Origin of the sequence: Pseudomonas sp. HY2-MNA-CIBAN-0224 (assembly GCF_040310285.1) — a bacterium.
Classification (GTDB): domain Bacteria; phylum Pseudomonadota; class Gammaproteobacteria; order Pseudomonadales; family Pseudomonadaceae; genus Aquipseudomonas; species Aquipseudomonas helleri.
In genome coordinates this window covers 1-42,130 of record NZ_JBEOPQ010000051.1, presented here as the reverse complement: position 1 = coordinate 42,130, position 42,130 = coordinate 1, and the positions used below count along the sequence as shown (strand labels likewise).

37 protein-coding genes are annotated in these 42,130 nt (G+C 60.6%); 14 read left to right on the top strand and 23 right to left on the bottom strand.

The features are described from left to right. Positions 1–68 precede the first annotated feature (68 nt). The 4 genes from argE to AAEZ03_RS19745 are packed head-to-tail and all read right to left on the bottom strand — an operon-like array spanning position 69 to position 3,666. Positions 69–1,214: an acetylornithine deacetylase gene (gene argE, locus AAEZ03_RS19760; RefSeq protein WP_350580928.1), complete on the bottom strand. Its 1,146-nt coding sequence runs from the start codon at positions 1,212–1,214 to the stop codon at positions 69–71. After that, positions 1,211–1,888 carry a DUF1028 domain-containing protein gene (locus AAEZ03_RS19755; protein WP_350580925.1) on the bottom strand — a complete coding sequence of 226 codons (678 nt, stop codon included), beginning with the start codon at positions 1,886–1,888 and terminating at the stop codon, positions 1,211–1,213. Before AAEZ03_RS19755 ends, argE begins: the two co-directional genes overlap by 4 nt. An 11-nt stretch (positions 1,889–1,899) precedes the next feature. Then, positions 1,900–2,310: a RidA family protein gene (locus tag AAEZ03_RS19750; RefSeq protein ID WP_047293191.1), complete on the bottom strand. Its 411-nt coding sequence runs from the start codon at positions 2,308–2,310 to the stop codon at positions 1,900–1,902. Positions 2,311–2,334: 24 nt separating this feature from the next. Then, positions 2,335–3,666 carry a flavin-containing monooxygenase gene (locus AAEZ03_RS19745; RefSeq protein ID WP_185059694.1) on the bottom strand — a complete coding sequence of 444 codons (1,332 nt, stop codon included), beginning with the start codon at positions 3,664–3,666 and terminating at the stop codon, positions 2,335–2,337. 300 nt (positions 3,667–3,966) lie between these two features. On the opposite strand from AAEZ03_RS19745, the gene AAEZ03_RS19740 reads away from it, so the two are divergent. Then, entirely contained in the window at positions 3,967–4,431 is a 465-nt protein-coding gene (locus tag AAEZ03_RS19740; protein WP_350580920.1) for a DUF3574 domain-containing protein, read from the top strand. Here AAEZ03_RS19740 and AAEZ03_RS19735 read toward each other — a convergent pair. The 9 genes from AAEZ03_RS19735 to AAEZ03_RS19695 all read right to left on the bottom strand — a co-directional run bounded on the left by AAEZ03_RS19735 (position 4,428) and on the right by AAEZ03_RS19695 (position 16,216). Continuing rightward, complete coding sequence (locus AAEZ03_RS19735) at positions 4,428–4,874, bottom strand: DUF3574 domain-containing protein (RefSeq protein ID WP_053225221.1); 447 nt, start codon at positions 4,872–4,874, stop codon at positions 4,428–4,430. The genes AAEZ03_RS19740 and AAEZ03_RS19735 overlap by 4 nt on opposite strands. Continuing rightward, positions 4,871–6,241 (bottom strand): APC family permease, encoded by a 1,371-nt coding sequence (locus tag AAEZ03_RS19730; RefSeq protein WP_350580916.1) that lies wholly within the window; start codon positions 6,239–6,241, stop codon positions 4,871–4,873. The genes AAEZ03_RS19735 and AAEZ03_RS19730 overlap by 4 nt, the downstream gene beginning before the upstream one ends. Positions 6,242–6,348: 107 nt before the next feature. After that, positions 6,349–8,733, bottom strand: coding sequence for a TonB-dependent receptor plug domain-containing protein (locus AAEZ03_RS19725; protein WP_123751510.1), 2,385 nt, complete (start codon positions 8,731–8,733; stop codon positions 6,349–6,351). A gap of 120 nt (positions 8,734–8,853) precedes the next feature. Then, on the bottom strand, positions 8,854–9,909 hold the full coding sequence (locus tag AAEZ03_RS19720; RefSeq protein ID WP_048369296.1) for a substrate-binding domain-containing protein: 1,056 nt from the start codon (positions 9,907–9,909) through the stop codon (positions 8,854–8,856). Between the two features lie 30 nt (positions 9,910–9,939). Further along, complete coding sequence (locus tag AAEZ03_RS19715; RefSeq protein ID WP_350580931.1) at positions 9,940–10,956, bottom strand: ABC transporter permease; 1,017 nt, start codon at positions 10,954–10,956, stop codon at positions 9,940–9,942. Between the two features lies 1 nt (position 10,957). Beyond that, complete coding sequence (locus AAEZ03_RS19710) at positions 10,958–12,559, bottom strand: sugar ABC transporter ATP-binding protein (RefSeq protein WP_350580914.1); 1,602 nt, start codon at positions 12,557–12,559, stop codon at positions 10,958–10,960. Positions 12,560–12,797: 238 nt separating this feature from the next. Then, positions 12,798–13,985: a hypothetical protein gene (locus tag AAEZ03_RS19705; protein ID WP_350580912.1), complete on the bottom strand. Its 1,188-nt coding sequence runs from the start codon at positions 13,983–13,985 to the stop codon at positions 12,798–12,800. A gap of 13 nt (positions 13,986–13,998) precedes the next feature. Further along, entirely contained in the window at positions 13,999–14,886 is an 888-nt protein-coding gene (locus AAEZ03_RS19700) for a nitrilase family protein (protein WP_350580910.1), read from the bottom strand. A gap of 292 nt (positions 14,887–15,178) precedes the next feature. Continuing rightward, on the bottom strand, positions 15,179–16,216 hold the full coding sequence (locus tag AAEZ03_RS19695; RefSeq protein WP_153334462.1) for a LacI family DNA-binding transcriptional regulator: 1,038 nt from the start codon (positions 16,214–16,216) through the stop codon (positions 15,179–15,181). Between the two features lie 210 nt (positions 16,217–16,426). Here AAEZ03_RS19695 and AAEZ03_RS19690 point away from each other — a divergent pair, with 210 nt between their 5' ends. Both AAEZ03_RS19690 and AAEZ03_RS19685 read left to right on the top strand, forming a co-directional pair. Then, a complete protein-coding gene (locus tag AAEZ03_RS19690; RefSeq protein WP_153336296.1) occupies positions 16,427–17,755 on the top strand; it encodes an MFS transporter in 1,329 nt (442 codons plus the stop codon). A 13-nt stretch (positions 17,756–17,768) separates the two neighbouring features. Beyond that, positions 17,769–19,124: an amidase gene (locus AAEZ03_RS19685; RefSeq protein WP_350580905.1), complete on the top strand. Its 1,356-nt coding sequence runs from the start codon at positions 17,769–17,771 to the stop codon at positions 19,122–19,124. A 102-nt stretch (positions 19,125–19,226) separates the two neighbouring features. Here the strand turns inward: AAEZ03_RS19685 and AAEZ03_RS19680 are convergent, their stop codons facing one another. From AAEZ03_RS19680 to AAEZ03_RS19670, 3 genes are all read right to left on the bottom strand, one after another. Next, a complete protein-coding gene (locus AAEZ03_RS19680) occupies positions 19,227–19,967 on the bottom strand; it encodes an SDR family NAD(P)-dependent oxidoreductase (RefSeq protein WP_123751504.1) in 741 nt (246 codons plus the stop codon). Positions 19,968–19,995: 28 nt separating this feature from the next. Next, a complete protein-coding gene (locus AAEZ03_RS19675; protein WP_350580901.1) occupies positions 19,996–20,823 on the bottom strand; it encodes a shikimate dehydrogenase family protein in 828 nt (275 codons plus the stop codon). Between the two features lie 88 nt (positions 20,824–20,911). Further along, a complete protein-coding gene (locus AAEZ03_RS19670; protein ID WP_048369286.1) occupies positions 20,912–21,625 on the bottom strand; it encodes a FadR/GntR family transcriptional regulator in 714 nt (237 codons plus the stop codon). A 280-nt stretch (positions 21,626–21,905) separates the two neighbouring features. Between AAEZ03_RS19670 and AAEZ03_RS19665 the strand changes: the two genes are divergently transcribed. From AAEZ03_RS19665 to lpdA, 11 genes are all read left to right on the top strand, one after another. Beyond that, positions 21,906–23,147: a branched-chain amino acid ABC transporter substrate-binding protein gene (locus AAEZ03_RS19665; protein ID WP_153435049.1), complete on the top strand. Its 1,242-nt coding sequence runs from the start codon at positions 21,906–21,908 to the stop codon at positions 23,145–23,147. Positions 23,148–23,206: 59 nt separating this feature from the next. Then, complete coding sequence (locus AAEZ03_RS19660; protein WP_048369285.1) at positions 23,207–24,148, top strand: branched-chain amino acid ABC transporter permease; 942 nt, start codon at positions 23,207–23,209, stop codon at positions 24,146–24,148. Positions 24,149–24,151: 3 nt separating this feature from the next. Beyond that, positions 24,152–25,429 carry a branched-chain amino acid ABC transporter permease gene (locus AAEZ03_RS19655; RefSeq protein WP_350580897.1) on the top strand — a complete coding sequence of 426 codons (1,278 nt, stop codon included), beginning with the start codon at positions 24,152–24,154 and terminating at the stop codon, positions 25,427–25,429. After that, a complete protein-coding gene (locus tag AAEZ03_RS19650) occupies positions 25,426–26,181 on the top strand; it encodes an ABC transporter ATP-binding protein (protein WP_048369283.1) in 756 nt (251 codons plus the stop codon). Before AAEZ03_RS19655 ends, AAEZ03_RS19650 begins: the two co-directional genes overlap by 4 nt. Then, positions 26,178–26,900 carry an ABC transporter ATP-binding protein gene (locus AAEZ03_RS19645; RefSeq protein ID WP_048369282.1) on the top strand — a complete coding sequence of 241 codons (723 nt, stop codon included), beginning with the start codon at positions 26,178–26,180 and terminating at the stop codon, positions 26,898–26,900. The genes AAEZ03_RS19650 and AAEZ03_RS19645 overlap by 4 nt, the downstream gene beginning before the upstream one ends. A gap of 119 nt (positions 26,901–27,019) precedes the next feature. After that, positions 27,020–28,261: an OprD family porin gene (locus AAEZ03_RS19640; RefSeq protein ID WP_350580894.1), complete on the top strand. Its 1,242-nt coding sequence runs from the start codon at positions 27,020–27,022 to the stop codon at positions 28,259–28,261. A 126-nt stretch (positions 28,262–28,387) separates the two neighbouring features. Next, positions 28,388–29,200 (top strand): SDR family NAD(P)-dependent oxidoreductase, encoded by an 813-nt coding sequence (locus tag AAEZ03_RS19635; RefSeq protein ID WP_153351079.1) that lies wholly within the window; start codon positions 28,388–28,390, stop codon positions 29,198–29,200. Positions 29,201–29,263: 63 nt separating this feature from the next. Continuing rightward, on the top strand, positions 29,264–31,456 hold the full coding sequence (locus AAEZ03_RS19630) for an alpha-ketoacid dehydrogenase subunit alpha/beta (protein ID WP_350580892.1): 2,193 nt from the start codon (positions 29,264–29,266) through the stop codon (positions 31,454–31,456). Further along, positions 31,453–31,938, top strand: a complete 486-nt coding sequence (locus AAEZ03_RS19625) for a VOC family protein (protein ID WP_153328603.1) — start codon at positions 31,453–31,455, stop codon at positions 31,936–31,938. The genes AAEZ03_RS19630 and AAEZ03_RS19625 overlap by 4 nt, the downstream gene beginning before the upstream one ends. Further along, positions 31,938–33,152, top strand: a complete 1,215-nt coding sequence (locus tag AAEZ03_RS19620) for a pyruvate dehydrogenase complex dihydrolipoamide acetyltransferase (protein WP_350580890.1) — start codon at positions 31,938–31,940, stop codon at positions 33,150–33,152. The genes AAEZ03_RS19625 and AAEZ03_RS19620 overlap by 1 nt, the downstream gene beginning before the upstream one ends. Before the next feature lie 10 nt (positions 33,153–33,162). Beyond that, a complete protein-coding gene (lpdA, locus tag AAEZ03_RS19615) occupies positions 33,163–34,554 on the top strand; it encodes a dihydrolipoyl dehydrogenase (RefSeq protein ID WP_350580888.1) in 1,392 nt (463 codons plus the stop codon). 103 nt (positions 34,555–34,657) lie between these two features. Here lpdA and AAEZ03_RS19610 read toward each other — a convergent pair whose 3' ends face one another. From AAEZ03_RS19610 to AAEZ03_RS19580, 7 genes are all read right to left on the bottom strand, one after another. Beyond that, complete coding sequence (locus AAEZ03_RS19610) at positions 34,658–35,617, bottom strand: oligopeptide/dipeptide ABC transporter ATP-binding protein (RefSeq protein WP_350580886.1); 960 nt, start codon at positions 35,615–35,617, stop codon at positions 34,658–34,660. Beyond that, positions 35,617–36,606: an ABC transporter ATP-binding protein gene (locus AAEZ03_RS19605; protein ID WP_350580883.1), complete on the bottom strand. Its 990-nt coding sequence runs from the start codon at positions 36,604–36,606 to the stop codon at positions 35,617–35,619. The genes AAEZ03_RS19610 and AAEZ03_RS19605 overlap by 1 nt, the downstream gene beginning before the upstream one ends. Before the next feature lie 2 nt (positions 36,607–36,608). After that, the gene (gene ddpC, locus AAEZ03_RS19600) at positions 36,609–37,493 is read right to left on the bottom strand and encodes a D,D-dipeptide ABC transporter permease (protein WP_048369273.1); all 885 of its coding nucleotides are present in this window, start codon (positions 37,491–37,493) and stop codon (positions 36,609–36,611) included. A gap of 1 nt (position 37,494) precedes the next feature. Then, a complete protein-coding gene (locus AAEZ03_RS19595; RefSeq protein WP_153333999.1) occupies positions 37,495–38,511 on the bottom strand; it encodes an ABC transporter permease in 1,017 nt (338 codons plus the stop codon). Positions 38,512–38,587: 76 nt separating this feature from the next. Further along, a complete protein-coding gene (locus tag AAEZ03_RS19590; RefSeq protein WP_502947935.1) occupies positions 38,588–40,159 on the bottom strand; it encodes an ABC transporter substrate-binding protein in 1,572 nt (523 codons plus the stop codon). A 181-nt stretch (positions 40,160–40,340) separates the two neighbouring features. Next, positions 40,341–40,892: a D-alanyl-D-alanine dipeptidase gene (gene ddpX / locus AAEZ03_RS19585; protein ID WP_277620018.1), complete on the bottom strand. Its 552-nt coding sequence runs from the start codon at positions 40,890–40,892 to the stop codon at positions 40,341–40,343. Between the two features lie 37 nt (positions 40,893–40,929). Beyond that, positions 40,930–41,784, bottom strand: a complete 855-nt coding sequence (locus AAEZ03_RS19580) for a MurR/RpiR family transcriptional regulator (RefSeq protein WP_153376074.1) — start codon at positions 41,782–41,784, stop codon at positions 40,930–40,932. Between the last annotated feature and the right edge of the window lie 346 nt (positions 41,785–42,130).

Here is a 42,130-nt window from a genome sequence, read left to right as displayed (position 1 = left end):
AGCTTGCCTCGCGATCTTTTGATCTTTAAAAAGATCGCGAGGCAAGCTCGCTCCTACAAGGACGAAACTTAAACCCGAATAGAATCCAGCATCCGCAGCAGCATCGCATCACACCCGGCCAGTTGCGCCACGCTCACAAACTCATCGGGCTTGTGCCCTTGGTCCATGCTGCCCGGGCCGCAGACCACCGTGGGGATGCCCACGGCATCGAATAACCCGCCCTCAGTGCCAAACGCCACCGTGCCGAATTCCCGAGACCCGGAAAACGCCGCAATCAACTCGGCCGCCTGGCTGCGCTCATCGGTGACCAGCCCCGGGTACGCTGACAACTCGGTAAAACGGATCGCACTCTGCGCGCTCACCGCCTTCATGCGTGGCAGCACGTGCTGCATGGCATAGGTTTGCAATGCCTCGGCCACTTCACCCGGATCCTGTGATGGCAAGGCGCGAATCTCAAAGTCAAAGCGGCAATCGGCGGGCACGATATTCAGCGCCTTGCCCCCGGCAATCACCCCGGTCTGCACGGTGCTGTAAGGCGGGTCAAAGCGTGGGTCCTGGTGTTCGCGCAACTGGCGGCCAAGACGGCCCAGCTCGCCAATCAACTCGGCGGCATGCTCGATGGCATTCACGCCGTAGGGGGCATAAGCCGAATGGCAGGCTTCGCCGTGCACATCGCAACGCATCGCCAACTTGCCTTTATGGCCGAGCACCGGCTTGAGTTCCGTCGGCTCGCCAATAATGCACAGCATCGGCTTGACCGGGCGCTGCTCCAGCACGCTGAGCAACGAGTGCACGCCCAGGCAGCCGACTTCTTCGTCATACGACAGGGCAATGTGCACCGGTATGCGCAACGGCGCCTGCACCAGCGTCGGCACCAGCGCCAACACGCAGGCGATATAGCCCTTCATGTCTGCCGTGCCCCGGCCAAACAGCTTGCCGTCGTGTTCGGTCAGCTCGAACGGCGGCGTTGTCCAGGGCTGGCCATCCACCGGCACCACGTCGGTATGCCCTGACAACACAATGCCGGGGCGCTCGCTCGGGCCAATGCTGGCAAACAGATTGGCCTTGCTGCGTTCGTCGTTGTAAACCAGCTCGCAGCTCACGCCAAAACCTGCCAGGTAATCGCGTACAAACTCGATCAAATGCAGGTTGGACTCGCGGCTGGTGGTGTCAAACCCCACCAGCGTGTGCAGCAGTTCGCGGCTGCGGCTCATCGATCATCTCCCGCCACGCCGTAACCAGGGGAACGGTCAGGCGCGAGGGCGCGGTCGATGTAATCCTGGACCTGCGGGCGGTAGGCGTCCCAGAGTTTTTGCAGCTCACCGATGGGGTTTTCATCGGCCCAATCCACCCGCAGATTGATGATCGGCCAGGTCAATTCGCCCACCACCACCAACGCGGCTGAATGCACCGGGCCCGCTTCACCGCCAGCGGCAATGGCCGCATGCATTGCGGCCAGCAGGCGATCGGCCAACTGGCCTTCACCTTGCTCAAACGCCATAACCATTGCGGCAATCACTGCGCGGTCAGCGAGCATATTGCCCGCCGCCACACACTGTTCGCCCGACAGCGCATTGTGCGTGCCCAGGGTTTCGCTGCCGCTGAAGTGCACGGTGCGGCCCTGATGATCAATCGCCGTCAGTTGCCGGTACTGGCTGTAGCCGTTGCGGGTCAGCGCCGTGTCGATGGCTGCACTGGGCGTGAGGCCTTGTTCCAGCAGGTCGAGCACATCCGGGCCCAATGCCGGCAGCGTGATGTTCTGGGTCGACACCGCCCCCACACCAGGGCGTAGCCATGGGCAACGGGCGCCCACGGCAATGCTCGATGAGCTGATGGCGATGCCCAACTGGCCGGTTTCTGCGCAACGGGCGACGATTGAAAAGGTCATGGCGAGCCTCCTTACTCCGGGATTACTGCGATCACGTCAATTTCCATCAACCACTGCGGCTGACCCAGCGCCGACACCACCAGCCCGGTGGAAATCGGGAACACGCCCTTGAGCCATTTACCGACTTCCTGGTACACCGGCTCGCGGTAGCGCGGGTCGATCAGGTAAGTGGTGGTTTTAACAATGTGGCTCAGGTCGCTGCCGGCTTCTTCCAGCAGTTGCTTGACGTTGCGCATGGCTTGCTCGGCTTGGGCACGCGGGTCGCCGAGGCCGATCAGGTTGCCCTCGAAATCGGTGCCCACCTGGCCACGGACATACACCGTGTTACCGGCACGCACGGCCTGGCACAGGTCGTTGTCCAGGCTCTGGTTCGGGTAGGTTTCTTTGGTGTTGAACATGCGGATGCGAGTGTGAGTAGGCATCAAAAAAACTCCAGAAATAGTTAATCAGGCGCTGACAGGCGATTGCCGAACAACCGGTGCGGCGTCGCGGTATTCAAGGTATTGGCGCTGGATGCTGATGTGGTCGGCCACGTATTTGGCGTCGTGCCACACGCCCCAGATAAACGACGAGCCACGGCGTGACTGCCATGGCAATCCGAGAAAGTAGATCCCCGATTCACTCGACACACCGCGCTGGTGCTGCGGCTTGCCAGCGGCGTCAAAGGCATCGACTTGCAGCCAGCTGTAGTCCACGGCAAAGCCGGTGGCCCAGATAATTGAGGTGATCCCGGCGGCGGCCAGGTCCAGTTGCAGAATCGGATTTTTCACGCAGTCGGCGTCCGGGAACACCCGGCGGGCTTGCGGCTCCAGCGGCAAATCGAGGCCATTGCGCTCGATGTAGGCGTCTGCCGCATCCAGCAGCGCCAGGTAGTTTTCATCGCCACGCTTGAGGTTTTCCAGCAGGTTGGGCTGGAAGCTGGCGACGCCGTTGTTGAACGCCTGGGTCAGCCCCACCAGGATCATGCCTTGCTGGGCCAGCTCACGAAAATCGATGGTTTTGCCACCGTGGGCGCCGCTGACGGCAATTGTCACGTGCTCGCGGCCCGGCTTCATCGCCGCCTGATCCCATTCGCCCAGCACCCCCAGCCACCAGCAGAAATCGCGGTTACGGTAGGCGCGGGGAGGGCGATCGTGAGCACCCACCGACAAATACACCTGGCGCCCGGAGCGTTGCAGTTCATCAGCGATCTGCACCCCGGACGAACCGGCGCCCACCACTAGCACGGCGCCCGCAGGCAGTTGCGCCGGATTGCGGTAATCCGCTGAGTGGATCTGATGCAGTGCGCTGTCTTGCGGGGCAATGGCCGGGATCACCGGCTTCTGGAACGGGCCGGTGGCTGCAACCACACGCTTGGCGTCGATCACGCCTTCGCTGGTGTGCACGGTAAAGCCGGGGCGGCCGACATTGCGCACCACCGAGAGCACATCGACACCGGTGCGGATCGGCGCATTGAACTTGCGTGCATAGGCTTCAAAGTAATCGGCGACGCGCTCTTTGGGGGCGAAGCCATCGGCGGCCACGTCATCGAATTCCAGGCCAGGAAAACGGTCATGCCAGGCCGGGCCGTTGGCGACCAGCGAATCCCAGCGACCGGTGCGCCAGCGTTCAGCGATACGACTGCGCTCCAGCACCAGATGAGGCACACCTTGCTTGCTCAGGTGCTCACTCATGGCCACACCCGCCTGGCCAGCCCCCACTACCAAGGTGTCTATTGTTGTTGTCGCTAGCGTCATGTCTCTGTCCTTGCGCAATGCAGTTGGATTCAGTTCGTGCATGACTTCAAGGCTAGGGGGAGGGCTGTTTTAAATAAAATATTATTAAGCTGGGATGTGAGCATAAATATCAGATACAGAGACCTGATCCATGCCGTAGGAGCTGTCGAGGAACGAAGGCTGCGATCTTGTAATGGCAGGGTCAAAAGATCGCGAGGCAAGCTCGCTCAGACACAAGCAGAGGTCGTTTCTTATGCCTTTAAGCTATTTAAAAAGCTGTTTTTAGTCTTGGATGAGCCATCAGAACGCCCTCTATAGTGTCGGCCTTTCCACCCCCCACCCACCAAGATTGCAGGTCGCTTCATGCCGTCACGTTTTCTGTTCGCTGCACTGTTTCTGGCGCTTGCCGGCTGTGCCAGCGCACCTCCCGCTGCCGTACACACCAAAGACCCGGCCAGTTCATCACTGCACGGCGACCCCACGCGACCCGCCCAGGCGCAATGGCTGCGCACGGAGCTGTATTTCTCATTGGGGACGCTGGGCGGCAGCGGCGCTGACGTCATCAGCCCGCAGCGCTGGACAGAATTTTTGGACAAGGAAGTCACGCCACGCTTTCCGGACGGCTTCAGCGTGCTCGAAGCCTACGGCCAGTGGCGTGACCATGGCGCCCCCGAGCCGGAGCGGCTGAGCACCAAGGTGATCGTCGTCCTGCACGAAGGCACCGCGCAGCATGAGCAGGACATCGAAGCCATTCGCCTGGCCTGGAAGCGCATCACCGGTGATCTGTCTGTGCTGCGCCTGTCTCAACCGGCGCAGGTGTCGTTCTAGTGTGAGAGTTGCCGATTGTCGTCCAGACGTTCGGCTGTCCAGTCCGGGTCGCTTGCCCGGACCGGATTGACCACTTGCAGCACGGCATAGCCGAAGCGCTCCTGGAACAACCGGCCGATGGTGGCCAGCGCTTCGCGGTTGGCGCTGTTGTCGGCATGGATCAGGATCATGATGCGCGACGGCAGCTTTTCCGGCTTGCCGGACGGCCCGCGCCATTGCCCATTGACCTTGTACCAGCTCAGCCCATCCGGGAAGCGTGGCGTCACCTCGGCAGACAAAAACTCATCCCACGCCTGCGGGTCTACGGCGGCAAAGTACAGCTCACTGCGCACCATGGCGCGGCCATCAAGGTCGCCCGCCAGCGGTTTTTTATCTCGCGCGACGCCCACGGCGACTACGGCGGCAACCACCAGCAGCAGCGCAAACACGCCCCACTTCTTCATAACAGCTCCTCAGTCGATGACGGCTTGATCGTGGTGTTGCCCAGCAACGCCAGCAAAATCGCGCCCAGCACCAGTACGGCAATCCCCAGTAGCGCGCCGTAACCGACGAACACCACGCTGGAATACAGCATGTACAGGCATAGCGAGAAAAACAGCAGCGGCAGCACCGGGTATAAAGGCACTTTGACCGGTCTTGGCGCATCGGGAAACTTGTGCCGCAAGATCAACAAAGCCAGGGTGCTCAGGCTCAGAAACAGCCAGTACACCGGGGTCAGGTATTCCACCATGGTGTTGAAGCCGCTTTGCGAAAAACTGCCAAACAGCACCAACAACAGCGACACGGCACCAATCGCCAGCAACGCCCGGCGTGGCACGCCATGGCGTTTGTCCCACACCGCAAGGCCGCTTAATTGCGGCACTTGCCGCGCCGCTGCGAAGGTGGTGCGGGCACCCACCAGCAGGGTTGAGTTGATACTGGCAATCGCTGAAATACCCACCACCAGCAGAATCAGGCCGACACCGGGGGCACCAAATGCCCGGTTCAGCAGTTCGACACCCGGCGCCTCGCTGGCCGCCAGCCCCTCATAGCCCAGGCCTTGAATGAAGGCCCAGTTCAAGGCCAGATAAATAGCCAGCAACAGGCTCAGCGCGCCGAGCATGGCGATGAACATGCCACGCCGCCCATCACGCACCTCAGCCGACAACGTGGCCGCATCGCTCCAGCCACCAAAGGCCAGAAAAACAAAAATCATTGCCGCTGAAAAACCGGCAAAGCCGGTTTGCTCAGGCACCGCCAGCACTTTCGGCACCTCGGGTACAAAACCTTGCCAGGCCAGCCAGCCGCCTGCTGCCGCAATGCTCAGAAACCCCAGGGCGAGCAACACCACCAAGGCTGTCTGGGTCAGAAAGCCGATCTCGCGGCCGAGCAAATTCAACAGCACCAGGGCGATGATCACCCCGGCGGCAAACAGCCCGGATCCGTAAGGCCCGAGCGGCAGAACCGCGTTGACGTAATCGGCAAACATAAAGGCTGAAAGCGCGATCCAGCCGGTGTGCATGACCGAAAAACGCGACCAGGCAAACAGCATCCCCACGCGCTCGCCATAGGCCAGACGCAAAAAATGGTAGTCGCCGCCGGGGTGCGGAAACGCCGTGGCCATCTCTGCAAAGCACAAGGCGCCCGCCATCGACAGCAGCCCGCCGAGTATCCACACCCAATAAAAATGGTCGCTGCCCACATTGAGCGCAACCGTGGGTGCGGTTTTCAAAATATCGGTGGTAATCACCATGCCGAGGGTGACCAGCAATGCCTGGAAAACCGGCAAATGGCGCTGAACACCGGCAATGGCAGATACGTCTTCGCTCATAAAAGTGTTCCCCAAAAACCCGAATCCCCCCTGTAGGAGCGAGCTCGTCTCGCGATCTTTTGACGTTTGAAAAGATCGCGAGGCAAGCTCGCTCCTACACAGAAGATTTAAAACGCGTAAGTAAGACGGGTGTAGTAGTACGCGCCGTTGGTGCCGATCGGCGACAGCACGTCATACGGCAGGTTGCCCCCGTAGTTGATTTGCGAGTTGGAGCGGTCCGGGTATTTGTCGGTCAGGTTGGTGCCGCCCACCGCGATGTCGAACGCCGGGGTGAATTTGTATTGCGCTTCAGCATCCAGTTGCCAAACCGCACCGTAGGTTTGCGTCGGCCAGGAGTCGCCAAAATCGAACACGCGGGTGGTTTTGCCCTGACGCGTCAGGCGGCTCATCAGGCCCCAGTGCTGGTTGGCCCAGTTGGTCGACAGCACGATGCGGTCCTTGGGCGCCGCGTCGGTCAAGGTGTTGCGTTCCTCGACACCCACCAGCGCATCGCTGCCGATGCCCAGCCCCGACAACTGCGAAGGTGTGCCACGGGTTTTGGTGACTTTGGTGTGGTTGTAGGTGTAGGCACCGGTTACGCCCCACACGCCGTCGAACAGCGGCTGGTGGTAGTTGAGCACCAACTCGGCACCGTTGGTGCTGGTGTCGGCGGCATTGGTGAAGAAGCTCACGTCATGCACGCCCGGCACACCAAAGTTGTCGTTGATGTACTGCTCCAGTGCGTCGCTGCCAATCCGCTGAGACAGGGTGATGCGGTCTTTGACGGCGATGTGGAACACGTCCAGCGACGCATCAAAGCGGTCGTTGAGCTGAGCGGTGAGGCCGAGGCTGAAGTTTTTCGAGGTTTCCGGGTCGAGCTTCTGGGCCCCCAGGGCGCGGGCGATCGGGCTGTTGACCGGCAGCGTGCGGATGTCGGTCAGCACACCGTTATCACCGTAGTTGGTGGTGGTGTTCTGGAACCCGACCTGTGCCAGCGACGGCGCGCGGAAGTTGTTCGACACCGCACCTCGCAAGGCCAGTTGCTCAGTCAGGCGGTAGCGCCCGCTGAGCTTGCCGGTGAGTTTGCTGCCCGCGTCGTCGTAATGCTCAAAGCGTGTGGCCACGTCGACAAACAAACGGTCGGTGAGGTCGCCAGACAACTCGGCGTACGTACCGAACACATTGCGGTCCAGGTTCACCTCTTCGCTTGGGCGCAGGCCGTTGGCGCCGTCGGCGCCGTTGCCGAAGTAAGAGGCCTGGTCACCGGCAAACGTCAGGTAGTTTTCGTAACGGTATTCACCGCCCACGGCCAGCACGAAGGAGCGATCGGCAAAGCGAACTTCGCGGCTCAAGTCCAGGTTGGCAGTAGTCTGGCGGAACTCATAGTCGCCGGTGTTAAAGCGGGTTGGCGAGTCTGCACCGAGGCTGGGGTTGAAGGTGCGCTGGGTTGAGCCATCGAAGCGGTTGCGCCCGTGGGTGAGGCTGCTGTCGTAGTCCCAGTCGTCATCGAGCATGCCTTTAAAGCCTGCGGTCAAAGACAAGTCTTTGTTGTCGCCAAGGGACTGGGGGAGGTAGCCGTTGGGGTAAAACTCTGGGTGTTCATAGGCTTCGCGGTAAAAATCCGAGCCGGTGGTATGGCGCTCGTTGTAGGTGCCGAACGAGTAGGCTTTGCTGTCGCCAACAGGCAGTTCCGAGTTGAACCACACGTTCACATCCCGCGCCAGACCATCGCCCATGGCGAAGTTGCGTTGCCCCGGTGTGTCAGCGAAACCGTCATAACCGGCGCGGTTGGTCGGATTGCGGTCCTTGTACTCGGTGCCCACGCGGATAAACCCGCCGTCTTCACCCAGGCGGGTGCCGATCTTGGCCGAAGTCTGGCTGCTCTGGCCGTCTGTGATGCGCTTGCCGATGGCGTTTTCACGGGTGTGATAAACGCCATACGTGGTGGACACTTCGCCGCCTTCCGGGGCGTCATCGAGAATGATGTTGATCACCCCGGCAATCGCGTCGGAACCGTATTGGGCGCCCGCGCCATCGCGCAGCACTTCAATGCGTTTGATGGCGCTGATCGGGATCGAGTTGAAGTCAACCGGCGCCGTACCGCGACCGATCTTCGACGAGTCGTTAACCACCGCCGAAGTGTGCCGACGCTTGCCATTGACCAGCACCAGCACCTGATCCGGGCTCATGCCACGCAATTGCGCGGCCCGCACGTGGTCAGCACCGCCGGAGTTGGACTGGCGCGGAAAGTTGAACGAGGGCAGCAAGGTCTGTAGCGCCTGACCCAGCTCGCCGCTGTTGGCACCGGCCGATTTGAGATCGGCAGCGGTCAACACATCCACCGGGACCGGCGAGTCCAGCACGGTGCGGGCCTTACCGCGTGTACCGGTGACCAGCACCGTGTCCAGACGCTCGCTGCTGTCGGCACCGGGTGCCGGATCGTCGGCGTAGGCGGGCAGCAAAGTAAAGGTTGAGATCACTGCAGCCAGTAAAGAAAGTGAACGGTTATGCATATGCAACTCCTGAACTGCAGCTAATACTCGCCCGTTGCCGAGAACTTGCGTTTTCGGCATTAGCGTCGCGGCAGTACTGCTCTATCGTTGTTATTGAGTGTTGGTTGAGTGTGAAACGTGTTACTTGGCCAGCGGTATCCAGGACGCCGTGGCAATCCCTGATGTGTCCCCAAACGCAGGTAGTTTCTGCGCCAGATCGCGAACGTTCTTCACATCAAGGTCCAGCAACTGCTGACGGGTAATCAGCGTTGGCGGGACCAATACTTTTTGCCCCGGATTCTCGCCGGCAATCAGCATTGCCAGGCTGCGAACACTGATTGCCCCGGCCACTTGCGGGTTGACCGCAGCGGTCGCCACCCAGGCGCTGTCAGGTTCTTTCATGATCTGGATGTCGGCCGTGGAAATGTCGGCGCTGTAGATTTTCACCTTGGAGCTCAGGCCCGCCTCATCAACGGCAATTTTTGCGCCTTTGGCGAACTCGTCAAATGGCGCGAAAATCACGCTGATGCCCGGGTTGGCGCGCAACACGGCACTGGCCTGGTCGGCGACCGAGTTGGCAATTGGCGGGTTGAGCGTGCCAAAACGGGCCTTCTCGACGATGCCCGGATTCGCCGCCTTGACCTGGGTCCAGATCTCGTTGCGCAACTCCATCGGGGTAAAGCCGCTGATGTACACATACCCGGCATCGAACTTCGTGCCGTTGTCTTTGACTGCCTGTTCCAGCGCCAGACGCGCCAATGCGTGGTGGTCCTGCTCGACCTGAGTCACTTTCGGGTTGTTCAGGTCGACGTCAAAGGTCACCACCTTGATGCCTTTGGCCACGGCTTTATCGATCGAGTCCTTGAGGGTTTCAGCCAGGCCCAGTTGCACGATGATCCCGTCGACCCCCAGATCAATCGCCTGCTCGATCATCTCGCGCTGACTGGCTGCCTGTTGCCGCGCATCGAAAATCCGCAGCGTCGCACCCAGAGCTTTGGTCTGTTTCTCGACGCCTTGCAGATACGCCTCGGGGAAGTCGCCGGAAAACAGATAACCGACCATGGCAATCTGCACATTGCCTTTGTCGAAGGGCGCGGGGGCGCCCGGCAAGCCGGCTGCCTGCACGCCCAAAGCCGCGCCTGACAACAGCGCACCGGCAAGAGCATGGCGAATGGCGCTTTTGATGGATGTGTACATAGGTGATCCTTGCAAGTAAGGGCATCCAGATCAGCGCACGCGCTGTCCGACACCAAAGGTGAAAATCAGCGCCAGCACCAACACCAGTCCTTTGACGAAATCCTGGGCGTAATAGGGTGCGTTGAGCATCGTCAATCCATTGAGCAAGGTGGCCACCAGTAACGCGCCGATCAACGTGCCAAACGCGTTGGGTTTCTTCGCGCCCAGCACGGCAAAACCAATCAGCGCTGCGCCCAGTGCGTCCAGCACCAGCCCGTTGCCGGAGCTGACATCGCCGCGCCCCAGCCGCGCCGCCAGCAGCAAACCGCCCACTGACGCCAGCAAGGACGACAGCACGTACGCCAGCAGTTTGTAGCGATGCACCGGAGCGCCCGCCAGGTGCGCCGCTTGCTCGTTGCCGCCGATGGCATAAAACAACCGGCCGATGCGCGCCCGCTCCAGAAACAGCCACACGGCCAGCGCCGCAACGGCGGTTACCAGCACCGGGACCGGCACCGTGTCCCACAACCGACCACGCCCCAGCGCCAGAAATGCCGCGCTGAACACGCCGTCGGTTTCTTCGCCGTTGGGCAGCGTCATGCCCACCGCAATCGAGCGCCCGCCGGTGGGAATCAGTTGCACACCGATCACCAAAAACATGCTGCCCAAGGTGGCGAGAATGTCCGGCACGCGCATTTTGACGATCAGCCAGCCGTTAAAAAGACCGACCAAAGCCCCGCCCGCCAGGCTGATCAACACCGCAGGCACGGCGCCCCAGCCCAGCACCACCATCACGTAGCTGGCGATCATCAGGCTCATCGCCGCCACCGCGCCGATGGACAAATCGAGGCCGCCCACGGCCATGGTCAAGGTCACGCCAAGGGCCAGCAAGGCGACGATGGACACCGACTGCAAAATGATGAACAGGTTGTTGACCCGCAAAAAGGCCGGTTCGGCAATGCTGAAAAACACCACCACGGCGGCCAGCAACAGCAGCAGGCCATAACGGATCAACGCGTCCAGCACGCGCTTGGGCTTGGGGGCACTGCCCGGCAAAGAGGAAATCAAATCAGCCACGCGCACTACTCCCGGGCGTTGCGGTACGGTTTAAAGGGGAAGAGCAAGGGGAAGAGCAAGGGGAAGAGCAAGGGGAAGAGGATGGAGCGTCACTGCCCACCAATTGCGCCACCAGCGTGGCGCGGTTCAACCCGGCTCGGGCGTAGTCAGCGACCACGGCAAAATCACGCACCACCAAAATTCTGTCGGCGATCTCCAGGGCTTCGTCCACGTCAGTGCAAATCACCAACGTGGCCCGGCCTTCGCAGCTGTTACGCAGCAAATGGCCAATCTCGCGGCGGGCGCGCACATCCACACCCTGGAACGGCTCATCGAGCATCAACACACGGCCGTTGCCCAGCAGCCAGCGGCCCAGCACGACTTTCTGCTGGTTGCCGCCAGACAGCGTCTGCATGGGCAACTCGATACCGGCGGTCTTCACCCCCAGCGCGGTCACGGCGTCTTCTACCGCCTGCGCCTCCAACCGCGTGTTGATAAATCCGTAGCGGGTAAAACGCTGCAAAAAGGGCAGGGTCAGGGTTTTGCGCAACGAAAAGCCAGGAACCAACGAATGGCTGGCGCGGTCTTCGGCGGCGTAAAACACCCCGGCTTTAACTGCGTGTTCCGGCGAGTTGAACAGCCCGGCAACGCCTTCCACGTGCAGCGTTCCGGCAGCCGGGCGACGCAAACCGAACAGCACCTCGGCAATTTCACTTTTGCCCGCACCCAACAGCCCGGTGAGCGCCACCACCTGACCTTCGTGCAGGTTTAAATCAAACTCAGCGGAGTTCGCCGTGACCTTCGCTGCGCGCAAACTCAACACCTCGCGGCCCCCCGCACGCGGCTCAAAAGGCCGGGTGTCCGGCGCTTCACCGAGCATGGCGTACACCGCTTCGGTGAGTTGATCGGCAGCAAACTCACCGGCCAGCCTGCCGTCACGCAACACCACGGCGCGATCCGCCAGACGCTGCAAATCGGACAAGCGATGGGAGATATAAACAATCGCCACCCCGCGCTCGCGCAAGGTATCGACCAGGGCAAATAAACGTTGCGCTTCGGTATCCGAAAGGGCGGCGGTCGGCTCATCCAGAATCAACAAACGGGGCTGCAAGGCAAAAGCCCGGGCCAACACCACCAGTTGGCGTTCCGCCTGACCGAGGTGTTCAATCGGCTGCTCCAGTGGTAGATCCAGCCCCAGCCCGGCAGCGATTACCGATGCACGTTGCAACACGCGTTTGCGCCCCAGCCAGAACCCGGCACGGGGCTGGCACAACTCATCCAGCAGCAGGTTTTCCGCCACGCTCAAACCCGGCGCAATCGCGTCATTGACGTGCTGATGCACCGCCACAATCCCGACCTCACGCGCCGCCAGCGGCGAATTGAAGCGCTGCAACTGCCCGTCAACCAACAGCTCGCCCGCATCATGGGACTGGCTGCCAGCGAGGATCTTCACCAGCGTCGATTTGCCCGCGCCATTGGCACCCAACAACGCCACGACTTCGGCGGGGTAAATCTGCAAGTCCACACGATCCAGGGCACGGTTGGCCCCGAACGATTTACTCAAAGCGCGCACACGAATCAGCGGATCAGGTGCCACAGCGGCAGACGCGTTCATAAAAAAGTACCGAAACAGAAGTCGCTGAAACATCAGCAAACACAAGACGTTGGGGCCGCGATTAAAAGCATTTCCCTAGGAACAATCCAATATATGTATCGAATATGAAATATCTTTTAGTTATATCAGGATGCGCCCGGATGGGCGCAGAGGGGAGGGAGTCCACTGTGTAGGAGCGAGCTTGCTCGCGATCTGTTGATCTTGATCTGGCTTTTGATCTAAGAGATCGCGGCCTCTCCTACGGCATGAAAAAACCAATCACCGGCACAATCAGCAACGTGCTGATCGCCATCGACAATACATTGCCAATGTAAGGGTGCATGTACTGGGGCAATCGCCGGGAAATAGCGTTGGCCAAAGGCGGGGCGACCAGAGCCCCCAGCACAGCGCTGGCGACCATCACCGTCGGGCTGCCACCGTAGGTCAGCACCGCCGCCGGAACCACTGACACCAGCGGTACATACGTGGGGTACCAGCCGAGTTTTTGCCATTGGCTGCGCCAAATAATCACGCCCACTAACGAGGTGAATGCCTGTGCTGCGACCAAATGCAGCAGCAAGCCTGAACCATAAGCAGGGCTCAGCGGGTTCAATGCATAGGCCAGTAAAACACCGGCCAACATCCCCAGACTGGCCCATTCATTGCCAAAAAAAGGCGCCTCTGAAAAGTCTGCCAATACCCGACGTAACGTCCAGATCACACCGTAGTCAGGCTTGGGCCTGGCAGCGGGCTTCTCAACGATGGGTTCGACCTGGCTTTTGACCAGTGCAGGCACACACCTACACAAGCCAAAAGCCAGCGCACTGCCCAGCGCCATGCCCAGTACATTGCCAATCACAACGGGCAACCCCAACGGCAGGCAGACGAAGTTAACGATCAGCAGGCAACAAGGTGTGACCAGCAGGGCCCCGAGAAGCGCTCCGTTGAGGGTGACTTTCCAGCCGCCACCAAACAGCAATACCATCGCGGCGGGCAAGGACACAAAAGCGGCAAACGTTGGCTGCCAGGTGTCGGCAGTCAAGGTCCAGCCCCACAGTGCATTGCTCAGCGCCAACCCCAACAGTGAACTGGCGACCAGCCAGGGCCACAGCCCCGTGCCGTAGCTGATGCTGAACCCTTGCCACGTTTTGGCGTACCGACTGGCCCAATACCCCAGGGCGCCCCCAAGCAATAACCCCAACGAGGCGAACTCGTGCTTGTAAAAAGCGACCTCGCTGATATCGCCGATCACCCAGCGCAGCCAGGCCAGCGGTGAAGGCCAGTCGCCCATCATGTCGGCATATCCGGGCCAGTAACCGGTTGCCGATGCTGAGTAGAACCACGATAAACCGCCCATCAAAATAATGATTAGCAGCGCGCTGGCTACAAGCAAAACCAGGTAACGCACAGACGCAGTGGAAGACGCTCTTGGTGATAAAGACGACATGATGGCGTCCTCATCAGCGTGGAAGGAGAGGGTGGTCGGTATAACCGAGCATCGACTCATACACATCAACACGCCGGTCGCGATGCAGGTCGTTCAAACTGTTCCAGATCGGCGCGCTGCGTGCACTGGTCAGATCAATATCGGCATAGAGAATGGTCTGCTCATCCGCTGAGGCCACCTTGCCGATGGGCCAGCCATTGGTCCCTGTGATCAGCGAGCAGCCCAGATAGCGCTCGCCTTGTTCCTCACCGATGCGATTGGCGGCGGCAATAAACACGTTGTTGGCGTGAGCAGCGGTCATCGTCAGGTACGAGGCCATGCATTTTCCGCTGTCATCGAACAGAGGCGGTGGCGTCCAGATCCAGTTGTTCAGACTGCAGATAATGTCGGCGCCTTGCAGGCTCAACAGGCGTGGTACTTCGGGAAACCAGATGTCCCAGCAAATCAGCAGGCCGATGCGGCCAATGGGCGTGTCAAACACCGGAAACCCCAGATTGCCGGGAGTAAACCAGAGCTTCTCGCGGTTCCATAAATGGGCCTTGCGGTACTTGCCAATAAAACCGCCCGGGCCCACCAGCACCGCGCTGTCAAACAACTGCACACCGTCCCGTTCCGCCAGCCCTGCGGCCAGATACACCTGATGCTTTCGGGCAAAATCGAGCCAGGCCTGCATGCTCGGCCCCTCGGGAATCAACTCGGCATGCAGGAAGGCTTCCTGGCGAGTGCCGAACAAATACCCGGTGTTGGCCAACTCCGGCAGCACAATAAGATTTGCCCCGTTAATGGCCGCCTCGCGGGCCAATTCAAGGCTGTGTTCCAGATTGGCCTGGCTATGTTGAATACCCACCTGCGGATCGAATTGCACAACAGCAACGCGCGCTGCACTGACCGCTTCGTTCATGGCTGACACCTCTTCTTTTTGTTATGACCCGCTGGTTTGCGGGTCTTTAGTAAGAGGATTTATCAGTGCGGGTGTATGTCGGTTGTGTCCGCTTGGTGTGTAGTCCGTTGCCTTGTCTAGGTTGTTACATATCAAACTGGACTACGTAAGAGGGGGAATTAAACTGGCTTTCGACATGCGTAGTCGCCACATGATCTGCCCCCTTTTGTGGAGCTGCCGCAGGCTGCGATCTTTAAAAAAAATCAAAAGATCGCAGCCTGCGGCAGTTCCTACCGAGGGGGGACTGAACGTATTACAGCGGCTTGGGCAACACTGTAGAACTGGCCCGCACTTGCAGTTGCGGGGTCAGCACAATCGATTCAACGGCCTCGCCCTTGATTCGTTTCAGCAATAACTCCACCGCCTGCTGGCCCATTTCGGCCAGTGGCAAGCGCACGCTGGTCAGTGGCACGGTGAGTTCGTGGGCGAGGGCGATGTCGTTGAAGCCGACCACGGCGATGTCTTTGCCCGGCAGCAGGCCTTTGTCCCGTGCGGCGCCCATCAGGCCGATGGCGAGGAAGTCGTTGACCGCGAAAAACGCTTGCGGGCGCGGACTTAGCCCCAGCAGGTGCTCACCTTGCTGGTGCCCGGTGAGGCTGTCAAAGGGGCCGTTGAGGGTCCATTCCGGGCGCAAGGTGATGCCCTGTTCGCGAAAGTAGCGGGTGAAGCCGCGTGTGCGATCGGCGCCGGTTGAGGCGTGGCGTTCGCCTGCCAGAATCGCGACGTCGCGCCAGCCCAGGGTGTACAAATGCTCCGCCGCCAACCAGCCGCCCAGCTCGTCATTACTGCACGACGCGACTTGCCCGGCTATCTGGCGGCTGACCAGCACGTAAGGGATGTGTTTGCGGGTCAATAACTCGAACAGTGGCTGGGTTTCTCCCACGTGGGAGTCAGCCACGATTAGCCCGGCCACCGAGCGGCGCAAGGCGTGTTCGGCACGTTGCATCTGGCGCACGGGCTGGTCGTCGGTGTTGGACACGAACGTGAGGTAGCCCGCCTGTTCAGCGCTGCTGTCGATGCTGTCGTAAATAGTCGCCATCACCAGGTCGGTGATGCGCGGCATCAGCACGCAGATTTCCTCACTTTTACGCAGTTTCAGGTTAGATGCCTGCGTGTTCGGTCGATAATCCAGCTCTTTTGCCAATGCGCGAATACGCTCAATCACCTCGGCCGATGCTGCCCGTTCGACGCCCGCCGGGTCGCCGTTGAGCACCCTGGACACGGTGGACACATGCACGCCAAGTGCAGTCGCCATGGACTTGAGGGTGGCGGGGCGGGCTGGGTTCGGCATGTTCGAGGGGTTTCCTGCTGTCTGTTATGAGCGCGCGGATTCTACCTGAACGGGCGATTTTCGGCCGGACAAAATTTTTACCCAAACGTTTGACTAAAATTTTTACTCGCTCTACATTTCGTCAACCCAAACGTTTGGGTAAAAAAATAAAAATACGCCGGAAGCGGCCGACTTTTTGACTTCTGCCATCATTTGAAGAGTCAGATACCTATGAACAACCCAGCTATCCCTTCCTTCCGCTATCAGATTTTCTTCTTGATCATGCTGATGGCGTTGCTCAATTACATTGACCGCGGCGCAATTGCCTACGCATCGGCGAGCATCCTTCCCGAGTACGGTTTCGACAAAGCCGACTGGGGCAAGGTGCTGGGTTACTTCGGTTACGGTTACATTTTGGGTGCGTTGATCGGCGGCATTCTGGCCGACCGTTTTGGCGCCAAACGTATCTGGCTGATCGCCGGTGCCACCTGGTCGATCTTTGAAATCGCAACCGCTTTTGCCGGTGACTTCGGTCTGGCATTTTTGGGCGGCTCGGCGATGGCCGGTTTCGCCACCATCCGGGTGATGTTCGGTTTCGCTGAAGGTCCGGCGTACTCGGTCATCAACAAGAGCGTGGCGAACTGGGCCACCCCCAAAGAGCGCGGTTTTGTGGTGTCGGTGGGTTTGCTCAGCACGCCGCTGGGTGCGCTGTTGACGGCGCCGATTGCGGTAGGCCTGCAAACCCTGACCGGCGACTGGCGCAGCATGTTCGTGATCCTGGGTGTGATCAGCCTGGCGCTGTTGATTTTCTTCATGACGCGCTTCACCAACACCCCCGATGAAAACCCGCGAGTGTCCAAGGCGGAACTGGACTACCTGCGCAAAGAGCGCGCCGAAGCGGTCAATGCCTCGACGCCAACCACCACGCTGACACCGGTCTGGCACTTCTTCAAAAACAAGGACCTGCTGCTCAACGCGGTCGGCTACTTCTCGTTTGTCTACGTAACCTTCCTGCTGCTGACCTGGACCCCCAAATACTTGCAGGACGAGTTCCACTACAACCTGTCCTCGTTGTGGTACATGGGCATGATCCCGTGGACCGGTGCCTGCTTTACCGTGCTGCTGGGCGGCAAAATCTCCGACCTGCTGCTGCGCCGTACCGGCAACCTGAAAGTCGCCCGCAGCTGGCTGGCCGCGACTTGCCTGCTGTTGACCACGCTGTGCTTCATCATGGTTTCGCAGGCCCAGACCGTCTGGGGCGTGATTGCCCTGATGACCCTGGCCAACGCCCTCAATGCGCTACCTAACTCGGTGTACTGGGCCGTGGTCATCGACACTGCGCCCTCCAATCGCGTCGGCGCCTACAGCGGCATGACCCACTTTATTGCCAACACCGCTTCGTTCATTGCCCCGATGCTGACCGGCTACCTGACCGTTCGCTACGGCTATTCGTCGATGTTCGTGGCCGCCGCCGTGGCGACCGCGTTGGGCATGAGCGCCATGTTGATGGTGCGCCCAGGCGGCCGTCCGGCTGCTTCCCCCCTTCCTGCTGCTGTTTGATTGAGGTGTTTGTATGAGCCCGGTATTACCCGCCCATGCTGGCTATTTTTTCGGTCGATCGGTCGTCGAGCTGGCTGAACGCCTGCGCGACGGCAGCTTGACCAGCGTTGAACTGACCCAGGCCGCTCTCGACAGTATCGAGCGGCTGAACCCGAGCCTGAACGCCTTCGTTCAAGTGGATGCACCGGTTGCACTGGCCCAGGCGCGCAAGGCCGATGACCTGTTGGCCCAAGGCCAGGACCTGGGGCCGCTGCACGGCATACCCGTGGCGGTCAAAGACAACATCGACACGTTGGACTACGTCAGCACTTATGGCTCGGCGCACTTTGAAGGCTTCAGGCCGCGTCGTGATGCCGTGTGTGTGCAGCGCTTGCGCGAGGCGGGGGCGGTGATTGTCGGCAAAACCCTGACCCATGAATTCGCCTACGGCCCGACGGGCGACCGCTCGCTACAGGGCGCGGCCCGCAACCCGTGGGACCCGGAATGCATCACGGGCGGCTCCAGCGCGGGCAGCGCGGCGGCCGTGGCCAGCGGCATGGTGCCGCTGGCCTTGGGCACGGACACCGGCGGATCGATCCGGATCCCGGCGGCGTTGTGCGGTGTGGTCGGCTTCAAGCCGTCCTATGCTGCCGTGCCACTGGAAGGCGTATTCCCGCTGTCGTCCAGCCTCGACCACGCCGGGCCTATTGCCAACTCCGTTGAAGATGCGCGCCTGCTGTTCGAAGTGTTATCGGGCAAGGCATGCGCGGCGACAGCCACTGAACCACGTGCAGTAAGGGTTGGCTGGATCCACTCGGGTAGCTTCGGCCCGGTCGACGTTGCAGTGGATCAACAGGTTTACCAAGCGGCCAAACAGCTGTTTGGCGATACCTTGCACGAAGTGACGGAATTGGCCGCCATGGCTGCTGGCATGAAAGAAACCCTGCTGATGCTGCAACGCGCCGAGGCCTACGACGTGCATGCTGAGCGCATGCAAGAGGCGCCGCAATTGTTCGACCAAGAAGTGCGCGAGCGCCTTGAACTGTCGCAAGAAGTTCGCGGCTGGCAGTACATTCGTGCCCAGCGGGCCCAGCAGCAGTATCAAGCGCAGATGGAACGGTTATTCGAAGACTATGACCTGCTGGTTTCGCCCTGCGTACCGATCATCGCCCCGCCAGTGAATGCACGGGAAACACCTGTGGACGAACAACTTATCGACGTCCGCGCCGCCGTGCTCAGCTACACCAGCCCCTGGAATCTCACCGGCCTGCCCGCAATCAGCCTGCCAGCAGGGCAGGTGAGAGGCCTGCCCGTGGGCCTGCAAGTGATTGCAGCGGCGGGTGAAGATGAGCGTTTATTGCAGTGGCTGACCCACCACACCCCCACATAACCCCAAATCCCTGTAGGAGCGAGCTTGCCTCGCGATCTTTTGATCTTGAAAAGATCACGAGGCAAGCTCGCTCCTACCGGGTTGTGGTTCAACAGAATTGCCTCACCCCGCGATATACAACCCGCCATTCACATGCAGCACTTCCCCGGTCATGAAGCTCGATCCGTCACTGCACAAAAAGGCGATGACAGAGGCGATTTCACTCGGCTGGCCGAGGCGTTTGAGCGGGGTTTGTTCCACCGAATCGCTGCCACGGGTGGCGATCAGGCTTTGTGTCATCGGGGTTTCGATAATGCCCGGCGACACCGCATTCACCCGCGTCTGCGGCCCCAATTCACGGGCCAGTGCGCGAGTCAGGCTCAGCAGGCCGCCTTTGGAGCTGCCGTAGTGGGCGTTGGAATACGCGCCACGGTGCGCCGCCACGGAAGTCAGGTTAACGATCGCGCTGTTGGCGCGCAGGGCAGGGATGGCGCGGCTGCACAGGTAAAACACGCCGTCGAGGTTGATGCCCAGGGTCTGGCGCCATTGCTCGTCGGTCATTTCGCGAATCGGTTGTGATTGGTACAGCCCGGCAGACGGCACCAGAAAATCAATCCCGCCAAAGCGCTCGACCGCCAGTTGCACCGCTTTTGCCGAGTCATCCGGGTCGCCAGCGTTCATGCGCAAGGTGGCCACACGCTCACCCTGTGGGTCCAGCGCTTGGGCGAAGTCCGCCAACCCTTCACCGTCCAGATCCGTCAGCACCATCGACGCGCCGTATTGATAAAACAGCTTCGCCACTTCGCGGCCGATACCACCGTTGGCGCCGGTCAGCAGCAAGACGCGGTTGTTGAAGTCATACATGAGCAGTGTCTCCAGAGAGGGCAGGGGGTCAGTGGCCGAGAATGCGCGCAACGTGTTCAGGCTGCAGGTCAACACCAAGGAAGCGGCAGATCTGCACCACCTGCCCGTAAATCATGTGCTGTCCGGGGTGAGTGCGGCAGCCGCGCTCGCGTGCCGCCGCCAGCAGCGCGGTGCCGTCGGCGCGCATCACCGTTTCGCAGACCAAAGCGCCCGCTCGCAAGGTGTTCGGATCGAGGGGCAGGGGATCATCGTCCTTGAGGCCCAGCGAGGTGGCGTTGATGACCACGTCGTAGTCCTGCGCATTGCCGTCACTGATAACCAGATCGAGCGCAGGAAACTGTTTTTGCAGACGCTCCAGCAACGCTTGCGCACGGGCCGGTGAACGGTTGTAGAGGGCCAGTCGTGCAGGTTTCTGCTGGGCGAGGGACCAGGCAATGGACTTGCCCGCGCCTCCCGTGCCCACCAGCAACACGCGTTTGCCAGCAACCGTATGCCCCTGTTGGTGCAGACCGGCCAGCATGCCTTCGCCGTCAAAATTACCGCCCGTGAGGCGCCCGGTGTCAGGGTCGATGCGGATGGCATTCACCGAACCGACCTGGCGGGCGATGTCGGTCAGGTCGTCGCAGTATTCAAGGATGCTTTCCTTGTACGGGATGGTAACGACCAGGCCTTGCAGGTTGGCGAAGCCGCCAACGCCACCCAGCACCTTTTGCAGGTTTTCGGCGTGCACGTGCAGGGGTACGCAGACCACATCCAAACCTTGGTTGGCCGTACTCTGATTGATGACTTGCGGGGTTTTTACATGGGCGATCGGATCAGCAACGATGCCGATCAAACGCGTTTGGCCAGTGATCATGAGGATTAACCTGTCTGACATTTGTTTTTGTTGTCTGACAGGATGGTAGGAGGCTTCCCTTTTCAGTGTCAAGGGTGCTGCAGGAGGATCAGTCCTGCAGGTACATGTCCATGCGCTTGGCGGCATTGCGCAGATGACGCTCGGCGGCTTCGCCAGCCCGCACCGGATCGCGCGCCTGAATGGCCTGGAAGATGGCCTGGTGTTCGTCCTGCACCGCCTGGATCAGCTCGTTGTAGATCGCCGCCGTGTTGCTGCGGGCCTCGCGAATCAGGCGCCGGACACTGTGATCGAGGTATTCATTCAGCGATTTGAAATGCGGGTTATGGGTGGCCGCGACAATCGCCTGGTGGAAGGCGTAGTCCTCTTCATCGCCCAGTTGGTCGTTAACCATGGCGTATTCCATGCCGACCAACGCCTGGCGTATTTTCTTCAGGTCTTCCGGGGTATGGCGCAACGCTGCAAGGCGCGTGGCGCCCACCTCGATGGTGATCAAGAACTCGAGGATGTGCAGCAGGGAGTCTTCTTCGTCGAGCGACACTTCGTTGAGGCGGAAGGCGTGACGCTCGCCGCGCTTGGCCACGAAAGCGCCTTTGCCTTGCTGGGTGGTGATCAGTTCTTCGAACTTGAGTTGCGACAAGGCTTCGCGCACCACCGCCCGGCTGACCGAAAACTGTTCGCACAACTGCCGCTCGCTGGGCAGTTGATCGCCGGTGGCCAGCCGCCCGGAGTGGATTTCGCCACTGAGCCAGTTGACGATTTCCATTGGCAAGGGCTGGTTGCTTTGTACGTTAACGCTTTTCATTGTGAGTCCTCTGCCGCGAGGCAGCGCGGGTACGGGCATAAGTGATTGGCTGAGAATAGTGAATGAATGGACTGTGGTCTTACAAGTTTAGAAATTTTTTTATCTGCTCAAGCCTGCACATTTCAAGGTGTTTGAGTGAATCAATCGGAAATAAATGCACTTTTTTGCCCGTGGGTGCTTTGACTTCGGCGCAGCGTTGTCGTAATTTTCGCCAACTGGTCTGACATGTCGATGATGATGTTCGACCAGATCGTACATAAAAATAAAAAACGAGGCTTCCATGCACACAAAGACCACGCTGCGTCTGCTCACCTTCGGCACGACCCTGCTCGCCGGTATCGCCTGCGCTGATCCTTTGAAAGTAGCGTTGGTCGAGACCCTGTCGGGACCCTCCGCCGCCACCGGGCAAATGTTCCGGGCCGCCACGCGCTTCCAGATCGACCGCCTGAACGCTGAAGGTGGCTGGAATGGTGAACCCATCCAGCTGCTCGAATTCGATAGCCAGGGCACCCCGGCCGGCGCTTCCGAAAAACTCAAGGCTGCAATTGGCAGCGGCGCACAAATGATCGTTCAAGGCGCCTCGTCAGTGGCGGCCGGGCAAATCACAGAAGATGTGCGCAAGTACAACCTGCGCAACAAGGGCAAGGAAGTCGTGTTCCTCAACGTCGGCGGTGAGGCCCTGGAACTCACCGGCAGCAAATGTCACTTCTACCACTTCCGCTTCAACGGCAACGCGCCAATCCGGGTCAAGACCCTGGTGGCAGCCATGAAAGAAGCCGGCACCCTGGGCACTAAAGTCTATTCCATGAACCAGAACTACAGCTGGGGCCAGGACATGGAAAAAGCCATCACCGACAACGCCGCGGCGGGGGGTTATCAGTTGGTGGGCAAAAGCCTGCACGACACCCAGAAAGTCCAGGATTTCGCCCCTTACATCGCCCGTATCCAGGCCTCTGGCGCTGAAACCGTGCTCACCGGTAACTGGGGCAACGACTTGCTCTTGCTGATGAAAGCCAGCCGTGCGGCGGGCCTCAAGCTGCGCTTTGGCACCGCCTTCCTCGATCAGCCAGGCAACCTGGCTAACGCCGGTGATGTCGCGTTGGGGCATTACGTTTCGCACCCGTTCAACATTGAAGCCGCAGGCGAGCAGGGCGAGAAGTTCGCCACCGAGTACCAGGCCAAGACCGGGCACCTGCCAGCCTATATCGAGCCGCAAACCGTGTTCGCCTTGCAGATGGTGGGCAATGTGCTGAAAACCTTGCCGGCAGAAGATGGTCGCCTCAACACCCGCAGCTTCGCCCTGGCCCTGGAAAAAGCCAGCGACAGCAACCCGCTGGGTGCCGTGCGCATGCGCGCCGAAGACCACCAATTGCTGATGCCATTCGTGGTGTCGGTGGTCTCCAAAGATGCGCGCTACAAGGTTGACGGCACCGACATGGGCTTTGTCCCGATCAAGTCGTTCAGCGCCGATGAAGCCGCAGCGCCGGTGCAAACTGACTGCCGCATGCAAAGGCCCGACTGACGCTGCCTGGCGTGCCACCCGGCACGCCTTTTTGTCCATCGCGAACGCTGGAGTCGCCTATGGAATTCCTCACAGTTTCACTGCTTAACGGCGTGATCTACGGCCTGCTGCTGTTCATGGTTTCAGCTGGCCTGACGCTGATCTTTGGCATGATGGGCGTGCTCAATTTCGCCCATGCCTCCTTTTATATGGTGGGCGCCTACCTGGCCTACACCCTGCAAAAATACGTCGGCTTTGTCGGCGCGGTGCTGCTTTCGACCGTGCTGGTGGGGCTGATCGGGGTGATTGTCGAGCGCTTCTTCCTGCGTCGCGTGCACAAGTACGGGCACGCTCACGAACTGCTGCTGACCTTTGGCCTGACGTTCATCATTGTTGAGCTGATCAAGTTGTTCTACGGCAACTTCTCGGTGGAATACCGGGTGCCGGAGTTCCTCAACTTCGCCGCGTTCCAGGTGTTCAGCACTGACTATCCGTTCTACCGGCTGCTGATGGGCATTGTCTCGCTGCTGGTATTTGCCCTCATCTATCTGCTGCTGACCCGCACCCGGGTCGGCATCGTGGTGCGCGCAGCAATCCATCGCCCGCAAATGGCCGAGGCCCTGGGGCATAACGTGCCGCTGGTGTTCATGGCGGTGTTCGGCATTGGCGCGGCCCTTGCCGGGCTGGCCGGTGCGCTGGCGGGCGCCTTCTACACCACCAACCCGAACATGGCGCTGGAGCTTGGGGTGATTGTGTTTGTCGTGGTGGTGGTCGGCGGTTTGGGCTCAATGGCCGGGGCGATGGTCGCCTCGCTGTTGATCGGCCTGATCTCATCTTTCGCCGTGGGCGTGGACCTCAGCCTGGCGTCGGTGTTCGGCCTGTTTGGTGCCGGTGAATGGGCGCAGCAAATGGGCGGTTTGATGACCCTCAAAGTGTCCAGCGTTGCGGCCACCATTCCATTTGCGCTGATGCTGCTGATTTTGTTGATCCGGCCGTCCGGGTTAATGGGCGAGAAGGGGTAGATCATGAAACTCACAAAAATCCTCCTGCTGGTCTTGCTGCTGGCCCTCGTCGTGGTGCCCGCTGTTGTACCGGTGTCGATGGTCAACGCGGCCATTCAAATGTTGATCGCGGCCTTGTTTGCCTGTGCCTTTAACCTGCTGTGCGGGCAGGGCGGCATGCTTTCGTTTGGCCACGCGGCGTACTTTGGCGTCGGCTCGTTTGCCACGCTGCATGCGATGAATGCACTCAATGGTCATGGCCTGCTGCCAACGCCTTTGCTGCCGCTGATCGGCGCCCTGGGTGGTTTTATCTGCGGGGTGTGCGCGGGCTGGTTCGCGACCAAACGCGCTGGTGTGTACTTCTCGATGATCACTCTGGCGCTGGCCGAGTTGCTGCACTCGCTGGCTCCGCACCTGAGCGCGCTGTTTGGCGGTGAAGCGGGTATTTCGTCCATGCGCAGCCCGGCGTGGGGCCTGGATTTTGGCGATGCGACCCAAGTCTATTACCTGACCCTGGTGTGGGTGGTGATGTCGATTGCCTTGCTCTACGCCTTCACCCTGACGCCCATGGGCCGCCTGACTTTCGCCCTGCGCGAGAACGGTCACCGGCTGCAATTTCTCGGCTACAACGTGCACCGTTTGCGGGCGCTGGTGTTTGCCCTGTCAGCGATGTTTTCCGGGATCGCCGGTGGCTTGCAGGCCCTGAATCTGGAGTCGGCCAACTACGTGCTGTTTGATATGCACTATTCCGCCGAGGTGGTCCTCAACACCTATATCGGTGGGGTCAACGTGTTTCTCGGGCCGGTTTTGGGCGCGGCCTTGATGACCTTTTTTGGCAACGCCGCCTCCGACCTCACCCAATCCTGGTTGCTGTATCAGGGGCTGTTGTTCGTGCTGGTGATGATGTTTATGCCCAGCGGTCTGGCCGGGCTGGTGCTGGCCTGGAGTGCGCAGATCCGGCGCAACGGCTGGCTGGCAGTGATCCCCGCCGCCGTGACGGCGTTGCTGACGGCTGCGCTGGTGAGCCTGGCCGTGGTGTTTGCCATCGAAACCTTGCAACGGGTGTTCAGCCAGGATTACCAGGCGCTGCTGATTGCCGGTCAGCCGTGGCCCGCCATCAGCCTGTTTGGCCGCGACTGGTTGCCCGGTTCGCCACTGACCTGGGCCATGCCGCTACTGCTGGGCCTGGCCGGGCTGTTGATGCTCAAACTGGCCCGGCGCCAATGGCTGCGCCTGCTGGACGATGAACGCGGGTCCAAACCTGCCGCACTCACGCTGCAAGCCGAAGGAGATGCCCCATGAGCCGCGCAATTCTGCAGTTACACGACGTGCACAAATCCTTTGGCGAGGCCCACATCATTCGCGGCGCAGAGCTTGAACTGCGCGACGGCGAACGGCATGCGGTGATTGGTCCCAACGGTGCGGGCAAGTCGACGTTGTTCCACTTGATCTCCGGGCAGTTGCAGCCCACCAGCGGCAAGATCGTGCTGGGCGATACGCCGATTCAGGGGCGCTCGCCGGAGCACATCAACCATTTGGGGCTGTCGCGCTCGTTTCAGATCACCAACATTTTTCCGGGGCTGACGGTGTTCGAAAACCTGCGCATTGCCGTCATGCGCAAGCACCACATGCAGTACCACTTCTGGCGTTCAGTCCAGCGTTACCCCGAGGTGCGCGAGCAGACCGAAAAGCTGCTGGAGCAAGTGCGCCTGCAAGACAAACAAAGCGTGTGCGCGGCGGAGTTGTCTTACTCCGAGCAGCGTGCACTGGAAATCGGCATGACCCTGGCCAGTGACCCGCGGGTGATCCTGCTCGACGAGCCCATGGCGGGCATGTCTCACGAAGAAACCGACTACGCCTTGCAGTTGATTCGTGAGGTGACCCAAGGCCGATCTTTGCTGATTGTCGAGCACGACATGGACGTGGTGTTTTCGCTGTGCGACCGCATCAGCGTGCTGGTGTATGGCCAGGTCATCGCCACCGGTACGCCGGATGAAATCCGTGCAGATCGCCGGGTACAGGAAGCCTATCTGGGTGAGGAGCAATGCGCATGAGTGCGACCCCGCAAAACCTGCTGTCGATCAGCGACCTGCATGTGCATTACGGCAAGAGCCACGTGCTGCACGGGGTCAACCTCAACATCGGCCACAACGAAGTGGTCAGCTTGCTGGGGCGCAATGGCGCCGGGCGCTCCACCACCATGAAAGCGGTGATGGGCCTGGTGCCTGCCAGCGCGGGCAGCATCCAGCTGGCAGGCCGTGAATTGACCGGGCTCAGGCCGTACCGGGTCAGTCGGGCCGGGGTCGGTTTTGTCCCGGAAGAGCGCGAAGTGTTTGCCAACCTCAGCGTCGAAGAAAACCTGCGCATGGGCCAGCAAGAGCCGACGCCGGGCGCCACGGCATGGACGGTCGAGCAGATGTTCGAGTTTTTCCCGAGGCTGCGGGAGCGTCGCAACACCGGCGCGGGCAACCTCTCGGGCGGCGAGCAGCAAATGCTTACCTTGTGCCGCTCGCTGCTGGGTTGCCCGAAAGTGCTGCTGATCGATGAGCCCACCGAGGGCCTGGCGCCGAAAATCGTGGCGGTGGTGGCCGAGGCCATTCGCGACATCCACCACCGCGGGGTGTCGATCCTGCTGGTGGAGCAAAAGCTGACCATCGCCCTGAAGGTGTCTTCGCGGGTCTGCGTGATGGGCCACGGGCAGATTGTTTTTGAAGGCACGCCGCAAGCGCTGACCGACGATCCCGATTTGATGAAGGAGTGGCTGGCGGTCTAAAGCACCAGCCGCAACATTCAACCCGGCAGGTTCGCCTGCCAATTCCCCCCGACGGTATGGCGAAACACGCGTTCGCCAGGGGTTTCTGCGTCTTAAATCCAACAGGAAAAACAATAAAAATGAACCTGAATAAATACATCGCCACACAACCCCTGCTGTTGCTGAGCGCCTTGCCGGGCCTGGTTCTGGCGCAGGAGCATGGCTTTATCGAGGACGCCACGGCCAACGTGCTGATGCGCAACTTCTACTTCAATCGCGACTTTCGTGACAGCAACGCCAGCCAGGCCAAGAGCGAGGAATGGGCGCAGGGCTTTCTGCTCAATGCGCAGTCTGGCTACACCCAAGGGTTTGTGGGGGTAGGCGTAGACCTGATCGGCCGCCTCGGGGTCAAGCTCGACAGTGGTGGTGGGCGTGCGGGCACGCTGTTGCTGCCTGCCGACGGCAAAGGCTCGGCGGATGACTTTTCCAGCCTGGGCGCGGCGCTGAAATTAAAGATGTCGAAGACCGAACTGAAAGTCGGTGAATTGCTGCCCAGCCTGCCGATCCTCCAATACAACGACGCGCGCCTGCTGCCGCAGACGTTTCAGGGGGCGATGCTGACCTCCAAAGAAATCACCGGCCTGACCCTGAATGCCGGGCAGATGCGCTCCTTCACCCAGCGTAATTCCAGCAACCGCGAAGACATGTTTATCGACGGCCGCGCCTTCGCCACCTCTGACCGTTACAACTATTTGGGCGGTGAATACCGCTTCAACCAGGAGCGCACCATGGTTGGCCTGTGGGGCGCTGAGCTGGAGGACATATACCGGCAGCGCTTTATCCAGTTCACCCACAAACAACCCGTGGGCGACTGGACCCTTGGCACCACTATCGGCTTGCTCGACTCAGAAGAGCAGGGCGATGCCAAGGCCGGCAAAATCGACAACCGCTCGTTCTTCACCACCCTCAGCGCCGCCCACGGCGGGCACACGGTGATGGCTGCCTGGCAGCGCATGTATGGCGACGACGGGACCATCTGGCTCAGCCCGACCACCACTGTGCTGCCCAGCGATATCCAGGTGCGCAATTTCGCCTCCGCCCAGGAAAAAGCCTGGCAACTGCGTTACGACTACAATTTTGTCGCCATGGGCATCCCGGGGCTGACCACCTTTGTGCGTTACGTCAGTGGCGACAATGTGCTGGTGGCGGGCAGCAACACCGGCAAGGAATGGGAGCGCGACTTTGACGTGTCGTACGTGATCCAGAGCGGCCCCCTGAAAAACCTTGGCCTGCGCTGGAGAAACGCCATGGTGCGCTCCAGTTTCGGCCCGTCAGTGGACGATAACCGCCTGATCGTCAGCTACAGCCTCGCGCTGTTTTGATCGGCAAGTTGACTGATCCGGTAACAATTTCCTTTGACAGAGCCCTTACTGCGGGTTAGTTTTTCGTCACTGGTCTGACAAGTTAATTCAAATGTATGACCAGCTATAAAAATAAGTGAGAACCTCATGTCCCATTCAGATAGCTCTGCACCTGTTTTCCAGCACAGTGCCTATGCCGGCATCCAGGACAAAGTGGTGGTGGTCACCGGCGGCGGCAGCGGCATTGGTCTGGCCCTCGCCAAAGGCTTTGCGCGCAACGGCGCACATTTGCTGCTGATCGATATCAACGCTCAGGCCATGGCCGATGCCAAGGGCGAGCTCCAGCAAGAATTCCCTGAGTCCCGGGTTGAATGCTTCGAGGCGTCGGTAACTGACGAAGACGCCATTGACGCAGCCTTTGCTCACGCCAAGGCGTGCTTCGGGCGCATTGACGTGCTGCTCAACAACGCCGGTGTTTCCATCAACAAACCGTCCCTCGACATCACCCCGGCCGAATGGCGCCGGGCCGTAGAGATCAACTTCAGCAGCGTGTTCATCTGCGCCCAGGCGGCTGCCCGGCACATGATCGAGCAGCAGGCGGGCGTGATCATCAACACCTCGTCGATGTGGGGCGTGTCGCACTCCGCAGAGCGCACTGCGTACTGCTCGACCAAGGCGGCGGTGGTGTCCATGACCAAATGCCTGGCCGTCGAGTGGGCGCGCCACGGTATCCGCGTCAACGCCATCGGGCCTGGTTACACCCGCACTCCGCTGGTCGATGAGCTGCAACGCGCCGGCCGTCTGGACGTTGACGCACTGAGCAAGCGCACGCCGCTGCACCGCCTGGGTGAACCGGGCGAAATGGCCGAGCTGGCGCTGTTTCTGGCCTCTGGCAGCGCGACCTTCATTACCGGGCAAATCTACGTCTCGGACGGCGGCTGGACCGCTAACGGTTTCTAGCTTTCCTTCGTTGTGCCGGCCCGCAGGGGCCGGTCGCTTTGAGTTCTTTGTGGAGAAGTAAACATGCCGAATAGTGTTGCCTTGTCGCCGGCATCGCCGTGGGTCGAGCTGAGTACCACCGACGCCGACTGGAAGCAGGCCGACCCCGCGCTGCTGGGCACCATGCTCAGCCAGTTGCACCTGATCCGGGCCTTTGAAGAAACCGTACTGGAACTGGCTGGAGAAGGCCTGGTGCACGGTCCGGCACACTCCAGCATCGGCCAGGAAGGCGGCGCGGTCGGTTCGATCGTGCCGCTGGGCGCAGCAGATGAAGTCAATGGTTCACACCGTGGCCACCACCAGTTTCTTGCCAAGGCGCTGGTGTACCTGATGCCCGAGGGCATTGACCCGAAAGCGCCGGTCAACCCGTCGATCCAGAATTTGCTGCAACGCACCCTGGCAGAAATCCTCGGCCTGGCCCAAGGCTTCTGCAAAGGCCGGGGAGGCTCCATGCACTTGCAATGGGCCGAGGCGGGCGCCTTGGGCACCAACGCGATCGTTGGCGGCGGTGTACCGTTGGCGGCGGGCGCGGCTTGGGCCCACCGGCATGCGCAGACCGACACCGTGGCGGTCACCTATTTTGGAGACGGCGCGGTCAACATCGGTTCGGTGCTGGAAACCATGAACCTGGCGGCGGCCTGGAAGTTGCCGCTGTGCTTCTTTATCGAGAACAACCTCTATGCCGTGTCGACCACGGTAGACGAAGCCACCGCCGAACCGCGCCTTTCGGCCCGCGGCCTGGGCTTTAACATCCCGAGCTGGAAAGTCGACGGCATGGACCCGCTGGCGGTGTACCTGGCCATGCAACAAGCGCTGGCGCACATGCGTGCCGGCAATGGCCCGACCGTGATCGAAGCCGACGTGTACCGTTTCTTCCACCAGAATGGTCCGTTCCCCGGTAGCGCCTTCGGTTATCGTACTAAAGAAGAAGAACAACACTGGCGTGCCCGCGACCCGCTGGACCGTCTGGCCACTGAAATGAAAAAACGCGCGCTGATCGACGATGCCGGTCTGACCGCGCTGCGTGAAACCATCAAGGCGGCCATGGCTGAAGCCGCGGCGCAATTGCTTGAAGCGGACCCGTCCGGCAAGCCGGGCAAACGGCGGATTCGCCCCGAGCTGTGGCCGGCAGCGGACTTTCGTGACGTGGGCATTCGTGGCGACCTCAGCGAGCTGGCCGATGCCCGCACCTGCGAGCAAGCGAGCTACAGCGGCGCCCTGGAAAAACGCAAATTCATCGACGCGATTGCCGATGTGATGAACCGGCGCATGGAAACCGACGACAGCATCGTGGTCATGGGCGAAGACGTGCATCGCCTCAAGGGCGGCACCAACGGCGCCACCCGTGGCTTGAAAGATCGTTTCCCGGAGCGGATTCTCGGCACGCCCATCAGCGAAAACGCCTTCTGCGGCCTTGGCGGCGGGATGGCCCTCGATGGCCGTTTCAAGCCGGTGGTGGAGTTCATGTACCCGGACTTTATGTGGGTGGCCGCCGACCAGGTGTTCAACCAGATCGGCAAGGCCCGGCACATGTTCGGCGGGCAAAGCGACGTCCCCTTGGTACTGCGCACTAAAATCGCCATGGGCACCGGCTACGGCTCGCAGCACTCCATGGACCCGGCGGGCATTTACGTGACCAGCCCCGGCTGGCGCATCGTCGCCGCGTCGACGCCGTTTGACTACATCGGCCTGATGAACACCGCGCTGGCCTGCAAAGACCCGGTGCTGGTGATCGAACATGTCGACTTGTACAGCCAGACCGGTGAAGTGCCGACTGACGACCTGGACTACCAGATCCCGTTTGGCACCGCCGCCATTCGCCGCGAAGGCCGCGAGCTGACCATCCTGACCTACCTGAGCATGGTCGGGCATTCCCTGGAAGCCGTCGAGCAGACCGGCATAGACGCCGAGGTCATCGACCTGCGCTTTCTTGATCGCGCCAGTTTTGACTGGGCCACGGTAGAGGCGAGTATCCGTAAGACCAACAACGTGCTGATTGTCGAGCAGGGCGCCCGTGGCACGTCCTACGGCGGCTGGCTGGCAGACGAACTGCAACGCCGTTGCTTCGACTGGCTCGACCAGCCGATTCAGCGGGTTACCGGCGGTGAAGGTTCGCCGAGTATTTCCAAAGTTCTGGAGCGTGCCGCCAGTGCCCGCACCGAAGAAGTGGTTGAAGGCCTGCAACAGGTCATCCGCGAAAAAGGAGCACGTCCATGAGCGTCAACATGCTGGTTCCAATGGAAGTCGGTATCTGCTGCGTCGACCTGCCGGCCCTCAGCCGGTTTTATCAGGACGTGCTGGGCTTTACCTTTGTCGCCCAGGTGCAAATGCCCGCCGCCGCCGCGCAACGCGTGGGGCTGAGCGAAGGCGGTTACAGCGTGGTGCGCTTGCAGACGCCTTACGGCGAGCGGATCAAATTGCTTGCCCCGGAGCGCACGCCCACCCGGCATGTCGACGGGTTGATCCTCGACCGCCAGAACGCCAGTTACCTGACCTTTATCGTCGAAGACATCGCCAGCCTGGTCGCCGACCTGAAGCGCGCCGGTGCGAGCTTTTTCGCCGGTGACGAGGCGATCCAGCTGCGTCCCGAGGTGAAAGCGCTGTTTTGCCGCGATCCGGAAGGCAACGTGCTGGAGTTGGTCGAATACGCCGACATCGCCGCCTACCGTCCTGACCTTTTCAACCACCGGAGTGCCTGATGGCCAAGCTCTTGCACATGCCCGAGGTGTCGGCCAACGCGACCCACGCCGCCATCCAGAATTGGGCCATCAAAGAAGGTGAAACAATTGCCGTGGGCGATTGCATTGCCGAGATCGAAACTGAAAAAGCCCTGGTAGAACTGGCCGCTGAAGAAGAGGGCGTGCTGGGTAAAATCCTCGTCGAGGCGGGCCGCGAAGTGGAAGTCGGCTCGCCTATCGGTGTGTTGTTTGCCAAAGGTGAAAGCAACGTCGACATTGCTGCGTTGCTGGCCAAGGCGGGCGCGCAACAGGCTGCACCCGCGCCGGTAGCCGATGAGGCGCCTGTCGTACCTGCGCCTGTCGCTGCGCAGCCCGCGCAAACGGGTCGGGTCTTTGCCAGCCCCTTGGCGCGCCGTCTGGCGGCGGCCAAAGGGCTGGACCTGGCGAGCCTTAAAGGCAACGGCCCCAACGGCCGCATCGTCAAGCGCGACGTCGAAGCCGCCAGCGCCGCCCCCGTAGCGCCTGCACCGGTGATTGCAGCAGCGGTCAGCGGCCCGAGCTTTGATGAAATCCCCCACAGCGGCATGCGTAAAACCATTGCCCGGCGCTTGGTAGAGAGCAAGGCCACGATCCCGCATTTTTACCTGGACGTCGAGATTCGCATGGAGCGCTTGCTGGCCTTGCGTGAGCAAGTCAACCAGAGCGCGCCGCGCAAAATCTCGATCAACGACTTTATCGTCAAGGCCGTGGCCGTGGCCCTGCGCCAGGTACCGGCCATGAACGTGACCTGGACCGACACTGCGTTGCGCCAGTACCACGAGGCCGATGTGTGCGTGGCGGTGTCCACTGACACCGGGCTGATTACCCCGGTGGTGCGCAACGCGGGCGGTAAAGCCTTGTCGCAGATCAGCGCCGATGTCGTAGAACTGGCCGCGCGTGCCCGTGACGGACGCCTGCGGCCCGAGGAATATCAGGGCGGCAGCTTTACCATCAGCAACCTGGGCATGTTCGGTGTCGAGCAATTCAGCGCCATTATCAACCCGCCTCACGCAGCGATTCTGGCCGTGGGCGCGACCCAGCAGAAGCCGGTGGTTGAAGACGGCGAGCTGAAAGCCGGCGCGGTCATGCGTTGCACCTTGTCGGTGGACCACCGCGCCGTGGATGGCGCGCTGGCGGCGCAATGGCTGGCCGTGTTCAAGGGCCTGATGGAAAACCCGCTGGGCATGCTGATTTGAGGGAGTCCCCATGAGCGATAACACTTTTGACGTGATCGTGGTGGGCGGCGGCCCCGGCGGTTACGTCGCGGCGATCCGTGCCAGCCAGTTGGGCCTGCGCACGGCGCTGGTCGAAAAGGCCCACTTGGGCGGGATCTGCCTGAACTGGGGCTGCATTCCCACCAAAGCCTTGTTGCGCAGCGCCGACGTCTTGCGCCTGATCCGCAATGCCAAAGGCTTTGGCATTGACGTGGGCCAGGCCAAACCGGACCTGGAGGCCATCGTCAAACGCTCCCGCGACGTGGCGGCGCAGTTGCAGCGCGGCGTCAGCGGGCTGATGAAAAAACACCGTATCCAGGTCTTCAACGGCCATGGGCGGCTTAATGGCCCGCAGCGGCTGAGCGTGACCGGCGAGCAGGGCGAACAACAGCTGAGTGCGGCGCACATCATTCTTGCCACCGGCGCACGGGCCCGCGTGCAGCCGGGCATGGAGCCAGACGGCCAACACTTCTGGACCTACCGCGAAGCGCTGGTGCCAAAAAGCATACCCAAGCGTTTGGTGATCATCGGTGGCGGCGCCATCGGCATCGAGTTCGCCAGCTTCTACCACGCCCTGGGTGCCCACGTCAGCGTGGTGGAGATGGCCGAGCGCATCCTGCCGGTCGAAGACCAGGACATCAGCGCCCACGTGGCCCAGTCGCTGACCCGCGAAGGCATCAACTTGTACACCGGTTGTGCAGTCAAAAGCAGCCGTGTCCAGCAGGGCAGCGTCCAGGTGCAACTGCAAGGCAAGCGCCAGGAGACGTTACAGGCCGATGTGGTGCTGGTGGCGGCCGGGATTGTGGGCAACGTTGAAGACCTTGGGCTCGAAGGGACTCGGGTCAAGGTCGAGCGCAGCCATGTGCAGGTCGATGACTACTGTCGCACCGACGAACCGGGCGTGTACGCCATTGGCGACCTTGCCGGGGCGCCGTGGCTGGCGCACAAAGCCAGCCACGAAGCGGTGATCTGCGTAGAGAAAATCGTCGGGCAAACCCCGCATCCGTTGAACCCGCTCAGCGTCCCCGCGTGCACCTACAGCCACCCGCAAGTGGCCAGTGTCGGCTACACCGAAGCCCAGGCACGCGCGACAGGCAAAGCGCTTAACGTCGGTAAATTCCCCTTCGTGGCCAACGGCAAGGCCATCGCCATGGGCGCCACCGAAGGTTTCGTCAAAGTCATCTTTGACGCCGACAGCGGCGAACTGTTGGGCGCACACATGGTTGGTGAAGAAGTCACCGAAATGATCCAGGGCTACGTCATCGCCCGCGGGCTTGAGACCACCGAAGCGGAACTGATCGACAGCATCCTGCCGCACCCGACCATGTCAGAAGCCATGCACGAAGCCGTGCTGGCCGCCTACGAGCGGGCACTGCACAGCTAATAAACCTTACACCTCGCCTGTAGGAGCGAGCTTGTCTCGCGATCTTTTGATCTTCAAAACACCCGATCAAAAGACCGTGAGCACGCTGGCTACAGCGCTTTATTTACTGTTGCACATGACACCGAACCCCCGTCTCAAGCGCTTGCGGCTGTTGGCAGCCATCGGTGCTCAGGCTGCAGCGTTCGCGGAAGAAACACCCCTGGGGAAGGTTTCGGTTGCCTGGCAATTCGGTGGGCGCTGCCACCTGTTCGGCCCGCAATGGCACGCCCAGGCGGGGAACGGCTTCGAAGAGCAGGCGGGTGTACGGGTGGCGCGGCTGGTCAAGAACTTGCGCCGCGCTGCCCAGCTCGACGATTTGCCCCAAGTACATCACGGCCACACGGTCAGACATGTGCCGCACCACCGACACGTTATGGGAAATCAGGATGTAGGTCAGATTGCGCGCCCGTTGCAATTCGGCCAGCAGGTTGAGGATCTGCGCCTGCACCGAGATGTCCAGCGCGGAGGTGGGCTCGTCGAGCACGATGATGTCCGGGTCCGACGACAAGGCTCTGGCAATAGCGATCCGCTGGCGCTGGCCGCCGGAGAACTGGTGGGCAAAACGGTCCAGGTACTCCGGACGGATACCGACCTGGGCTGCCACTTTCGAGGCAATGCCGCGCATCTGTTCGCGTGAGCGCATGCCGCGCGCATAGAGCGGCTCGGTGATGATGCGCCAGATCGGCAACCTCGGGTTCAGTGATGATTGCGGGTCCTGAAAGACAATTTGCACATTGCTGCTGCCCTGGCCTTTTTTGCCGTTGGCCCAGCTCAACGCGCCACTGCTGGGGGCAACCAGGCCCATCAGCACTTGCGCCAGGGTACTTTTGCCACAGCCGGACTCTCCGACGATGCCCAGGGTTTCCCCGGCCCTGACCTGAAGGTCGATGCCATTGAGGGCATGGGCATAGCCGCGGGGCCGACCCAGCCAGTCATTGCTGACGGGGAAGCGCACGCGCACGTCGGTCAATTCAAGGATCTCGTGAGGCACCACGGCCACCGATTCAGACACTGCACTGTTCATCACGAAAGCTCCTTATGCGGTAGCCAGCAAGCGCTTTTACGTTGTTCATCGTGGTTGATGGCGGTCAACACCGGCCGCTCGCTGCACTTTGGCAACGCATGCTGGCAGCGCTCAGCGAACGTGCAGCCGACGGGCAGGCGCGAGAGATTCGGCACTTGCCCGGGAATGGTCATCAAGGGCTGCCCCGGCTCGACCATTTCCGGCAAGCCGCTGAGCAACCCTTGGGTGTAGGGATGGCGCGGATTGCGCATTACATCCGCGGTCAGCCCTTGCTCAACCACCGCGCCGGTGTACATCACGTACACCCGGTCACAGAACTGCGACACCAGGGCCATGTCGTGGGTGATCAACAGAATGGCAGTCCCTTTTTGCCGGGCCTTTTCTTGCAGTAATAGCAGTACCTGGCGTTGCACCGTGACGTCGAGTGCGGTGGTGGGTTCGTCGGCGATCAGCAACTGCGGCTCACACGAGAACGCCAGGGCAATCATGACCCGCTGGCGCATGCCGCCCGACAGTTCGAACGGGTAGCTGTCCAGAACCTGCTCGGGGCTGGCGATGTGCATGTCGCGCAACAGCTCGATGGCCTTGGCCCGGGCCTGTTGTGTGCTGATTTTTTGGTGATGGATGATCACATCGAGCATTTGCCGACCGATCCGCCGCGTCGGGTTGAGTGCGGTCATCGGCTCCTGGAAGATCATCGCCGCATCACGGCCGCGAATCTTCAAAAGCTCTTTTTCAGGGGTGTTGAGCATGTCGCGATTGAGCATGCTCAGGCTGCCGGAGGTGATCCGGTAACTGCGCTCGGGCAGCAAGCGCATGCTGAGCATCGCGGTGACGGATTTACCCGACCCGGACTCGCCGACCACGCCCACAATTTCGCCGGGGTTGACGTGCAAAGACACGCCATTGAGGGCCTTGACGCTGCTCTTGTAGGCCGGGAACTCAAGGCTCAAGTTGTCGATGGCCAACACTGGATTGCAAGTAGACATGCTTATTTCCCCTGCTGGCGTGGATCGAGCAGATCGCGTACGCCATCGCCCAACAAATTGAAGCCCGTCGCCGTAATCAGAATGGCCAGCCCCGGGAAGGTGGAGTACCACCAGTTATCCAGAATGTAATTGCGCCCGGTGGCGACCATTGCCCCCCACTCAGCGGTAGGCTGTTGCGCACCCAGGCCGATAAAGCCCAGGGCCGAGGCCATGAGAATGGCGCTGCCGATGTCCAGGCTCAGTTGCACCAGCAGAGGCGGCATGGCGTTGCGCGCAACGTGCCAGTGGACCATGTGCCAGCGCTCGGCACCGAAGGTTTCGGCGGCCTTGACGTAGCCCATCTGGCGAATGCTCAAAGACTGGCCGCGGGCCAATCGCACATAAGAAGGGATCCGCACCAGAGTAATTGCCAACATGGCATTGAACAGGCTGGCACCCAGAGCGGCCGCCAGGGCCATGATCAGCACCAGTGATGGAACCGACAGCATGATGTCCATCATGCGCATGGTCACGGCGTCGAAACGCCCGCCAATCACCCCGGAAAAACAGCCCAGCAGCCCGCCGATAAAACACGCGGAAAAGGCCACGAACAAACCGACGCCGACCGATTGACGGCTGCCGAACAGTACCCGGCTGAACAGGTCACGGCCTACTTCATCGGTTCCGAACCAGTGCTCGGCAGACGGCGCGGCCAAACGCGCCGAGAGGTTCAGGGCGTTAGGGTCATGGCTGGCCAGCCATGGCGCGAAGATCATGCACAGCACCACCATCAGGGTGATGGCCAAACCGGCCATGGTCAGCGGACTGCGGCGGATCTGATGGATCAAGTAGGCGGTTTGCTCGCGCCAGCGCGGGGTGGGGGCGGTGGAAGTCAGAGGAACGGACATTTCAATTCACCTCGCCGATACGCGGGTCGATCACGCGATACAGAAGATCGATGGCCATGTTCAGCAACACATAGATAAACGACACCAAAATGGCGAAACCCATCACCGCCGGGAAATCCAGCGACTGGATCGACTTGACGACGTAGGCGCCCATGCCGGGCCAGGCGAAGACGGTCTCGGTCAGCACTGCGCCGTAAAGCAAGTCGCCCAGGGTCAGGCCGAGCACCGTCACCGAAGGGATCAACGCATTGGGCAGGGCGTGGCGCAGGATCACGGTCCAGCGCGACAGGCCATAGGCGCGGGCCGTGCGGATATAGTCCTCGCCGAGCTGGTCGAGCATGGCGGAGCGAATTTGCCGGGCGATCACTCCCAGGGTCACGAAACCCAGTGTGGCGGCGGGCAGGATGAGGTGTTTGAGCGCGTCCATAAACAGGCTGAAGTTTCCGGCCAGCAGGGCGTCAATCAGGTAGAACCCGGTGATCGTGGTTGGCGGGGCAAGCCCTTCGGACAGACGCCCGCCACCGGGCAGCCAGCCCAGGTGGCCATAAAACAGCACGATGGCGCCCAGCCCCAGCCAGAAAGCCGGGGTTGAAATCCCGGTGACCGCCAGGGTCCGTGCAATCTGGTCGATGGCGCGGTTGTGATAGACGGCCGACAACACACCCAGCGGTACGCCCACCACAATCGCCAGGAACAACGCGACCACCGCCAGTTCCAGGGTCGCCGGGAAGAACGCCTGTAGGTCTTCGAGCACCGGGCGATTGGTGCGGATCGACGTGCCGAGGTCGCCCTGCACCAGGTCCAGCAAGTAACGGCCATATTGTTGGTACAACGGCAAATCCAGCCCCAGTTGATGGCGGATGCCGGCCACCAGCTCATCGCTGGCACGGTCACCGGCAATCAGTCGGGCGGGGTCGCCAGGGATCAGGTGGGAAATGGCAAAAGTAATCAGCGAAACACCGAACACGACCAGCAACAGGCCAAGCAGGCGCTTGCGCAACAACGTCAGGAAGGCCATAAGGCACCTCTGTTACTCAAACGACAGATATCAGAAAACCGTGCACGCCTTTAGCAGCGTGCACGAAAGCGCCGGTTCACTTGCTCATGCTGCCCAGGTTGAACACCTGTTCGAGCATGGGGTTGAACACATAGCCTTTGACCGAATCACGCATCGGCAAGGTGTAGCTCTTTTGGTAGAGGTACACGTAAGCACTGTCGTTGAGCGCCAGCTTTTGCGCGTCCTGATACAACTCGACGCGCTTGGCCTGATCGCTGGTGGTGGCCGCTTCACGAATCAGCGTGTCGACCTGCGGGTTGCTGTAGAACGAGCGGTTGCCTTGCAAGCCCTGCATTTTGGAGTCGAACCAGAAGTTCATGAACATGTACGGGTCGGCGAAGTCAGGGCTCCAGGTGCCGACGGCGATATCATAGTCGGCCTGGCCAACCCGTTCGCGCAGGGTGGCGTTGGCGGTTTTTTCCATCTTGAGGTTAATGCCCAGCGGGACCAGGGCCGCTTGCAAGGTCAGGCCAATCGGTTCCCAGTTGGCGTCTTTGTCCGAGTACATGTAACTCAGGTTGGTGATCTTTTTCGGCACTTTGGCCAGGCTGTCGGCTGCTGCCGTCATGTCCTGCTTCATGTTTGGCAGCGAACTGTCATACGCCCACATGCCTTTGGGGATCGGCCCGTTCAGCAGTTCGGCCTTGTCCTTGAGAATGCCGCTGACGATGCCTTTGTAGTCCACCGCTTCGGTGATCGCACGGCGGGCGTCAACGTTGGTCAACGGGCCTTTCTTGTTGTTGAGGTACAGGTAAGTCACCCGCAGGGACGGGTACTCTTTGACCGCAATGCCTGGCTTGCTGGCCAGCGCCCCCAACTGGTCTTCGGGCATGTCTTCAATAATGTCGAGGTCGCCACGTTCCAGTTGCAAGCGACGTACCGAAGGCTCGGCGATGATTTTCAACACCACGGTTTTCAACGCAGGTGCGGGGCCGGCGTAGTGCGGGTTTGGCTCCAGGGTCAGCGACTGGCCTTTTTGCCAGTTGGCCAGACGATAAGGGCCCGAACCTGCGGTGTGGCTGGACAGCCAGGCGTTGATGTCTGCGCCTTTGTTCGCCACCAGCGGATTGATCACCGAAGCACCGTTGTGGGCCAGGGTGTAGAGGAACGGCGCAAAAGGTGTTTTCAGGGTGAAACGGATGGTCTGCGGGTCAACCACAGTGACCACCATGTCTTCCGGGAATGCACCGGACGGCCCTTGCTTGAGGGTCATCAAACGGTCGAACGAGAATTTCACTGCTGCGGCGTCTACGGCGCTGCCGTCATCGAACTTGTTGCCCGGCTTGAGCTTGAATTCCCATACCAGGTTGTCGGGGGACACGGTCCAGCTTTCGGCCAGGTCGCCCTCGACTTCGGTGCTGCTCTTGTCACCGTCGGTCTTGTAGCCCACCAAACGTTGATAGGACGGGTAGGTAATGGTCCAGTCGTTGTTATCAAACGTCACGGCGGGGTCGAGGGTTTGCGGGTCGGCGGGTTTGCCGATAATCAGCGTGTCCTGTGCCACGGCGGCGGTAGCAGCCTGCCAGGCGCCGAGGCTCAAGGCGGCACACAAAAAACTCAGCGCCAATCTGCGGGCACGGGGAGGGATGTGGCGGTTCACGGGGTTCATGACGGTCATTGCCGGTTTCCTTCAACATTCGATGTCTGGAAGTGGGTCAGGTTTTTTTTTGGAATCTATAACCGGGCAGTAGCAGTTGAAGCATGTTTACAGCGTTTTTGTTGTTCTTTTTGGGCAGTGCGTTGGCCCTGAAACTCTTTGGTTTCATCGACCTTTACGGCTCAAACAGGTGTTACTCGTGGATCAACGGGTAGTCGTCGGCGTTGGGTAATTCGTAATGCCACCATTCACTGGCGATCGGCTGGAAGCCGGCTCCGAGCATTACCCCCAACAGCAGCAAGCGATTGCGTTGCACCTGCACGGGCAAGTGTGGGTAGAACTGGTGCGAGGGTTCTTCCATGGTGTCGAAACCCGTGCCCATATCGAGCGCTACGCCGTCGCCGTCCACCAGTGTCAGGTCAACCGCGACACCACGACTGTGGTGTGAGCCCAGATGCGGATCGCGCACGTAGTCGCCGTTGGGCAAGGCTTCCCACAACAGGAACTGCGCAGCAGGCGGCCGGTAGGCGTCATAAATCAGCAGGCTGTAACCGGCCAGTCGCGCCAGTTCGCTGGCTTTGCGCAGGCAGGTAGCGGCATCGCGATGCAGCAGGCACCGGGTTGTCGGGTAGATCACTTTGCCGGCCAGATTGTCGGCAGTGGCGTAGATCATGTTGATCTGCACCTGAAACTGCCGGGCTTCAATCTCAATCAGTGGGCTGGGACTGGTAACGCTCTGATTCACACACTCACTCCTGGTGAAATCGGTTGGGGCACTGCGCTTAACCTTCGAACTGGCCGAAGGCTTTTTGCAGTTGACGGTTCTTGGCCAAACGGACGTCCAGGTGTTCGCCATATTGCTGCGCAACAGCTGAAACCATGAGATTCAACAGGCATGCCAGCGGCGCCGGGGAATCCCAAAATTGGCCCACATCGGTTTTGATCTGCAACAGGTCCAGCGCGTAGTCACGGGCCCACGGGCATTGCAGGTCGGTAATCAGGGCCAGCGGCAATGCGTTTTCAAGGGCCGCCTGGCAGAAGGTCTGGGTCACGCTGGAATACGCGCGAAAGTCGGCAATGATCGCGTAGGGGTTGTCGAAGCCTGAGTTCAACGTCTCCGCGTAAATGCCGGACAGGCCGTCCACGTAGTAAACCTTGGGGCGGATGTACTCAAGGTGGCTGTGAAAGGCCGTGAGAATCCCGCGGGTGGACTGGATGCCGATAATAAACACGGCATCGGCTTCGTGGATGCGTTTGACGATCTGGGCAAAGGCTTCGCTGCGCGCCACTTCATAGACGTACTGGATCGCTTCAATTTCACGCTGCATCGAACGGTCGAGCGCGTCGCCGCCGTTGCTTTCAGCGCGAAAGGCTGCAATCCGGTCGGTGATCAACCAGGAGGCAGGCACTTCACCGCGCAAGCTCTGTTTGACGTCGTCGAGGTTCTGATAACCCAACGAGCGCAAGAACCGCCCGACCGATATCCCGGTGGTTGAGGCTTGCAGTGCAATGCTGTCAGCGGACTCGAAAGGGAGTTGTTGCGGGTTGCCGAGCAAATAACTGGCAATCCGTTTGCCGGTCGGCGTCATGCTGGAAAACTCGTTTTCCAGCAACTGAAAAAAATTGTTTTTTTCCATAAAGATCAACGCGCGCCGACAGGTGAGTGTTATGTGAGTGTCATTATCACTCTTTGTGTTATCAACATAACATCAGTCTTCGAGCGGACACAACGGCTTTTCTGCGGATTGCAGAGGAATTAATTTTTGGCGTGGGAATGCCGCTCACTTAAGCCATTCAGGCTCTGTGGGAGCGGGCTTGCTCGCGATGGTCGTTAACGATGACGCGTACTGACCGACTCAATGGGGGGCTCTGAAGGCCATCGCGAGCAAGCCCGCTCCCACACTTGTGAACTGCCCCCCAAAAGTTGGACAGATTAACTAGCGCCCTGTGCAGCCTGAGTCCTGTATCCCACAGGGCTTAGGC

Coding starts and splice junctions, on each gene's coding strand:
- argE (WP_350580928.1), bottom strand. CDS start 1,214: ATGAGCCGCAGCCGCGAACTGCTGCACACGCTGGTGGGGTTTGACACC.
- AAEZ03_RS19755 (WP_350580925.1), bottom strand. CDS start 1,888: ATGACCTTTTCAATCGTCGCCCGTTGCGCAGAAACCGGCCAGTTGGGC.
- AAEZ03_RS19750 (WP_047293191.1), bottom strand. CDS start 2,310: ATGCCTACTCACACTCGCATCCGCATGTTCAACACCAAAGAAACCTAC.
- AAEZ03_RS19745 (WP_185059694.1), bottom strand. CDS start 3,666: ATGCACGAACTGAATCCAACTGCATTGCGCAAGGACAGAGACATGACG.
- AAEZ03_RS19740 (WP_350580920.1), top strand. CDS start 3,967: ATGCCGTCACGTTTTCTGTTCGCTGCACTGTTTCTGGCGCTTGCCGGC.
- AAEZ03_RS19735 (WP_053225221.1), bottom strand. CDS start 4,874: ATGAAGAAGTGGGGCGTGTTTGCGCTGCTGCTGGTGGTTGCCGCCGTA.
- AAEZ03_RS19730 (WP_350580916.1), bottom strand. CDS start 6,241: ATGAGCGAAGACGTATCTGCCATTGCCGGTGTTCAGCGCCATTTGCCG.
- AAEZ03_RS19725 (WP_123751510.1), bottom strand. CDS start 8,733: ATGCATAACCGTTCACTTTCTTTACTGGCTGCAGTGATCTCAACCTTT.
- AAEZ03_RS19720 (WP_048369296.1), bottom strand. CDS start 9,909: ATGTACACATCCATCAAAAGCGCCATTCGCCATGCTCTTGCCGGTGCG.
- AAEZ03_RS19710 (WP_350580914.1), bottom strand. CDS start 12,559: ATGAACGCGTCTGCCGCTGTGGCACCTGATCCGCTGATTCGTGTGCGC.
- AAEZ03_RS19705 (WP_350580912.1), bottom strand. CDS start 13,985: ATGTCGTCTTTATCACCAAGAGCGTCTTCCACTGCGTCTGTGCGTTAC.
- AAEZ03_RS19700 (WP_350580910.1), bottom strand. CDS start 14,886: ATGAACGAAGCGGTCAGTGCAGCGCGCGTTGCTGTTGTGCAATTCGAT.
- AAEZ03_RS19695 (WP_153334462.1), bottom strand. CDS start 16,216: ATGCCGAACCCAGCCCGCCCCGCCACCCTCAAGTCCATGGCGACTGCA.
- AAEZ03_RS19690 (WP_153336296.1), top strand. CDS start 16,427: ATGAACAACCCAGCTATCCCTTCCTTCCGCTATCAGATTTTCTTCTTG.
- AAEZ03_RS19685 (WP_350580905.1), top strand. CDS start 17,769: ATGAGCCCGGTATTACCCGCCCATGCTGGCTATTTTTTCGGTCGATCG.
- AAEZ03_RS19680 (WP_123751504.1), bottom strand. CDS start 19,967: ATGTATGACTTCAACAACCGCGTCTTGCTGCTGACCGGCGCCAACGGT.
- AAEZ03_RS19675 (WP_350580901.1), bottom strand. CDS start 20,823: ATGATCACTGGCCAAACGCGTTTGATCGGCATCGTTGCTGATCCGATC.
- AAEZ03_RS19670 (WP_048369286.1), bottom strand. CDS start 21,625: ATGAAAAGCGTTAACGTACAAAGCAACCAGCCCTTGCCAATGGAAATC.
- AAEZ03_RS19665 (WP_153435049.1), top strand. CDS start 21,906: ATGCACACAAAGACCACGCTGCGTCTGCTCACCTTCGGCACGACCCTG.
- AAEZ03_RS19660 (WP_048369285.1), top strand. CDS start 23,207: ATGGAATTCCTCACAGTTTCACTGCTTAACGGCGTGATCTACGGCCTG.
- AAEZ03_RS19655 (WP_350580897.1), top strand. CDS start 24,152: ATGAAACTCACAAAAATCCTCCTGCTGGTCTTGCTGCTGGCCCTCGTC.
- AAEZ03_RS19650 (WP_048369283.1), top strand. CDS start 25,426: ATGAGCCGCGCAATTCTGCAGTTACACGACGTGCACAAATCCTTTGGC.
- AAEZ03_RS19645 (WP_048369282.1), top strand. CDS start 26,178: ATGAGTGCGACCCCGCAAAACCTGCTGTCGATCAGCGACCTGCATGTG.
- AAEZ03_RS19640 (WP_350580894.1), top strand. CDS start 27,020: ATGAACCTGAATAAATACATCGCCACACAACCCCTGCTGTTGCTGAGC.
- AAEZ03_RS19635 (WP_153351079.1), top strand. CDS start 28,388: ATGTCCCATTCAGATAGCTCTGCACCTGTTTTCCAGCACAGTGCCTAT.
- AAEZ03_RS19630 (WP_350580892.1), top strand. CDS start 29,264: ATGCCGAATAGTGTTGCCTTGTCGCCGGCATCGCCGTGGGTCGAGCTG.
- AAEZ03_RS19625 (WP_153328603.1), top strand. CDS start 31,453: ATGAGCGTCAACATGCTGGTTCCAATGGAAGTCGGTATCTGCTGCGTC.
- AAEZ03_RS19620 (WP_350580890.1), top strand. CDS start 31,938: ATGGCCAAGCTCTTGCACATGCCCGAGGTGTCGGCCAACGCGACCCAC.
- lpdA (WP_350580888.1), top strand. CDS start 33,163: ATGAGCGATAACACTTTTGACGTGATCGTGGTGGGCGGCGGCCCCGGC.
- AAEZ03_RS19610 (WP_350580886.1), bottom strand. CDS start 35,617: ATGAACAGTGCAGTGTCTGAATCGGTGGCCGTGGTGCCTCACGAGATC.
- AAEZ03_RS19605 (WP_350580883.1), bottom strand. CDS start 36,606: ATGTCTACTTGCAATCCAGTGTTGGCCATCGACAACTTGAGCCTTGAG.
- ddpC (WP_048369273.1), bottom strand. CDS start 37,493: ATGTCCGTTCCTCTGACTTCCACCGCCCCCACCCCGCGCTGGCGCGAG.
- AAEZ03_RS19595 (WP_153333999.1), bottom strand. CDS start 38,511: ATGGCCTTCCTGACGTTGTTGCGCAAGCGCCTGCTTGGCCTGTTGCTG.
- AAEZ03_RS19590 (WP_502947935.1), bottom strand. CDS start 40,159: ATGAACCCCGTGAACCGCCACATCCCTCCCCGTGCCCGCAGATTGGCG.
- AAEZ03_RS19580 (WP_153376074.1), bottom strand. CDS start 41,784: ATGGAAAAAAACAATTTTTTTCAGTTGCTGGAAAACGAGTTTTCCAGC.